Source organism: Brevundimonas sp. SORGH_AS_0993, assembly GCF_030818545.1.
Lineage (GTDB): Bacteria > Pseudomonadota > Alphaproteobacteria > Caulobacterales > Caulobacteraceae > Brevundimonas.
This window is the reverse complement of sequence record NZ_JAUTAH010000001.1, coordinates 511,925-568,892: the sequence shown is the minus strand read 5'-3', so window position 1 is coordinate 568,892 and position 56,968 is coordinate 511,925. Positions and strand designations below refer to the sequence as shown.

Here is a 56,968-nt window from a genome sequence, read left to right as displayed (position 1 = left end):
GGCCAAGCCGTGGCGCGAGGCGATGACCTGCATCAACCAGCCTCGAGTCAGGATTTCCTCCGTCGATCCCTGAATGACGAATCCCAGCAGGAGGACCAGAATCGGCCACAGGGCGGCCAGAGGCGCCGGCGTCGAAAAGACTCCGCCCGCCTCGATCCGATATCCGCCCAAGGCGGCGATTCCGCCGACCACCACCAGCAGAAACGCCAGGCCGACGCCGTACCCCCGCACGAAGCGGATCAGCCCCTTGCCGTTGAAACCGATGGTCAGAAGATTGCGCCGTTCGAACAGCGAGACCCAGCCGACGACGATCAGGGCGGTGGCGGCGAAGCTGAACAGGCTGAAAGCCGTGCCGGTCCATCCGACTGATTGGCCGCTCATGGCGATGAAGCCCAACATCAAACCCGGCACGGCCGTCATAGCCTGGCCCAAGACAATGAATACGACCGCCAGAATCAGGGCGGCGGCTGTCCAGGTCCGCCGATGTCGTGGCGCTCTTGGCGCGTAGAGTTCGATCCCGGCCATGTTGTCGCTCTTCCGTGCTTAGCCTTGCGTGTCCAATTGCTGAACGACCGAGGCGAAAGGCGCCCACAGCAGCACCGAGACCAGCGCTATGCCAAGCCCCATCAGAAGCAGCAGCAACAGACCCGGAATCGCAGCCATGGCGCCACCCATCGTCAGTGCGGCGTAGAGCGGCCATCCGATCAGAACCAGCAACAGCAGAACCAGCAGGGTCATGGCCAGGCTGAGAAAGAAGACCCCCAGGACGGGCCAGAAGACCTTGGCCGTCATGCGCCAGCTGTCACCAAACGGCAGCCCCTTGCGGCGCAGCACCAGCGGGGCGGTCAGCACCAACCGAACCGAAATCCAGGTAGTGAAGACAAACACCGCCAAATTAACCGCCAAGGCGGCGGCGATGCCGCCGATTTGCTTGGAAAAGCCCACGGCCGCCTCGCCGACCAGGTTCAGGATGATCGAAAGGACCGCCAGAACGGCGACGACGCCCAGCGTTCTTAGCTCGACCAAGCCGAACTGCAAATAGCCGATCCGCTTCGTCTGCGGCGCATAGACCGCGCGATAGACGGCGGGCGCCAAAATCGCCTGAAGCCCCAGAAGGATCGGCAGCACGGCCAGCATGCCCAGCGACAGGGCCGTCACGGCGCCGGGAGACAAGGCGGCGATGTCGCCTTGAGCCGCTTCGATCTCAGAGGCGTAGGGCATGGTCATCGGCCCCAGAATCATGACCGCAACGATCAGACCGACCAGCCAAAGCCCCGCCCAGACCAGGACTGACAACGGATTCTGCCGCGTAACGCGAAATCCCTCGAACGCGGCTTCGGTGGCGGAAAAACTCATGACGGACCCCGGATCAGATTCGAACGCATCCTAGACGATCGTTCGGTCCGCGTCCTGCGGCGCACCGTCCAGCAGTTCGCGGCAGGCGGCGGCGAAAGGCGCGTTGAGCAGGGTGATGACGGCGCCGTACACAAAAGACCCCGGCAGAAGAATAAAGGCCGCAACACCCCCCAGAACCGTCGGCGACGGAAACAGCTCGCCAAATGTCGTGGCATCCTGGGCGTCCGCCAGGCCGGCGAAGGCGCCGCTGAAGAACAGGGTTACGATCACCCCAAAGGCCAGGACGAAATAGACCAGCATGTAGATCAGCCAGGTGGAGACAAGCAGGCCGAACAGCCGCCACACCCGCCTCTTGCCCAGCGCCCAACCCTCGCGGAAGGCGAACCGCCGCAGCAGCAGGGTGGCCGGCGCGATCATCGAGACGCGCGCCATGGCCAGGGCGACACCGGCGATCATGGCCAGGAACAGAACCCCGCCGACCATCAGAGCCGCCGTTTGACTGAACTGCCAGATCAGGGCGGAAAGGACGGCGGCGACGATGACGAACGCTATAACGGCGGCATAGGCGCCGGCGAACAGGGCCAGCCCCACGACGGCCAGCCGGACCTCGTCCATGCCCGCGCGCAGAAAAAAGTAGCGTTCGGGGCGGCCAATCCGGAAGGTCGCCCGCATGGTCGCGGCCCAGACCATCACGCCCAGCACCAGCTGCTCGAGGTTCAGCAGCATGGACACGCCCTGCATCGCAATGAATTGTCCCATGAGCTGGGGCGGCGGTTCGGCGTTGGGGGACAAAGGAATATCGGCCAGAGCGCCGAAGACCATCAGCATCATAGCCATGACGAAACCGACGATCAGCAGGCCCCAGACGAAGACGGTCAGCGGATGCCGCCGGATCACGCGCAAGGGCGCGCGCAGCGCATCGATGATCGAAAAGGTCTCAACCATACGCAAATCCTTACAGCGGCCGGAGTTCGATACGCCGATAGACGACGCCGAGATAGGCCATCGTCAGCGGGGCCTGAACCGCGTTCAGCACCCCCGCCCAGACGATCCACCCCAAGCCCCCTTGCAGCAGGCCCGCGCCTGAAAGGATCAGCAGCCCGATCTTCGGCCCAGCCGTCACGATCGAGCCCGCAAGGAAAGTCCAGAAGACGCCGCGCGTCAGCGCCATGCTGTTCAGCGAGACCATATGAGCGCGCGCGACGGTCGCGGGCGCGAACAGCGACAGACGCGCGGTCAAGGCGATGACGGCGAAGAGGCAGAACCCCGTCAGCAGGGTCAGCAGCGATAGCTTCCAGATCGGACCGACCCGCCCCCATTCACCAAGACGAATAGCCTCTGTGTCCAACCCCGCGCCACCGAACACCGCCAGCAGCAACAGGGAGGCGACCGACAGGATCATGGCCAGAAAGACCCCGCACAGCAGGCCCGCGCCCAACAGGCGCGCTTCCACCCTGGTCAGTTGCAATCCCTTCGGTCCCAGGCCCTGTCGTTTCGCCTCGGCTGTGTCGGCGCTGATCGCAAGGCGCGCCAAGGCGCCGGTCAGGAGCAGGGTTGCGGCTATGGCGGCGGCGGCCCAGCCCCAGCCCCAAAGCTCATGACCCACGAAGGGGCGCGCGCTCCAGACCCCGAACCCCAGCAAGATCGCGCCCCAGCCTTCGCGCCAGATCCGCGGCAGATTGGCGACGGTCGCCCGCAGGGCGTCGTCCAGCCGCAACCCTTTTTCCCGCCCCGCCAAACCGTTCGCCCCCAAAGACCGGGAGGGATATAGCAGCGGATCATGACACCGCGCCAGACGCCCGCTAGAAGGCCGCGATGACCGCTTCCTCCTCCCCCTCTCCCGTTCACGTCATCGGCGGCGGCCTCGCCGGCTCGGAGGCCGCCTGGCAGATCGCCCAGGCGGGCGTGCCCGTCATCCTGCATGAGATGCGGGGCGTTCCCGGCGTCAAGACCGACGCCCACCAGACGGAGGGTTTGGCCGAACTGGTCTGCTCCAATTCCTTCCGGTCGGACGATTGGGAATATAATGCGGTCGGCTTGCTTCACGCCGAGATGCGGGCGCTGGACTCGATCATCATGACCTGCGGCGACGCCCATCAGGTGCCGGCCGGCGGCGCTCTGGCCGTGGATCGCGACGGCTTCTCTCAAGCGGTGACGGCGCGGCTGGACGCGCATCCGCTGATCACCGTCGTCCGCGAAGAGATCGCCGGCCTGCCACCGGAGGACTGGGACAATGTCATCGTCGCCACCGGCCCCCTGACCTCCCCCGCCCTGGCCGACGCCATACTTAAGGCGACGGGCGAGGAGTCCCTGAGCTTTTTCGACGCCATCGCGCCCATCGTCCACGCCGACTCGATCGACTTCGACATCGCCTGGCGGCAGTCGCGCTATGACAAGGAAGGCCCCGGCGGCGACGCCGCCGCCTACGTCAACTGCCCGATGGACAAGGACCAGTACGAGGTGTTCATCGACGCCCTGCTGGACGGCCCCAAGGCCGAGTTCAAGGACTGGGAGCATGTGCCCTATTTCGACGGCTGCCTGCCTATCGAGGTGATGGCCGAGCGCGGCCGCGAGACTCTGCGCCACGGCCCCATGAAGCCGGTCGGCCTGACCAATCCGCGCAATCCCGCAGTCAAGCCTCACGCCATCGTTCAACTGCGCCAGGACAATGCGCTGGGCACCCTGTTCAACATGGTCGGCTTCCAGACCAAGCTGAAGCACGGGGCGCAGGCCGAGACATTCCGCATGATCCCCGGTCTTCAGAACGCCCAGTTCGCGCGTCTCGGCGGCCTGCACCGCAACACCTATCTGAACAGCCCGCAGCTTCTCGACAAGCAACTTCGACTCAAGGCCATGCCGCGCCTGCGCTTCGCCGGTCAGGTGACTGGGGTGGAAGGCTATGTCGAAAGCGCCGCCATGGGTCTGTTGACTGGCCGCCTGGCCGCCGCCCAGGCCCTTTCCAAGGCAGGGCGGGGTGGCTACCTGTCGGCGCCCCCGCCCGAGACGGCGATGGGCGCCCTGGTCGAACACATCACCGGCGGGCACCTGGAAGGCGCCAAGTTCCAGCCGATGAACATCAACTACGGCCTGTTGCCGCCGCTCGAGGCGCCGAAGGTGGATGAGGACGGCAAGCGCATTCCGCCGAAGGATCGTGGCCGGGCCAAGAAACGGCTGCAGAGCATTCGGGCGATGGAGAGCCTGAAGGCGTGGCGAGACGCAGGACGGAACTAAATGCGCCCGCGCAGCGTCGCCGCCAGCAGGCGCAGCCGCTTGACCGGCTCAGGCTGGTCTTGGCGGCTTAGAGCGGCCGAGGCGACGGCCGGGAAGGCGACAGCCGGCAGGTCTTTCAGCGCCGCATTGGCCGCCTTTCGCAGAGCCCTCGCCTCCTCTGTCTTACCCACCTGCGCCAAGCCGCGCACACGTCCGGCCTTCACGACCTTGTCGGCATGACCCGGCCCGGCCAGCACCTGGACCGCCGCCTGCATCGGGCCGACGTAGAAGGCGTCCAGATCGTGCGGTTCCCCATGGATGCGGCCGATATGAGCTTCAATCAGCCCCTCGAACGGCGCACGGTTCAGGCCATGGCGAATGACGATGTCGGCCAGGGCCTCCAGCACCGGATGGCCCTTGCGCGCCATGCCGGCGAAGACGCCGTCCATCTGTTCCGCCCACCAAGTGTAGCGCATCTCGGCCAACAGGGGCTGGGTGACGCGCGTGGGAATGGCCATCAGTTCGGCTTCGAAGGCGTACAATGCGATCAGATCGGCGCGAGGCCGGGCGTCCGACACCAGCCGGCTGGACAGCCAGCGGTCCAGGTCGGCGGCGCGGACCTGCGCGTCCAGGGCGTCCGAACCGACCATCAGGCGGCGCGTGACACCGCGAAGTCGGCCATATCCTCAAGCGCGGCGCGCCAGTCCGAGACCGGCAGAACCGATAGGGCCGCTTTGGCCTGGTCGGCGTAATCGCCCGCCAAATCCAGGGTCGCCCCGATGGCGCCGGAGCCGACCACCAGTTCGCGGGCGCGCGCGAAGTCCTCGTGCGTGCGTTCGCCCTTGGTCACGGTTCGCTCCCAGAAGGCGTCCTCGCGCCCCTTGGTGCGGGCGACCGCCAGCAGCAGCGGCAGGGTGGCCTTGCCCTCGTTGAAGTCGTCCCCGGCGTTCTTGCCAAGGGCCGCAGCGGTCGCCCCATAGTCCAGGGCGTCGTCCGCCAGCTGGAAGGCGATGCCCAACGCCATGCCATAGTCGCGCAAAGCCCTGACCGCCTCGACCGACGCCCTCGCCCCGACCGCACCGGCTTCGGCGGCGGCGGCGAACAGTTCGGCGGTCTTGGCCGAGATGATCTGAAGATAGGTCGCCTGATCCAGGTTCAGGTCGTGGGCGCGCGTCAGCTGCAGCACCTCGCCCTCAGATATGACACGCGAGGCCTGGGCCAGAATGCCCAGAGCGCGCATTGAATCGGTCTCAACCATCAGTTCGAAGGCCCGGGCGAACAGGAAGTCGCCGACAAGGACGCTGGTGGGCGCCCCCCAGATCAGATGGGCCGCGACCTTGCCGCGACGCAGTTCGGACGCATCGACGATGTCGTCGTGCAGCAGGGTTGCGGTGTGAATGAACTCCACCGCCGCCGCCAGCTTCCGGGGCGCCAGGATGTCGCCTGTCTCTCCCGCTGCACGGGCCGCCGCGACCGTCAGCAACGGCCGCAGACGCTTTCCGCCCGCCGAAACCAGATGTTCGGCGAGTTTCGGGATAATCGGCACGTCGGACTGCATCCGGTCCAGGATCAGGGCGTCGACGGCCGCCATGTCGGCCTCGGCCAGCCGAACGAGGGCGTTGACGTCCCCCTTCGGGCGGGGAGCGGCTGCGATGGCAAGATCCAAGGGATACTCTTTCACTAAAGGCTTCGCGACACGCGAACGGTCGCGGGGAAGGTTTATACAGCCGGTCTGGCTTGCCCCGGCGCTTCGCGGCGCACAATGATGTTCGCCCCTTGGGGGGTCAAGGAGATTGAGGCTTGGACGCGGTCGAAACCGCCACGCTGGACGTCGTCGAAAACGGCCTGTTGAACGGCCGGGTGCGGTTGCGTCAGCCGGCCAAGGGTTATCGTGCGGGCATGGATGCGGCCCTGCTGGCGGCGGCGACCCCCGCCAGACCGAGCGACCGGGTGATCGAGGCGGGGTGCGGCGCTGGGGGTGTCCTGATACAGATTGCGGCGCGCTGCCCGCAGGCACGGCTTACAGGACTGGAGCGCGATTCGACCATGGCCGATCTGGCCAAGCAGAATGCGGCGCTGAACGATTTTCAGGACCGGGTCGCGGTGCAAACCGGCGATGTCGCTGCGGGATTTCGCGCCCTTGGCGCCGCACCTTTCGACTGGGCCGTGTCCAATCCGCCCTTCTTCGACGACGCTTCGGCCCTGCGTGCGCCGGCCGAAAGCAAGCGGAACGCCTGGATGGCGGACGACGGCCTAGAAGCCTGGACGCGCTTCTTGCTGAAGGCGGTGCGCGAGGGCGGCCGGATCGTGATGATCCACCGGGCCGACCGTCTGGCCGACATCTTGCGGCTTATGGGCGAAAAAGCGGGATCGTTCGTGGTCCGCCCGATCCATCCGTTCGCCGACGAACCGGCCAAGCGGATTCTAGTGCAGGCTGTCAAGACCGGACGCGCGCCGCTGCGTCTTCTGCCGCCGCTGATCCTGCACGACCGCAGCGACGGCAAGCACACGCAGAAGGCCGAGGCGATCCTGAGAGGCGAAACGCCGCTGGAATGGTGAGGCGCTCTGGTTCAAATCGTCACTGAAGCGGACTATCTGACCGACTTCGTCATGGAGCCGCGTCTTGCTGATCGTTCTTTCGCCCGCCAAACGGCTGGACTTCACCGAAGTCGATGTCGCCCTGCCCGCCTCGGAGCGCCGCTTTCTCGAAGACACGGCCAGCCTGGCCAAGACCGCGAAGCGCCAGAGCAAAGCCGATCTGCGTCGGCTGATGGGCATCTCCGACGATCTGGCGACCCTGAACATGGAGCGGTTCAAGGCCTTCGATCCCGACTCGCTGGACGGCGTCCAGGCGGCCTTCGCCTTCGCCGGCGACGTCTATGAGGGCCTGAGGGCGCGCGAGTTGGACGCCGACGCCTTGATCTGGGCCCAGGACCATCTGCGCATCCTGTCGGGCTTCTATGGCCTGCTGCGGCCGCTGGACCGGATACAACCCTATCGGCTTGAGATGGGCACGCGGTTGAAGACTCGGCGCGGCGCCAGCCTTTACGACTTCTGGGGCGACCGGCTTTCGAAAGCGTTGAACGCCGACGCCGAGGGCCAGGCCGATCCCACCCTGGTGAACCTGGCCAGCCAGGAGTATTTCGGCGCGGTGGACGCCAAGGCCCTGAAACTGCCGGTCGTCACGCCGCAGTTCCGCGAGGAGAAGAACGGCGAAAGCCGCATCATCTCCTTCTTCGCCAAGAAGGCGCGCGGCGTCATGGCGCGCTTCGCCATCGATGAACGGGTCGAAAAGGTGGGGGATTTGAAGAGCTTCGACCGTGACGGCTATCGCTTCAACAAGGCCGCCTCGACCGAAAGCGAATGGATATTCACCAGATCGGGAAATTCTTGATCCCTACCCGCTCCTGCCGCTAGTCTGAGGTCACATAAAGATAAGAGGGGCGAAACAGTGGATCAGTCATCCCAGCCGGGCGCAGAAGCATCGTTTCGCGACATCGGCGATCTGAAAGGGCAGACGGCGGTCATCACCGGCTCAACCTCCGGCATCGGTCTTGCGCTGGCGCGGGCGGTCGCGTCGCGCGGCGGCGACGTGGTGCTGAACGGCCTGGGCAACGCCGCCGAGATCGAACGGACACGCGCCGAACTGGAATCGTCCTCGGGCGCCCGCGTCCTCTATCATCCGGCCAATATGACCAAGGGGCCTGAGATCGCGGACATGGTCGCCTTCGCCGAACGCGAACTGGGCCGTCTGGACATCCTGGTCAACAACGCCGGCATTCAGCACGTCGAATCCGTCGAGAACTTCCCCGCCGACAAGTGGGAGCAGATCATCGCCATCAACCTGTCGTCGGCCTTCTACGCGACGCGCGCGGCGATCCCCCTGATGAAGGCGCAGGGACGCGGTCGAATCGTCAACATGGCCTCGGCCCACGGCCTGGTCGCCAGTCCTTTCAAATCGGCCTATGTCGCCGCCAAACACGGGATCGTGGGCTTCACCAAGACGGTGGCGCTGGAAGTCGCCCAGGACAACATCACCTGCAACGCCATCTGCCCCGGTTTCGTCGAAACCCCAATCGTGGAAAAGCAGATCGCCGACCAGGCGCGCACACGCAAGATGAGCAAGGAAGACGTGCTGAAGAACGTCATCCTGGGCTCCCAGCCGACCAAACGGTTCGTGGCGACGGAAGAGCTGGCCGGCCTCTTCCTCTATCTGGTGTCCGATCTCGGCGCCTCGGCCAACGGCGCCAGCTTCTCCATCGACGGCGGCTGGACCGCACAATAGGCGAAGGATTGGGGGGCGGCATGGCGATCTTCAAACGCAAGGCCGCTGTTCCGGCGCTGGCTGAACAGCCTCCCTCGGGTCGAACGCCCGTGTCCCTGGCGCTCCAGGGCGGAGGCGCCCACGGCGCCTTTCAATGGGGCGTGCTGGATCGGTTGCTGGAGGACGACCGGCTAGAGGTGCGGGCCGTCTCCGGCGTCTCGGCGGGGGCGATGAATGGCGCCGCTCTGATATCCGGGCTGGCCAAGGCCGATCCCCGCGCGGCCCTGGACAAGCTATGGCGCGAGGTCAACCAATCCGGCGGGCGCAATGTATTCGGCGACAGCAACCTGTGGAGCGCAGCCCAGCCGCCGGACTGGATCAAGGACACGCCCTTCTGGCGCGCAGGAGAGACCCTGGCCCTGTCCATGAGTCCCTATGAATTCAACCCTCTGAACCACAATCCTCTGAAACGGGTTCTGAACGCCGCCGTGGACTTTCAGGCGGTCAGAGACTCGTGCGTTCGGTTCTTCGTGGCGGCGACCGCCGTGCGTCAGGCGCGGGCGCGCGTATTCGATTCGTCGGAGATCTCGGCCGATGTCCTGCTGGCGTCCGCATGCCTGCCGCATCTGTACCAGGCCGTGGAGATCGATGGCGAACCCTATTGGGACGGCGGCTATCTTACCAATCCGGCGCTATGGCCTCTGACCGGCGAGGACACGCCAGACGACGTCCTGCTGCTGACCCTCAATCCCCTGATGCGGGAGGAGACGCCCAAGACCGCCGCAGACATCATGGATCGGTTGAACGAGATCGTCTTCAACGCTCCGCTTCTGGCCGAACTGCGCGCCCTCGCCGTGGCGGAGGGCCTTATCGACAAAGGTCAACTGGACGGTCAGGGGGCGTTTCGGCCCGTCCGTCTGCACGCCATCGAGGCCGATGGCTGGTTGTCGGACTTGTCGCTGCGGTCCAAATTCAATACCGAATGGGGCTTCCTGAACGACTTGAAGGCGCGGGGCCGCGCCGCCGCAGAGGATTGGCTGAACAGTTGCCTTATCAGCGTCGGGCGCCAGTCCAGCGTGGACCTGCAGGCGCGCTTCGGTCAGCCGACGTAGCCTGCCGCCCGTTTCAACCGATCATTGATCGCTTCGCCCAAACCTTCTGAAGGAATAGGGGAAATGGCGATTGCCCCTGGTTTCTGACGATCGGCCGCGCGCAGCAGTCGAAACAAGTTGGCGGCCGCTTCCTTGGGATCGCCTGCAGGGCTCAGGCTCCAGGCGGGGTCGCCCACCCCCGGCCCGAAGCCCAGCAGGATTTCGCCCGGCCGGGCCTCAAGCGCCTCGATGCGGACCGGCGCGTCAGGCGCATAGTGAAGGGCCAGGCGACCGGGCGAACGGCGCCCCTCCTCTCCGCTTTCCATCAGCGTGCCGACGACCGCCTCGATCTGCGCCCGCGTGACGGCGCCCGGCCGCAGCAGGGCGACTCGGTCTCCGAGAACGGACGCCACCGTGCTTTCCAAGCCGATGTCGCAGGGCCCGCCATCGACGGCGGCCGCCACGGCGGCGCCCGTTTCCTCGACCGCGTCCGAAAAGGTGGTCGGGCTAGGCCGGCCGGAGCGGTTGGCCGAGGGCGCCACCACGGGGCCGCCGAAAGCCGCCAGAACCTGACGCGCCAGCGGATGGGCCGGAACCCGCACCGCCACGCTGTCCAGCCCGGCGCGCGCCAGGTCGCAGACGCGGCGGCCGTCCGCGACGGGCAGAACCAAGGTCAACGGGCCGGGCCAGAAAGCCTTGGCCAGGGCCTCGGCCGCCGCATTGAACCGACCGACGGCTCTCGCCGCTTCCAGGCTGGCGACGTGAGCGATCAGAGGATTGAACTGGGGCCGGCCCTTGGCGGCGAAGACGGCGGCGACGGCCACAGGGTCGCTCGCATCCGCGCCCAGCCCATACACGGTTTCCGTCGGCAAGAGGATCAGACCGCCTCGCCTCAGGGCGCCGGCCGCCTGTTCGGGCGTCGCGCTCACGGTCGTCGCGGGATGAGCGGGATCATCCGATGCAATACATTGTCCCTGTCGATGAACTGATGCTTCAGGGCAGCCAGAACGTGCAGCGCGATCAGCACATACAGACCTTTGACCGCCAGTCCGTGCAGGCCCATCAAGCTGCGGGCCGTCTCTCGCCCGCCGCCCACCGGCAAAAGGGGCCATGAAAACAGTCCGAACCAGACGATGTCTCGCCCTGCGGCCGAAGACGCTACCCAGCCGGTCATCGGAATGAAGATCAGCGCTAGATAGAACAGCACATGGGTCGCACGCGCCGCGATCCTCTGCCATACCGGCAACTCCGCTGGCAGCCGTATGGCCGGATGCGCCATCCTCCAGCCGATCCGCGCCAGGGTCAGGACCAGAATGGTCAGGCCCAGGGATTTGTGCAGCATGACGAACTCGCTGGACATCGGCCCCTCGGTGTTCTCATGCGCCGTGATCAGCAGGATCTGGATCAGCACCGCCAGGGCGATGCCCCAGTGCATCAGCAGGGATACGGTCGAATATCGGTTGCGGGGCTCGCCCATGTCTTCCCTTCCGTCACGGCACGTCGTCACTCTGCGCTCAGAGGGGGCGCGTCGCCAAGACGCTTGCAGCGCCGGGCCCCGTCGCGGCACTTAGGCCGCAAAGACGATTGAGGAAAGCCCATGACCTATCGCGCGCCCGTCCGGGATCTGACCTTCACCCTGGAGGCCGTCGCCGGCATGGTCGACGTCGCCGCGACCGGCGCCTTCACCGACTATGACGCCGAGGTGGCTCAGGCCATTCTGGAAGCGGCGGGCCAGTTCTCCGAGGAAGTGCTGGCGCCGCTGAACCGCGTCGGCGACCAGAAGGGCTCTACCTACGCCAATGGGGCGGTGACGGCCGCGCCGGGTTTCCCCGACGCCTATCGTCAGTTTGCGGCCGGCGGCTGGACCGGCCTGTCGTCCTCGGTCGAGGCCGGGGGCCAGGGCCTACCCAAGGCGATTGAACTGGCGGCCTACGAAACCGTCCACGCCGCCAACATGGCCTTTGGCCTGTGCCCCATGCTGTCCCTGGCAGCCATCGAGGCGCTGGAGCAGGTCGGGACGGAAGACCAGAAGGCGAAATATCTGACCAAGCTGGTCAGCGGCGAATGGACCGGCGCCATGGTGTTGACCGAACCCGGCGCAGGCTCGGACCTGGGCGCTCTTTCCGCCACAGCCACGCCGAACGGCGACGGAACCTATGCCCTGAACGGCCAGAAAATCTTCATCACCTGGGGCGACCACGACGCCACGGACAACATCGTCCATCTGGTTCTGGCCCGTCTGCCCGACGCGCCGCCGGGCCCCAAAGGCATCAGCTTGTTCCTGACGCCCAAGTTCGCGGTCAAGGACGATGGATCGCTGGGCGACCGCAACGCCTTCCGTCCGGTCGGGGTGGAGCACAAGCTGGGCATCCACGCATCGCCCACCTGCGTCATGAGCTATGAGGGCGCAACCGCCGAACTGGTCGGACAGCCGAACCAGGGCTTGGCCCATATGTTCGTCATGATGAACGCCGCGCGCCTGGCCGTCGGGGTCGAAGGCGTGGGCATCGCCGAACGCGCCTATCAACACGCCCTAGCCTATGCGCTGGAGCGTCGTCAGGGCCGCTCGATCTGGACGGGCGAAGCCAGCGCCCCGATCTTCGACCATCCGGACGTGCGCCGGATGCTGGGGGTGATGAAGGCCAAGATTTCGGCGGCCCGCGCCATCTGCCTGTCGACCGGCGTGGCCGCCGACCTGGCCCGCCACGCCGCGACCGAGGCCGAACGACGCAAGTGGAAAAGCCGCGAGGACCTGTTCACCCCCATCGCCAAGGCATGGTCCACCGACGTGGGCTGCGAGGTCGCCTCCCTGGGCGTTCAGGTCCACGGCGGCATGGGCTTCATCGAGGAGACGGGCGCAGCCCAATACTACCGCGACGCCCGCATCGCCCCGATCTACGAGGGGACCAACGGCATCCAGGCTATGGACCTGGTCGGACGCAAGCTGTCGATGGAGGGCGGCGAGGCGGCCAAGACCCTGATCTCCGACATGAAGGCGACCCTGGCCGACCTGTCGCGTCTCTATGCCGGAAAGCCGGTCGAGCGGTTCGCCACGGCCATCGAGGCGGTGGAAGACGCCACCCTGTGGCTGCTGGACCGCAAGGCCGATCCGAATGCGGCGGCCGACGTTTTGGCCGCCGCCGACGCTTATCTGAAACTGCTGGGCGACGTCATCGGGGGCTGGATGCTGGCCAAGGGGGCGCTGGCCGCCAAGACGCGCCTGGACGCCGGCGACGGCGATCCGATCTGGCTGCAGGGCAAGCTGGACCTTTATGAACTCTACGCCGCGAATGTTCTCGGCCATGTCTCCAGCCGCCTGGCGGCCGTGGGCCAGGGTGGCGATCTGCTGAAGCGAATGACGGTCGAGGCCCTAGCGGGCTGAAGGCCGAGCTGAAGGAGCGGCGCGATCTTCATTTGACCTCGGGCGGCCCGAACGCCCAAGGTTATGTCCGCACGTCCCTGGGGAGCCGACCATGAACCGACGCCAGATCCTCCTGTCCACCGCCGCGACGGCCTTGGCCGCCTCGTCCTCCCCCGCCCTCGCCCGCCAGCCTTCCGGAGCCTCGATGCCCCAGCCTCCCGTCGCCAAGAAGATTCCCGTCGTCATCGAACAACTGGGGCGCACCCGCACCGACGACTATCAGTGGATGAAGGACGACAACTGGCAAGCGGTCCTGCGTGATCCAACCCTGATCAAAGCCGAGGTGAAGGCGCATCTGACTGCCGAAAACGCCTATCGAGAAGCCATGATGGCCTCGACCCTGCCCCTGCAGGAGGCGATGTTCCAGGAGATGCGCGGCCGCATCAAGGAGGACGATTCCTCCGTCCCCGCGCCAGACGGCGGCTGGACCTATTATGTCGAGTACCGCACGGGCGACCAGCATCCGCGCTACATGCGGGTGGAGCGTCAGGGCGCGTGGATGGTCGAGGGTCAGCCGGTGACGAAGACCTTCGTCGTCGCCCCGACGCCTCAACTGCTGCTGGACGCCAATGAACTGGCCAAGGGCAAGGCCTATTCGGAAGTCTCGGCCGCTTCCCACAGCCCGGACCACAGCCTGTTCGCCTATGCCGAGGACGCGCAAGGGTCCGAGGTGCACAAGATCTATGTGAAGGATCTGGCGACCGACGAGGTCCTGTCCGAGGTGATAGAAAGCGCGACCGGCGACTTCACCTTTTCACCTGACAGCCAGTGGATTTTCTGGACCAACCGCGACGACAACGGACGCCCGGACAAGATATTCCGCCGCCCGGCGCGCGGCGGCGAAACCACCCTGGTCTATGAAGAGGCCGACGACGGCATGTTCATCGGCGTAGGCCGCACCGCCGACGACAAGTTCATCGTCATCGGCATCCAGAATCAGGAAACCAGCGAGGCCCGCTACATTCCGGGCGAAACGCCGACAGCCGAACCCGTTGTGCTGGAGCCGCGACAAGTCGCTGTCCGCTACGACGTCGATCACTGGGACGACCGCTGGGTGATCCGCACCAACGCCGACGACGCCATCGACTTCAAGATCGTCCAGGCGCCAACCTCGACGCCAGGCAAGGCCCATTGGACGGACCTGGTTCCCCATACGCCCGGCCGCTTCATCGAAGGTCTGGACTTGACCCGGAACCATCTGGCGCGTCAGGAACGGGGGGACGCCAACACCCGCATCATCATTCGCGACCGCGCGGGCGCCGAACATCAGATCGCAGTGGACGAGCCTGCCTTCGCCCTGTCGCTGGCGGGCGCGTCTGAGTTCGACACCCCCACGACCCGCTACACCTACAATTCGCCCTCCACCCCGACGCAGACGTTCGACTATGACATGGCGACGCGGGAACGGACGCTGCGCAAGACCCAGCAGATTCCCTCGGGTCACAATATTGCGGACTATGTGGTCGAGCGACTGAACGCCCCGGCCGCCGATGGGCAACTGGTGCCCGTCACCGTCCTGCGTCGCCGCACCACGCCCATCGACGGCTCCGCGCCGCTGCTGCTTTACGGCTATGGCTCCTACGGCATTCCGATGCCGGCCAGCTTCTCGACCAACCGGCTGTCGCTGGTGGATCGGGGCTGGATTTACGCCATCGCCCATATTCGAGGCGGTTCGGACAAGGGCTGGGGCTGGTTCCTGGCCGCGCGCCGAATGACGAAGAAGAACACCTTCACCGACTTCATCGCCGCCGCCGAACATCTGATCGAGCGGAAGTACGCCAAGGCCGGAAACATCGTGGCCCAGGGCGGGTCGGCCGGCGGCATGCTGATGGGCGCGGTCAACAACATGCGGCCGGACCTCTGGGCCGGGGTCATCGGCCAAGTGCCGTTCGTCGACGTCATCAACACCATGAGCGACACCTCCCTGCCGCTGACGCCGCCGGAATGGCCCGAATGGGGCAATCCGATCGAGGACCCGGACGCCTACGACTATATGATGAGCTACAGCCCCTATGATCAGGTGAAGTCCCAGGCCTATCCGGCCGTACTGGCGACCGGTGGCCTGTCTGACCCGCGCGTGACCTATTGGGAGCCGGAAAAGTGGGTCGCCAAGCTGCGGCCCGCCACCACTTCGGGCAAGCCGGTGCTGCTGAAGATCAACATGGAGGCTGGGCATGGCGGGGCGGCCGGGCGATTCGACTATCTGAAGGAAGTCGCCCACGACTACGCCTTCGCCGTCTGGGCCATTGAAAAGGGCTGGGAGACGGCGTGATCGTCCGCGATGTCGAAACGGACGATATGGCCGCGATCACAGCCATCTACGCCGAAAGCGTGGCGAACGGACGCGGCACCTTCGAGCTGGAAGCCCCGGACGAGATGGAGATGACGGCCCGGTTCGCCGCCGTGGCAGCCCTGGGTCTGCCGCGCCTGGTCGCCGAGATCGACCGTGGCGTGGTCGGCTACGCCTACGCTAGCCCGTTTCGAACCCGGCAAGCCTATCGCTACATGGTCGAGAATTCGATCTATGTCGCGCCGGAGGCGCGAGGACGCGGCGTCGCCAGCGCGCTTCTGGACGCTCTGATCCTGCGCTGCGAAGCGATGGGCCTGAGGCAGATGGTGGCCGTGATCGGCGATTCCGACAACGTCGGCTCCGTCGCCCTTCACCGTGCGCGCGGCTTTGCGGATGCGGGCGTGTTCAAGGCCGCAGGCTGGAAACACGAAGGCTGGCGCGATGTCGTCTTCATGCAGCGCGCCCTGGGCCAAGGCCGCAACACGCCACCCGACGCCCCGGGCCTGCCGCTGATCGACAAGAAACCCGCCGCCTGAAGCGTTGCGGGGCGCCGAGGCGCGCCCTATCCTGAGCCTATGCGGTTTGTCTCCTCGGTTCTGTTGATGGTCGGCGCCTTGGCGGTGCTGTCGCTGGGCGTCAGCGGCGCCTTCGCCGCGGCCGCCGCGCCGGCCGCGCCTTGTCATGAGATGTCGCAGACCGTCGAACAGACGGACACGCGCCGTCCTTCCGATCACGCGCCCCGAACGCTGAAGACCATGGCCTGCTGCGTGGCCTGTGTCGCCCCCCCCTCGCCGACACCGAACGCCCTGCCCGGTCCGTTTCCGACCGCAGACCGGATCGCCTCCCGGTCTTCCAGCCTGCCCGTCGGCCGCCGTCTGTCGCCCGAACCCGGCCCGCCACGCCTCCTGATCGCCTGAAGTCCGCGCGTCGTTTCGGCGCTCCTCAGTCACGATCACATCAAAGGAGGCCCTGATGGCCATCCGAACCCTCGTCGGCGTCTGCGCCGGCGCCTCCCTCTTGGCCCTCGCCCAGGCGGCGACCGCCCAGGACCAAGCTCACCACACTCACGAGCCCCCTGCGGCGAACCCTGCCGCGCAGGAAATGGGCGATCACGACGGCGACCACGACACCATGGCGTCCGACGCTCCCCACGCCATGGCTATGACCAGCCCCTATGGCGCATGGCCCATGAACCGCGATGCCTCCGGCGCCAGTTGGCAGCCGGACGCCAGCGACCACGGCGGCGTCCACGCCATGCACGGCGACTGGATGCTGATGACCCACGCCCTGCTGAACGTCGTCTACGACCGCCAATCCGGGCCGCGCGGCGACGACAAGACCTTCGTCGCCGGCATGCTGATGACTTCGGCCCGCCGCGACTTCGACGACGGCTCGACCCTGAACTTGCGCGCCATGCTCAGCCCCGATCCGCTGATGGGAAAGGCGGGCTATCCATTGCTATTGGCAGCCGGAGAGACGGCGGACGGGGTCACGCCCCTGGTCGACCGCCAGCACCCGCACGACTTCTTCATGGAACTGTCGGCCAGCTATTCGAAACGTCTGTCCGACAAGGACAGCGTCTATGGCTACATTGGCCTGCCGGGCGAGCCCGCCTTTGGTCCGCCGGCTTTCATGCACCGCATGAGCGCCATGGACAGCCCCGAGGCGCCGATCACCCACCACTGGCTGGACTCGACCCATATCGTCTTCGGCGTGACGACCCTGGGTTGGGCGCATGACCGCTTCAAAATCGAGACCTCGGCCTTCAAGGGCCGGGAGCCGGACCAGCACCGCTGGGGCATCGACGCGCCCAGGCTGGACAGTTGGTCGGTGCGCGGCAGCTGGAACCCCACAGACACATGGTCCCTCCAGGTCTCCTACGCCCAGGTCTCCGCCCCCGAGCAGTTGGAGCCGGACGAGGACGAAACGAAATGGTCCACCAGCGCCATCCATACTCGACGCCTGGGCGACACGGGCTGGTGGTCCTCGACCCTGGCCTGGGGACGCAAAACCAACGACCACGGCGAGTCCAAGGACGGCTGGTTGCTGGAATCCGCCGTGCATCCGAACGAACACTGGACCGTCTTCGGGCGCGCCGAGCGGATCGAAACGGATGAACTGGTCCCCGGCGTCGGCGGCGGCCACGGCCCCCTCTACGTTGTCGGCAAGGCTTCGGTCGGAGCCGTGCGCGACTGGCGGATCGCGCCGAACATCCGGTTAGGTCTGGGCGCCCTCTATGCCGTCAATCGCGTGCCCCAGGCGCTTGAGCCCCTTTACGGCGACGACCCCGATGGAGGGATGGTCTTCGTTCGGCTGAAGATCGACTGACGGCTCAGGCCCGTTCGGCGGTCGCCGGACGGGCCGACGCCTCTGGCCCATGGCGCGTCAGACCGTATCCGGCAGCCACAAGGCCGAGGGCCAGAATCAGTCCGCCGATAATCAGGGCGAGGCGGACATGCTTGTGCAGATGATAGAGCAACTCGCCGATCATCGATCGCTCCAGCGATCCTGGACCGTGCCAGTACGATCCAATTCCCTAGCGTTACAGCAAAAGCCGCGCCTGGTGGAATCCCAGCTGCGTGAACGCTGTTCTTTTAGACCAGGCGGCTTTGCTCCAGGGCCGCGCCGATGAAGCTGGCGAACAGCGGATGAGGCGCGAACGGGCGGCTCTTCAGCTCGGGATGATACTGCACGCCGATGAACCAGGGATGGTCCGGCCGCTCCACCGTCTCGGGCAGGACGCCGTCGGGCGACAGGCCAGCGAAGACCAGGCCGGCCTTCTCCTCGATCGCCTCACGGTAGTTGATGTTGACCTCATAGCGATGGCGATGACGTTCGCTGATGGCGGTCGCCCCATAGATATCGGCGATCCGTGACCCGGCCTTCAGCGCCGAGTCATACGCGCCCAGGCGCATGGTGCCGCCCAGATCGCCGCCCTGCTGGCGCAGAACGCGCTGATTGCCCTGAACCCATTCGGTCATCAGGCCCACGACCGGCTCGGACGTCGGGCCGAACTCGGTCGATGACGCCTCGGGATAGCCGGCCAGATTCCGGGCCGCCTCGATTACCGCCATTTGCATGCCGAAGCAGATGCCGAAATAGGGAATCTTGCGCTCGCGGGCGAAGCGCGCCGCCTCGATCTTGCCTTCGGCCCCGCGCTCTCCGAAACCGCCCGGCACCAGGATGGCGTGGGCGCCTTCCAGACGCTGGGCGCAGGCCTGCGGGTCGCCTTCGAAGGTGTCGGCCTCGACCCAGTCGATGTTGACCTTGACGTTGTTGGCCACGCCGCCGTGATGCAGCGCCTCGATCAGCGACTTGTAGGCGTCCTTCAGCACCGTGTATTTGCCGACCACAGCGATGGTGACTTCGCCGTCCGGCTGCAGGCGACGACGCACAATCTCCTGCCAGCCGCTCAGATCGGGTTCGGGCGCGTCGGCGATGCCGAAGTGGGCGAGGACTTCGCGGTCCAGTCCCTCACGGTGATAGTCCAGCGGTACGGCGTAGATATCGGCCGAATCCATTGCCTGGATCACGCCGCTTTCCCGCACGTTGCAGAACAGACCGATCTTGCGCTTTTCATCGGCCGGGATCGGCTGTTCGCAGCGGCACAGGAGAATATCGGGCTGGATGCCGATGGAGCGCAGTTCCTTGACCGAGTGCTGCGTCGGCTTGGTCTTCATCTCCCCGGCGGTCTTAATGAAGGGCAGCAGCGTCAGATGGACAAAGCATGACTGGCCGCGCGGCAGATCCTGACCCAGTTGGCGGATGGCCTCGAAGAAGGGCAGGCCCTCGATATCGCCGACCGTGCCGCCGATCTCGACCAGGACGAAATCCACATCTTCGCCTGCGTCAGTCAGGGCGGGCGTCAGGCAGAAGGATTTGATCTGGTCGGTGACGTGCGGGATCACCTGCACGGTCGCACCCAGATAGTCGCCCCGGCGTTCCTTCTCGAGGATCGTCGAATAGATGCGGCCAGTGGTCACATTGTCGGACTTGGCGGCCGAAACGCCGGTGAACCGCTCGTAGTGGCCCAAATCCAGGTCGGTCTCGGCGCCATCGTCGGTCACGAACACCTCGCCGTGCTGATACGGGCTCATCGTGCCCGGATCGACGTTGAGATAGGGGTCCAGCTTGCGTAGACGGACCTTGTAACCCCGCGCCTGCAGAAGAGCGCCGAGAGCGGCGGAGGCGAGGCCTTTTCCAAGCGAGGAAACCACGCCGCCGGTGATGAACACATAGCGAGCCATGGGCGAACACCTTACTCCATGATTCGCAAAGGCGGCATGGCCCGAAGCGAATCGAACTGTTGATCAAAAGAAGAAAGCGCGCCCTGCGGCGCGCTTTCGAAAAGGTCGTTTCGAAGGCCCGTCCGTTAACGGGCGGGCTGCTGGGCCGGGCTCTGCGCAGGCGCCGAGACGCTGGCTTCCAGATCGTCCAGCGACGGCGCCGCCGGCTTGACCGGTTGGGCGGGCTGCGGCTGGGCCGGTTGTTGCGTCTGGCTGGCCGCAGGACGGGTGGCCAGGGAGCCGACGGCGTCGGCGTCGATGCCCGACACCGCGGCGCGGTCCATGTTGCCGACGACGGTCAGCACGATGGTCAGGCCGAACAGCAGGGCGGCCAGGACCCATGTCACCTTGGTCAGCAGATTGCCGGCGCCCCGCGCTGTCATGAAGCCCGAAGGTCCGCCGCCCATACCCAGGGCGCCGCCCTCGGAACGCTGCAGCAACACCACGCCCGTCAGGGAGATGGCGACGATGATGATGGCGACGAGCAGGATGGTCTGGAGCATGGCGTCATTCATGTGGGCGCGAAGGTGCGCCGATCAAGCGGCGGCCTCTATCATCGAAGGCCGTCGGGGGCAAACGTCACGCGGCGCGGATGATTTTCAGAAAGTCCTCGGCCTTTAAGGAGGCGCCCCCCACCAGGGCGCCGCCGACTTCGGACGCGGCCAGAATCTCGGCCGCGTTCTCGGGCTTCACCGACCCGCCGTAGAGGATCGGTATCCGCGCCGCCGCCTGGCCCAGCCGACGCACCAAGGCGGCGCGCAACGCGGCGTGAACCTCCGCGATCTGCTCCAACGTCGGCGTCAGGCCCGTGCCGATGGCCCAGACCGGCTCATAGGCCACGGCGAAGGGCCGTTCGGCCAGGCTGTCCGCCAGCGAGTTCTCGACCTGAGCGCTGACGACCGCGACGGCGTCGCCCGCCTCGCGCTGGGCCAGGGTCTCGCCGACGCAGACGATAGGTTCAAGGCCTGCGGCGATGGCCGCTTCGACCTTGGCGGCCACAGCGGCGTCGTTCTCGCCGAAGGCGGCGCGGCGCTCGGAATGTCCCAGGATCACCAGGCTCGCGCCCGCATCGGCCAACATCGCGGCGGAGGTCGAGCCGGTGAAGGCCCCAGCCGGCTTCTCGTGACAATCCTGTCCGCCCAACTCTACGGCTCCGCCCTCCACGACCGTCCGCATCCGATCCAGCAGGGTCGCCGGCGGGCACAGGACGACGCGGCAAGAAGCGCTTTCTTCCTCAAGCGCCTGGCGCAGCGTGGCGGCTTCGCCCAGATCGGCGGACAGGCCGTGCATCTTCCAATTGCCGACGATCAGCTTCACGGATTGTTTCATGGCCGCTTCTCTAGGCGCCGCAAAACGCGAAGCCAAGGCATTTCGCCGCAATCCGGACACGAAGCCGTCCTTGCAGGGGCGCGTCCCGCCCGACTATACGCCACCATGACGCCAATCTCGGCACGTCCTCGAGCTTTCGAATGATCACCGCCTTCCGCGCCTTTTCCCGCTCCAAATGGGCCGCCGCCCTGCTGGTCCTGATCGCCATCAGTTTCGTGATCGTCGGCGCGCGCATGGACGTGTTCGCCAACCTGGGCCCCAAGCATGTGATCGACGCGGGATCGCGCACCATGAATGAGGCCGAGTTCCGCACCGCCTTCGATCAGGTCCGCACCCGGCTTCAGGAACAGGCGGGTCGTCCCCTGACCAACCAGGACCTGGTGGCGGAGAACATCCACATCCGCTTCCTGGACAGCCAGACGGAACAGTTGGGCTTCCTGAACTGGGCCTGGAAGGCCGGCATCCGTCCGGGCCAGGAACTGATCGTCAAACAGATTCGCCAGATCCCCGCCTTCTTCAACTCCGTAACGGGTCAATTCGACCAGCAGGCCTATCAGACCGCCCTGGCCCAGCAGAACCTGACGCCCGCCATGTTGGAGCAGGACCTGCGCGACCAGTATGCGGTCGAGCATTTCGGCTCCGCCATCTTCGCCGGAGCCCGCTTGCCGCGCATCTACGGCGCCCTGCTGGCCGGTTCGGCCTATGAGACGCGCGACGGTCGCTGGTTCGAGGTGACGCGCGCCATGGCCGGTCAGATTCCGGCGCCCACCGACGCCCAACTGACCGCCTTCATCCAGGAGAACGCCGAACGCCTGCGCGCGCCCGAGTTCCGCATGGTCTCGGTCGTTCTGTTTACGCCGGAACGCGACGCCGCGCCGACGATTTCCGAGGACCGCATCCGCGAGCGCTTCCAGTTCAAGAAAGACAGCCTGGGCAAGCCGGAAACCCGCAGCTTCGTGACCCTGACCGCGCCGAATCGCGAAACGGCCCAGAAGGTCGCGGCCGCCCTGCGCGCCGGTCAGTCGCCGGCCGAGGCGGGGCGCGCCAACAACATCACCCCTGCGGTCTTCAACGCCACGCCTCGCACCGCCGTCGGCGACGCCGCCACGGCCGCCGCCGTCTTCAGCCTTCAGCCCAACCAGGTGTCCGATCCGGTCCAGGCCGGCGTCGGCTTCGCCGTCGCCAAGGTCACGGCGATCCAGCCCGGCCAGCCGGCGACGCTGGAAAACAGCCGTGAACAGATCGTACAGGAGCTGCGCGAAGAGGATGTGAAGACCCAGACCTACGCCAAGGTCGAGAAGTATGAAGCCGCCCGCCAGGCCGGCAAGACCCTGACCGACGCCGCCCAGTCGGTCGGCGCCCGCATCGTCGATCTGCCGCCCTTCACCAAGGACGGGAAACTGCCGAACGGTCAGGCGCTGAACGCCCCGCCGCAAATCTTCGAAACGGCCTGGAGCCTGACCAAGGGCGGCGAAAGCGACGTGATCGACGCTGGCCAAGGTCAATATTTCGCGGTCCGCGTGAACGACATCCGCCCGTCCGCCCTGCCGACCCTGGCCGAGGTGCGCGAACCCCTGGCCCAGCAGTGGATCCAGCGCGAAACTCTGCGCAAGCTGTCGACCAAGGCCGAAGAACTGGCCGGCCGCGTCCGCAACGGCGAGGACATCGCCGCAGTGGCCCGCTCCATCAACGCCCCCGTCACCGTGCGCACCGGCGTGATGCGCGATCAAGCGACCCAGCAGGCGCTGGGCCAGGCCGTCCTCCAGGGCCTGTTCGGCCAGGGCAAGGGTCAGGTCTTCTCCCAGCCTGGCGAACAGGGCTTCGTCATCGGCCGTGTGGACAATGTCCATGCCGCCAATCCAGCCGTCGCCGGTCCTCTGGCCGAGCAGGTCCGTCCGCGCCTGACACAGGAGCTGGTGCAGGCTCTGGTTCAGGCCGAGATGACCGCCGGCGCCAAGAAGTCCAAGGCCAAGAACGACCCGGCGATGGCTCGTCAGGCCCTGGGCCTGTCGGGCGACACCCCGGCCGCACCGCCGCAATGAGCCAGTCCGCGTTCGGCGAAGGCGATTTCGACGCCTTTGCCACCGGTCTTTCGGCCGGTCGCCCCCAGGTCGTCGTCCGTCGCCTGATCGACGACCTGGAAACGCCGGTTTCGGCCTTCCTGAAGCTGGGTCGGAACCGCCCCTACGCCTGTCTGCTGGAATCGGTGGAAGGCGGGACGGTCAAGGGCCGCTACTCCATCCTGACGCTGGACCCCGACGTCGTCTGGCGCTGTCGCGCCGACAGGGCGGAGATCGCGCGGGGCGCACAGATCGAGGACGGGCGGTTCGTCGTGGAAGCCCTGCCGACCCTTCGGTCGCTTCGCGCCCTGATCGCCGCTTCGCGCTTCGATCTGCCCGACGACCTGCCGCCGATGGCGGCGGGCCTGTTCGGTGTGTTCGGCTACGATATGGTTCGGCTGCTGGAACCGCTGGGCGCGCCCAATCCCGATCCGCTGAACCTGCCGGACGCGGTCCTGACCCGACCGTCCCTGGTCGCTATCTTCGATTCGGTCCGGCACGAGGTCGTTCTGGTCGCCGCCGCCTATCCCGACGCGGACATCGCCCCCCAGGCGGCCTTCGACGCCGCTCTGGACCGCCTCGACGCCCTTCGAAACCGCCTTGCGCGAGCCCCTGCCTTTTCGCGCCACGCCGCAGGAAACCCCGGCGCCGGTCTTCGCCTCGCCGGTCGATCAGGCCGGTTTCGGTCGGATGGTGGCTCGCGCCAAGGACTACATCACCGCCGGCGACATCTTTCAGGTCGTGCTCAGCCACCGCTTCTCGGCGCCGTGGTCCGACGATCCGTTCGCCTTCTATCGCTCGCTGCGCCGCCAGAACCCGTCGCCCTATCTCTTCTATCTGAACTTCGACGGGTTCCAGCTTGCGGGGTCCAGCCCGGAAATCCTGGTCCGGCTGAAGGAAGGGACGGTCACGATCCGTCCGCTGGCCGGCACCCGCGCGCGTGGCGCCACGCCCGAAGCCGACAAGGCCCTGGAAGCCGAACTGCTGGCCGATCCGAAGGAACTGGCCGAACACCTGATGCTGCTGGACCTGGGCCGAAACGATGTCGGCCGCGTCGCCGCGCCGGGCACGGTCGAAGTCACCGAAAGCTTCGTCGTCGAACGCTACAGCCAGGTCATGCACATCGTCTCCAATGTGCGCGGCAAGGCCAATCCGAAGTTGGACGCGGTGGACACTCTCCTGGCCGCCCTGCCCGCCGGCACCCTGTCGGGCGCGCCGAAGGTCCGCGCGATGGAGATCATCGACGAGCTTGAGACCGAAAAACGCGGCGTCGGCTATGGTGGCGGCGTCGGCTACATTTCGGCGGGAGGAGAGGCGGATATCTGCATCACCCTGCGCACGGCGCTGTTTGCTGACGATCGCATCTTCGTCCAGGCCGGCGCTGGCGTGGTGGCCGACAGCGATCCGGCCGCCGAATACGCCGAGACGCAGCAAAAGGCGCGCGCGCCGATGCGGGCGGCCGAGGACGCCTGGCGCTTTCGCTCGGGCAACCGCTAGGTCTCAGGACGCCTAAGGATCAGGGCTGATAGGTCGACGTCGCATCATCAAAGTGAACGCCCGGCCCGATCACCATCACGCCCGCCATCAGAACGGCCGCCGTCGCCGCCAGCGCGGCGGCGCCTAGGGCGGACAGGCTGCTGGCCTGGGGTTCGACCACGACCAGCCGGGCCTTCGCGGCGGCGATCTTGTCGGCGATGTCTTGTTCGGCGGTCAATTTCACCACGTCATCTGACGCCCGCAACGGTTAAGATGCGCTTTAGCGCGTCCCGGTGCTTGGCGCGGCCGCATCGCGCGCCTAGAACCGCGCCATGATCCTCGTCGTCGATAACTACGACAGCTTCACCTACAACCTCGTCCACTACCTCGCGGAGTTGGGCGCGCCGACTCATGTGGTGCGCAACGACGACCTGACGACGGACCAGGCCTGGGCGCTGAACCCCGCTGCCGTGCTGCTGTCGCCCGGCCCCTGCGCGCCGGATCAGGCGGGCATCTGCCTGCCGCTGATCGCCAGCGCGCCGGCCTCCATGCCGATCCTGGGCGTCTGCCTGGGCCACCAGGCCATCGGTCAGGCCTTCGGCGGGGACGTCATTCGCGCCAAAGCCCTGATGCACGGCAAGACCTCGCCTATTCTGCACGAGGGCAAGAGCGTCTTCGCGGGCCTGCCCTCGCCCTTCACCGCGACGCGCTATCACTCGCTGGCCGTCAAGCGCGAAACCCTGCCGGATTGTCTGGACGTCACCGCCTGGACCGCCGATGGCGAGATCATGGGTCTGCAGCACCGCACGCGGCCCATTCACGGCGTACAATTCCATCCCGAGTCCATCGCCACCGAACACGGCCATGACATGCTGGCCAACTTCCTGACCCTGGCCGGCGTGAAGCGCCTCGCGGCCGCCTGATCATGGCGGACGGGTTCAAGCCGATCCTGGCCCGGCTGGTCGAGGGCCGGCCGCTGACGTCGCAACAGGCGCACGACTTCTTCGCCGCCTGCCTGCGGGGCGAACCCACTCCGGCCCAGGTCGCCGCCGCCCTGACGGCCCTTCGAATGCGCGGCGAGACGGTGGACGAGATCGCCGCCTTCGCCCGCGCCATGCGTGAGGCCGCCCTGACGCTGGACCACCCTTACGAGGTGATCGACACCTGCGGCACGGGCGGCGACGGCCAGCATACCTACAACATCTCCACGGCCGCAGCCTTGGTGCTGGCCGGCGCCGGATTGAAGGTCGCAAAGCACGGTAACCGCGCCATGTCGTCCAAGTCAGGCTCGTCGGACGTGCTGTCGATCCTGGGCGTCAACCTGATGGCGACGCCGGCCCAGCAACGACTGGCGCTGGACGAGGCGGGCATCTGCTTCTTGTTCGCCCCCGCCTATCACGGCGCCATGCGCCACGTCGGCCCGGCGCGCGCAGAGATCGGTTTTCGAACGGTTTTCAATCTTTTGGGGCCGCTTTCGAACCCGGCGTCTGCACGGCGTCAGGTCATGGGCGTTTATGATCCTCGACTGCTGGAGCCCCTGGCCGAGGTCCTGGGGCGGCTGGGCGCGGTGCGGGCCTGGACCGTCCACGGCCAGGGCCTGGACGAGTTGGCGATCTCGGGCCCGACCGAAGTGGCCGAGTGGAAAGACGGCGCGGTGCGACGCTTCGCCGTCGCGCCCGAGGACGCCGGCCTGCCCCGCGCGCCGATCGAGGCCATCCGCGGCGGCGATGCCGAGGAGAACGCGGCGGCCTTGCGCGCCCTGCTGGAGGGACAGACCGGCCCCTACCGCGACATTGTGCTGCTGAACGCCGCCGCCGCCTTCGTGGTATCGGATCGGGCCGCCGACCTGGCCGAAGGGGCCGCCCTGGCCGCCGCGGCCATCGACGACGGCCGCGCCGCCCGGGCCTTGGCGCGCCTGGTGCGGATCACCTCCACGCCCCTGGAAACGGAAGGAGCGGCATGACCGACGTGTTGGAACGGATCGCCGACTACAAGCGAGAGGAAGTCCTTGCGCGCAAGGCCGCCGCCTCTCAGGACGCGATCGAGGCCCTGGCGCAGGCCGCCTCCACCCCTCGCGGTTTTCGCGACGCCCTAAGTCGCGCCGTCGAGGAAACTGGCCGCCCCGCCTTGATCGCCGAGATCAAGAAGGCTAGCCCTTCCAAAGGCTTGATACGGGCGGACTTCCATCCGGCAAACCTCGCCATGGCTTATGAGGCCGGCGGCGCGGCCTGCCTCTCGGTCCTGACCGACGGCCCGAGTTTTCAGGGCGACGACGCCTATCTGACCCAGGCGCGGTCCGCCGTCGCCCTGCCCTGCCTACGCAAGGACTTTCTGGTCGATCCCTGGCAGGTGGCCGAAAGCCGCGCCCTGGGCGCCGACTGCATCCTGATCATCCTGGCGATGATCGACGACGGGCTGGCGGGGGAACTTCTGTCCGAGGCAGAACGGTTCGGCATGGACGCCCTGATCGAAACGCACGACGAAACCGAAATGGCCCGCGCCTGCGCCCTTGTTTCGGATCGGACGGACGCCCTGGTCGGGATCAACAATCGGTCGCTGCGGACCTTTGAGGTGGACCTGGAGGTTACGGAGCGCCTGTCGATGCTCAGCCCTGTGCATGCGCTGCTGGTCGCGGAAAGCGGCATCTTTACGCCCGAGGATGTCGAGCGCGTTTCGGCCGCCCACGCCCAGGCGATCCTGGTCGGTGAAAGCCTGATGCGCCACGACGATATCGAGACGGCCACCCGTCGCCTGCTGGCCGCCTGACAACGGACCTGACGGCGGGCGACACTGCCGTTAAGTTGACATTAGCAAGGAACACTTACAGAACATCGTCAATGTTCACGGCCCGTTCCGATTCGTCGGTCGGGCGCATGAGGGGCCGGCGATGCTCACGCGCAAGCAGCACGAACTGCTGATGTTCATTCACGAACGGATTCAGGAAACGGGCGTTTCCCCGTCGTTCGACGAGATGAAGGAGGCGCTGGACCTGGCGTCCAAGTCTGGCATCCACCGCCTGATCACGGCGCTGGAAGAGCGCGGTTTCATCAGGCGTCTGGCCCATCGCGCCCGTGCGCTGGAAGTCACCAAATTGCCCGAACAGGCCACGGCCGGGGCGCCACGCGGTCGGGCCGGCTTCAAGCCCGACGTGATCGAAGGCGGCGCCGCTCTGTCAGCGCCGGTCGCCACGCCCGCCAACGACATTCGCGAACTGCCCCTGCTCGGCAAGATCGCCGCCGGCACCCCCATCGCCGCCATCCAGCACGAACAGGACCGCCTGCCCGTGCCGGAATCCCTGCTGGGCAAGGGCGATCACTATCTGCTGGAGATCGAAGGCGATTCCATGATCGAGGCCGGCATTCTGAACGGCGATCTGGTGGTCATCCGGCGCGGCGACACGGCCAACAATGGCGAAATCGTCGTAGCCCTGGTCGAGGGCGAGGAAGCGACGCTGAAACGCCTGCGTCGCAAGGGCGCCTCCATCGCGCTGGAGCCGGCGAACCGCCTGTACGAAACCCGCATCTTCGGACCGGATCAGGTCCAGGTTCAGGGTCGTCTGGTCGGCCTTATGCGCCGCTATCACTGACGTCGGGATCGGGCTGGCGGGTCCACGGGCGCCGACCCCGCGCCTGGGTCGTCCAGACCGCCCTCCAGCCCTGCCCTTCCCTCCACAGTTCAACCGCACCGCCCCGGGCATAGTCGATTCCGTCCAGCACCAACCGTCCCTCACAAGCCGGCGGCAGGGTCGGGACGGCCGCCCGCACACTGACGACCGGCGCCGAACGGCACAGGGCCTCCATCTGATCGGCGTCCGGGCTGCGCTTGCCCCACCACAGCGCTATGGGACCTGACGCCGATGTGTCCGGCCGACAGGCGAAACGGGCGCAGGTCCAGCCATCCTGCGGCCTATCCGTCATTTCAAGCCCGCGTCGGCGGGACCAAAGATCGACGGCGAACTCCCGCACGCCGGGCCGGACCACCACGGCCTCATCCGCCTGGCGGAAAGCCGCATTTGTCCCGCCGTCTCCGATCCACAGATCCGGCGCAGCCGGTCGGGGCCACAGCAGAACCGCCGCCGCGAACGGCGCGCCCAGACATCGCAACCGTCCGCGCCACAGGCAGATGAACAGCACGCCCAGAAAGGCGATGGGCAGGACGTAGTCGGGCGCGCTGGCGATGGTGCGGACGGCGCCGGGCAAGCCTGCCGTCCAGCCGCCGACGCCCAGCATCGCTTCCACACCCCAGCCTGCGACGGCCAGAAAAGGCGCGCCCAGGCCCAGGGGCTCCAGCGCCGCCCCCAGGGCCAGGGTCGGCATCAGGATGAAGTCGGCGATCGGCGCCGTGCCCAGATTGGCCAGCAGGCCATAGACGGCCGTTCGATTGAAATGCTGCATGGCGAAGGGTCCGGTCGCCAGGCCGGCCACCAGGCTGGCCGTCACCGCCGCCGTCAGCCAGCCGCCGAAACGCTGCACCGCCGCGATCGGCCAGGGCACGGAAATCTCTCGCATGCGCTTCGGCCAGGCCTCGACCAGGGCCACCAGGGCGGCGGTCGCCGCGAAGGACATCTGAAACCCCGGCGTCACGATGGCCTCGGGCTGAAGCGCCAGAACCACAAAGGCCGCGACCGCCAGGCCGTGCATCGTCACCGCCTGGCGATCCAGCAGGATGGCCAGAAAGGCGATGGCGGCCGTCACGGCCGCCCGTTCCGCCGGCGCCGGCGCGCCTGATACGACCAGATAGACCGCCAGGGCGATCAGGCCCGCCGTCGCGGCGATTTTCTTGCCGGAAATCCTCAGGGCCAGCCAGGGCCAGGCCGCGACGCCCAACCGCACCCCGAAGAAGACGAAGCCGCCCACGATGGCCATGTGCAGGCCCGAGACCGACAGGATGTGCGCCAATCCCGAATCGCGCATCAGGTCCAGGTCGTCCTGGCTGATCCAGGTTTCGTGGCTGGTGGTCATGGCGGCGGCGATCCCGCCGTTGCGGACGCCCAATCGCTCTACGATCCGCTCAGCCAAGGCATAGCGCGCGCCATTGATCGTCATGCTCAGCCGCAGTCGCCAGGGGGCGGGCGCCAGGTCGATGCGTCGGGTCTCTCCCAGGGCGAAGGCCACGCCGCCCATGCCCTGGAAAAAAGCGTTGCGGCCGAAATCGTAGGCGCCGGGGCTGGCGGGCGCGGGCGGCGGATTCAGAATGGCGAACAGTCGAATAGCCTCACCGGGGCGGGGCGGCTCTCCTCGCACCGTGGCCCTCAGCCGGACCGGCGTTTGCTCCGGCGCCAAACCGCGAATCCGCACCGGCGCGATCACGACCCTGGCCCCGCGTTGGCCCGGACTGTCGACGTCCACGACCCAGGCTTCGATGACGGTGGGACGACTCAGCGCCGGCGCGATCGGGGCGGCGACGAATTCGGTCCGGATCTTGGCCACCGCCAGACCGCCAGCCAGGCAGGCCGCCATCAACAACAGCCAGACCCAGGCCCGAGCCAGACCCCGCTGGCGCGCAAAAAGCCACCCGCCCGATGTCGTTACGGCCATGCCGAGCAGAGGCCACAAGGGCGGTTCAACCCTTAGTGCGAAATAGAGCGCCGCCCCGCCGCCAAAGGCCACAGGCGCGCACAGACGTCGGCGCGACGACTGGGCCGCGACCTCTTCCCTCCACCAGGCGTGCAAACGCGCGGCAGGGGTAGGTTTTGCCGTCTCGGGGGGTATAAGGGCCTGCCTTACGGACCCTTCCCCCATGACCCTGCCTTCCTCGACCGTCGTCACTCGCTTCGCCCCCTCGCCCACAGGCTATCTGCATATCGGCGGCGCGAGAACCGCCTTGTTCAACTGGTTGTACGCCAGACGACACGCAGGACGTTTCCTGATCCGCGTCGAGGACACCGATCGCGAGCGGTCCACGGACGAGGCCGTAAAGGCGATCTTCGACGGCCTAAGCTGGCTGGAGCTGTTCGCCGACGAAGAGCCGATCTTCCAGTTCAGCCGCGCCGACCGCCACCGCGAGGTCGTCGATCAACTGCTGGAAAGCGGTCACGCCTACCGCGACTTCGCCACGGCCGAGGAAACCGGCCGTCTGCGGGACCAGGCCAAGGCCGAAAGGCGTCCCTTCGAATCGCCCTGGCGCGACCGAAAGCCGACGGTGGACGATCTGGCCCTGCCCCACGTCGTTCGCTTCCGCCGACCCCGCGGAATGACCATCACCGTGCCCGACGCGGTGCAGGGCGCCGTCAACTGGTCGAGCGACGATCTGGACGATCTGGTCCTGCTGCGTTCCGACGGCGCGCCCACCTATAATCTGGCTGTGGTCGTGGACGATCACGACATGGGCGTCACCCACGTCATCCGTGGCGACGACCACCTGAACAATGCGGCGCGTCAGAGCCTGATCTACGACGCCCTGGGCTGGACGCGGCCAACCTTCGCCCACATTCCCCTGATCCACGGCCCCGACGGCGCCAAACTGTCCAAACGTCACGGCGCCCAGGCGGTGCATGAATACGCCGAGATGGGTTATCTGCCCGAGGCCATGCGCAACTATCTGGCCCGTCTGGGCTGGGCGCACGGCGACGACGAACTGTTCAGCGACGAACAGGCCGTCGCCTGGTTCGATCTGGACGGAATTGGCAAGGCGCCGGCGCGCCTGGACTTCGACAAACTGGCCCACGTCAACGCCCACTGGCTGCGCCTGGCGGACAATGATCGTCTGGCCAAGATGGCGCTGGATGCGCATCTCCAGCGGGGTCGCGGGCTCCAACCCGACGATGAAGATCGGCTGCGTCGCGCCATGCCCTTCGTGAAAGATCGCGCCAAGACCATTCTGGAGTTGGCGGACCAGACGGAGTTCGTACTGAAGGCGCGCCCGTTGGCGTTCGACGACAAGGCCCGCGTTCTGCTGTCCGGCGAAACCCTGGAACGTCTGGGCCGACTGCGCGACCGGCTGGCCCTATTCCAGTCCTGGGATGTGTTCGCTTTGGAGGCTGAACTGAAAGCCTTCGCCGAGGACGAGGGCGTGGGCTTCGGCAAGATCGGCCCCGCCGCACGCACAGCGCTTACCGCCGGGTCAACTTCGCCTGATATTGCACGAATTTTGTCGGCTCTGGGGCGCCAGGAAAGCCTCGGGCGCTTGGATGACGCGCTGCAACAGACTAAGTGATCACCCACACACCCAAAAGCGCCCGACGCCTCTCCGCGACCGGACGTAAGATGCGAAGGGGCATTCATGACTGAACAACCCAAATCCGCCGCTTCGGCGAGCCTGTCGTTCGAGGGCAAGACCGTTGAACTGCCCGTGCTATCGGGCTCGACGGGTCCGGACGTGATCGACATCCGCAAGCTGTACGGCGCGACGGGCGCCTTCACCTTCGACCCCGGCTTCACCTCGACGGCGGCCTGCGAGTCGGCCCTGACCTTCATCGATGGCGACGAAGGCGTTCTGCTGCACCGCGGCTATCCCATCGATCAACTGGCGGCCAAGTCGAACTTCGTCGAGGTCTGCTACCTGCTGCTGCACGGCGAATTGCCGACAGCGGCGCAGTACGAGAAGTTCGAAGAGAGCATCACACGGCACACGATGCTGCATGCCCAGTTCGACCGCTTCTTCGAAGGCTTCCGCCGCGACGCCCACCCGATGTCGATCATGGTCGGCACGGTCGGCGCTCTGTCGGCCTTCTATCATGACAGCCTGGACATCCATGATCCGGTGCAGCGCGACATCTCGGCCATCCGCCTGATCGCCAAGATGCCGACCATCGCGGCGCGCGCCTACAAATATCACGTCGGCCAGCCCTTCATCTCGCCGCGCAACGACCTGTCCTACGCCGAAAACTTCCTGCGGATGTGCTTCGCCGTCCCGGCCGAGGACTATCATGTGGATCCGGCCCTGGTGCGCGCCATGGACCGCATCTTCACCCTGCACGCCGACCACGAGCAGAACGCCTCGACCTCGACCGTGCGTCTCGCCGGTTCGTCGGGCGCCAACCCGTTCGCCTGTATCGCCGCCGGTATCGCCTGCCTGTGGGGCCCGTCGCACGGCGGCGCCAACGAAGAGGCGTTGAACATGCTCAAGGAAATCGGCACCCCCGACAAGATTCCCGAGTTCATCCAGGGCGTGAAGGATCGCAAGTACAAGCTGATGGGCTTCGGCCATCGGGTCTATAAGAACTACGACCCGCGCGCCAAGGTCATGCAGCAGTCGGCCTATGAAGTGCTGGCCGCCACGGGCCGCGAGAACGACCCGCTGTTCCAGGTCGCCAAGGAGCTGGAGAAGGTCGCCCTTTCGGACGAATACTTCACCTCGCGCAAACTGTTCCCGAACGTGGACTTCTACTCGGGTATCACCCTGTCGGCGATGGGATTCCCCACCACCATGTTCACCGTCCTGTTCGCCCTGGCCCGCACCGTGGGCTGGATCGCACAGTGGCAGGAAATGATGTCGGATCCGTCGCAGAAGATCGGCCGCCCTCGCCAGCTATACACCGGGCCGACCGAGCGGGATTACGTCGCTATCGATCAGCGCGGCTGATCGGCGCCTTCACGCATGACTGCAGAACGCCGGGGTTCCGCCCCGGCGTTTTTCTTTGGCCTCATACCAGCTTGAGGTCCCTGAAGCGCCCGGCCAAATCGTCCAGATCGCGGTGCATATGGGCCAGACCGATCGAGGCGGCCCCCAGAGCCATGTCGTCGCCTTCCACCGCCCGCGACAGAGCCAAGGTCGCGTCGATGGGTCCCAAGGGTTCGACCGCCTTTCCCCGCGACAGGGCTTCTAGACGGCGAACCGCGCGTGCAGCGTCCTCGGCCCAGGGCGCCAGCCGGGCGGACACGCCCTCCACCTGAAAGCCCCGCCCCAGGATGACTATGTCGCTGCGCACCCGCCAGAAGGCGCGCGCCAGGGCTTGCCGGTCGGCCGTCTCGCGTTGCGGTCCAGGCAGGTCGATGACGTTCTTCGCCGCCTTGCCCAGATCGTCCAGCCGCCGTTTCAAATCGGTGTGGCGACGGGAAATCTCGGCCCCCGCCGCTGGATCGCCCTGACAGACCAGGGCCAGCAGGGCCGCCGCCTCGCCGGCCGCATCGCGCGCCTGCAGCCGGAAAGCCTGGCGCGCATGACGCGGGAATAGCGCCAGTATGGCGATCACCCCGACGCCGCTGCCCACCAGGATCTCCATCACCCGGTCGATCGCCAGGGAAGCGGGGCCATCGGCTCCGGAACCGCCGGTGATGACGATGACCGCCGCGACCGGGGCGACCTTGAGCCAGGCCCGACCGGCTCCGAAAAAGGCCAGCAAGGCCGTCGCCGCCGCCATGCCGATCACCAGGCTCTCCAAGCCCGGCGGTCGCGCAAAGGCCACCAGCGCCCCGACCAGAGCGCCGATGGCGGTCCCGATCGCCCGGTCGCGGGCCACGGTCAGCACGCTGCCGCCCACGCTGGCCTGAATGACCACGATGGCGGAGATAACGCTCCAATAGGGATGGGGCAGACGCAGCCAGGTCGCCAGATAAAGGGCCGCCGTCGCGCCCGCCGCCATCTGTAGCGCCGCGCGAACCTCGGCCGCACGCCGGTGGCTCAACGCGCGCGCCATGGTCTCAACGTCCGGTCTTTTCGGCGATGACGCGCAACACCGCATCCGCCGCCAGTTCGGAAGGATCGGGTCCGCCCCGGCCCATCAGGTCCAGCGCCGCCATCTGCCGGCGCGCCTGTTCGCCCGCCGCGGCCGGATCGGTCAACAGGCGACCAACAGCGGCGGCCAGCAGCGCAGGCGTCGCCTCGTGTTGGATGAACTCCGGCGCGATCCGGTCGTCGGCGGCGACATTGAACAGGGTGATGTGCCTGGCCGTGACCATCCGCTTCATCAACTGGTACGACAGGCCGTCGATCTTGTAGGCTATAACCATCGGCGCGCCGGCCAGGGCCAGTTCGGTCGAGACCGTGCCGCTGGTCGCCAGGGCCGCCGTCGCCGCCCGCATGGCGTCGTACTTCTCGGCCTCGTCCACCAGATGGACACGGAACGGCCAAGCGGCGACCCGGCCCGCCACGTCCTCGGCCACCGTGCCGGCCGCCACGACGGCCACCTCCAGCCTAGGATCGACAGTCTTCAGCTTGCGGATCGTTTCCTCGTAAACGGGCGTCATGCGGCGGATCTCGCTGGGCCGGCTGCCCGGCAGGACCAGCAGCAGGCGCGCCGCCTCGGCGATGCCGCGCCGCACCCGGAAGGCCGCGCCGTTCGCCTCGTCCATGTTCACATGCAGGGCAGAGGACCCAACCACGGTCGTCGCCAGCCCCTCTCTTTCGAACCACGGCGCATCGAAGGCGTAGAGCGCCAGCAAGTGATCGACCGCCCCCGCCAGGGTCCGCGCCCGACCCTGGCGCGAGGCCCAGACCTGCGGCCCCACATATTTGATCAAGGGCACGTTCGGCCGCGCGGCCCGAATGGCCTTGGCCACGCGAATGGTGAAGCCCCAGCTGTCGATCAGGACCACGGCGTCCGGTCGCTCGCGCTTGGCCAGTGCGGCCGTTTCCTGGACCCGTCGCTTGACCGTGCCATAGGCCCTCAGCCCCTCGATCCAGCCCAGGATCGACAGTTCGGCGATGTCAAAGGGGGTGGCCACGCCCTCGGCCGCCATGCGCGGACCGCCCACGCCGACGAAAGCGACCTGATCGCCCAGCCGGCCCTTGAGAGCGCGGGCGAGGCCGGCGCCCAGGGCGTCGCCAGACGCCTCGGCCGCCACCAGCATGATCTTCAGTGGGCGGGTCATGCGGTCGTTTCGCCCCAGACGAACAGACCCAGACGGTCGGCCGCAGCGATGATCGCGGGCCGATCGATCAGGATCAGCCGCCCGGCCATGCCGCCGATGCCGGCCAGGCCCGCCTCGGCCGCCAGTTCGATCGTGCGTGGCCCGATCACCGGCATGTCGACCCGCAGGTCCTGAATCGGCTTGGGCGCCTTGCCCAGCGCGCCCCGTGGCGCGCCAGGTCGACCGCGCAAATCGCCTGGAAGACCCGCCACGCGACGCAGCATGGCGTCGGTGCCCTCCTGCGCCTCCACCGCCAGAACAAGGCCGTCGCAGACGACAGCGCCCTGCCCGATATCTAATTCACCTGATTTTTCGGCTATATAAAGGGCTTTCTTTAGGTCTTCCAGTTGCGCCGAGGTCGGCGCAAGCCCGCCCAAGGCGCCTGAAGGCAGCATCTCCCCCCCCAGAATGTCATCCGCCCCTTCTACGGAGAAGCCTTCGCCCTCGAACACCGAGAGGATTTTCCGCAACAGGGCGTCGTCGCCTTTCGAGGCGGCAGCCACAATGCCCGGAAGCAGGGTCGCGCCTTTAAAGTCGGGCTTCAACATCTTGAAATCAGGGCGATTGACGATGCCCGCCAGACAGACCGCCCGACACCCGTTCGCCTTGAGGGCCTTCAGGATGGCGCCGATCTGGGCCATGCCGAAATCGTCTCCGGGCCAGCGCGCCAGGTGCGGATCCGCGAACCCCTCCAGACGCACGACATAGACGGGGCGTCCCTCGGCGTCGCACCGGCCGGCCACCGCCGCCGGCAGGTCGCCGCCCCCAGCAATCAGGCCCAGCTTGGCGACCGGACTCATTCCGCGTTTGGCAGGCACAACGGTCGCCGCCCGCCGTCTCGGATGAAGGCGATGATCTCGACGATCTCGGGCAGGTCGGCGTACCGTTCCGCCACCCCTTCGATCCGGCCGGCGAACTCGCCTTCACCCTCGAACAACTCTCGATAAGCGGCCAGCAGCCGGCGGACCTGCTCCTTGCCGTAACCCTTGCGTTTCAGCCCGATCAGGTTAAGGCCGCGCAGCCGCGCATGATTGCCCCAGACAGATCCATAGGGGATAACGTCGCGTGTCACCGCCGCCAGCCCGCCGATGATGGCGCCCTGACCCACGCGGCCGTTCTGATGCACGGCGCACAGGCCGCCCAGAAAGACCTTGCCGCCGATCTGGGCGTGGCCGCCCAGGGTGGCGTTGTTGGCCATCACCACCTGGTCGCCGACCACGCAGTCATGACCGACGTGGGCGCCGGTCATGAACAGGCTGTTGGAGCCCACGACGGTCACGCCCGTCCCCTGCGGCGTGCCGCGATTGAAGGTGCAGTGTTCGCGGATGACGTTGTTCGACCCGATCTCCAGCCGCACCGGCTCGCCCTTGTAGCCATTGTGCTGGGGATCGCCGCCGATGACGGCGAACGGATGGATGGTCGTGCCGTCGCCGACCGTCGTGTCCTGCTGGACGACGACGTGGCTGATCAGACGAACGCCCTGCCCCAGGGTGACGTTAGGCCCGACAACGCACCACGGCCCGACCGCGACGTCCTCGGCCAGCAGGGCGGTCGGATCGACGACGGCTGTGGGGTGGACGGCCATCAGGCGGCCGGCTCCGGCACCGTGACGACCATGGCCATGAATTCGGCCTCGGCCGCCAGCTTGCCGTCGATGAACGTTTCGCCCCGGAACTTGTAGGCGTCGCCCCGCGCCCGGATCACCTTGACCTCCATGCGAAGCTGATCGCCGGGCCGTGCGGGCTTGCGGAAGCGCACGCCGTCGATGGACATGAACATGATGACCTTGTCGGCCACCGCCACATCCAGGGTCTTGGACATCAGCAGCGCGCCGGTCTGGGCCATGGCCTCGACGATCAGCACGCCCGGCATGACTGGATCGATAGGGAAATGACCGGGGAAGAAAGGTTCGTTGTGCGTGACGTTCTTGATGCCCACGATAGAGGTCGCGGGCACGAAGGCCTCGGCCTTGTCCACCAGCAGGAAAGGATAGCGGTGCGGCAGGCGCCGCATCACCTCGGCGTAATCGATCCTGTCCTCGACAGCCGTCGTGTCGCTCATCCCTATGATTCCTTCGGAGCCTTCTTCGAAGACGCCTGTTTGGCGAGCCAGACCGTCTCGCGCAAGAACTGTCGGATCGGACGGGCCGGATAACCCGACCAGGTCTCTCCGGCCGGGATGTCGGCCAACACCCCCGCGCCGGCCGCGATCCGGGCGCCCTCGCCGATGGCGATGTGATCGCCGATGCCCGCCTTGCCGCCGAAGATGACATTGTCGCCGCTGGTCACGGAACCCGAAATGCCCGTATTGGCCGCCATCAGATTGTTGCGGCCTATGACGCAGTTGTGGCCCACCATGACCAGATTATCGATCTTGGTGTTCTCGCCGATGATGGTGTCGTCATAGGCGCCGCGGTCTATGCAGCTGTTGGCGCCCACCGTCACCCCGTCCTGCAGGATGACGCGGCCCAGCTGAGGAATGTCCATGGCGCCCGCCGCGGTCCCGGTGGCGCCGAAGCCGGCCTCCCCGATCCGCGCCCCGGCGTATAGCTTCACCCGGTCGCCGATCAGGCCGAAGGCGACGCTGACGTTCGGGCCGATGACGCACTCGCGGCCGATCTGGACGCCCGGTCCGATCACCGCATTGGCGCAGATTCGGGTTCCGCGCCCGATCCGCACACCTTCCCCCAGAACCACGCCCGGCTCGATGACCACTGTGTCGTCTTCGACGGCTTCGGATCGCGCGATGCCCCTGTCTAGTTTCAATGGCCGGTGCAGTCGCAAGGACGCCATGGCCCAGGCGGCCTGGGGCGTGCGGGACACGATGACGGCGGCTTGCGCAGGAGCGGCCTGAACCGCTTCCGGCGGCACGATCACGCACCCCGCCTGGGTCGCGGCCAGGGCGGCGGCGAATTTGCGATCGCCCAGAAACGCAATCGCGCCCCCGTCCGCCGAGGACAGGGGCGCGACCGATGCGATCAGCCGATCCCCGCCCCTCTCGACCTCGCCGCCGATCTGGGCCGCCAGGGCGGCGACGGTCAGGGGCGGCAGGGTCTCGAAGAAGCGGGCGTCGGGCATGTCGACCTTAGTTGGCGGCCGCGGGCTGTTGACCTTGCTGGGCCGGAACCGGCATGCGGTTGAAGCTCAGGGTCGGCAGGGCCGTGTTCAGGCGCTGGATCGCCAGATCGGTCACGTCCATGGCGGGGTTCATCATGAAGACGCTTTCGCGGTCCAGCAGCAGGCCGCAGCCCTTTTCCTGATAGATGGCGGTCAGGATCGGCGAAACGGCGGTGGTGATCGCCTGCCGCTGCATGCCCAGCGTATAGCGCAGTTCGTTCTCGCGCGTGGCTTCCAGCTGCTGGGCTTCCTGCACGCGCTGCTGCAGCGCCTGACGGCGTTGGTTGGCCTGGTCGGCGGGCAGGCTGGCGCCGGCCGATTGCAGAGCTTGCGCCTCGGTCTGAATGGCGGTGGCGTAGGGCTGCAGTTCGCCTTGAACTTCCTGGGCCAGTTGCTGCATGCGCGTCTCCACAGCCTGGCCGGCCGACGACTGGGCCAGGAGGCGGGCGTTGTAATAGACGCAGACGCCCGGGATGACCGGACCCGGGTTTGTCGGGGCGGCGGCCTGCTGGGCGTTGGCGCCCGTGGCCATAAGCGAAGCGGCGGCCGCAGCCGCGATGATCAGAGCTTTCATTTTATCCTCTTGCGACGACTAGGCCGCGGTTAGAATTGGGTCGACGTCGAGAAACGGAAGGATTCCGTCTTGTCGTAGTCTTCCTTGGACAGGACCTTGGAGATGTCGAAACGGATCGGCCCCATCGGCGACTTCCAGTGGATGCTGACACCGGCCGAGGCGCGCAGCGACAGTTCGTCGGCGATATTGGCGTTGGGGGCGCCGGTCGCCGTCAGCTTGTAGCGGTCGTCCAGCACGCCCAGGGTGCCGACGTCGGCGAAGAGCGAGGTCTTGATGCCATACTGCTCGGGCAGATAGTTGGGCACCGTCAGCTCCACCGTGCCGATGGCGTAGAAGTTACCGCCCAGGGCGTCGGTGGTGGTGCGGTCGCGCGGACCCATGCCAGCGGTCTCGAAGCCGCGGAAGCTGTTGCCGCCCTTGAAGAAGCGGTCGTTGATGCGGATTGGATCGCCGTTCCAGCCGCTGACATAGCCGGTCGAACCCTGCAGGCTGACGACCCAGTTGGGCGTGATGCCATAGTACCAACTGGCGTCCGCCTCGGTCTTCACATAGTTCACGTCGCCGCCCAGACCGGCCAGGTCCTGACGTATCGAACCCGCCCAGCCGCGCGTCGGGCGGATCGGATCGTTGGTGTAGTTGATCTGCAGCGTGTAGCCGATCGACGAGTTGATATAGCTGCCGATCTGATCGCACAGGGCCGACGACCCGGCGCCTACGCCGCCGCAGTAACCGTACGGCACGATGATCTCGTCCGACTTCAGGAAGTAACGGGTGCTGAGCAACATATTGCCGTTCAGCGGATAGGACAGGCGCAAGCCCCCGCCCGTGGATCTGTAATCGTAGGACGAATACCGGCTGAGATCGTAGCGCGAATGGAACAGGTCGAAGCCGGCGCGCAGATCGCGGCCCAGGAACTTCGGCTCGGTGAAACGGAAATCGACCTGCTGGCGCAGCGAACCCCACTCCAGACGGGCGACCACGTTCTGGCCTCGACCGCGGAAGTTCCGCTCCGAAATGCCAAGGTTCACCGTGAAGGAATCGACCGAGCTGAAGCCTGCGCCGACGGACAGTTCGCCGGTCGGCTGTTCCTCGACATTGACGTTGATGACCGAGCGGTCGGGCGCGCTGCCGCGCTCTTCGGCGACCTTCACGTCCTTGAAGAAGCCCAGCGCCCGCAGATTGTTGCGTGATCGCTCCATCAGGGCGCGGTTATAGGCGTCGCCTTCCGTCAGCAGGAGTTCCCGACGAATGACCGGGTCGATGGTGCGGGTGTTGCCGACGACGTTGATGCGGTCGATATAGACGCGCTGCCCTTCCGACACGTTGAAGGTCACATCGACCGTGTCCGTCTCCGGATTGGCGCGATAGGTCGGATTGATCTCGACGAAGGCGTAACCGGCCGAGCCCGCCGCAAAGGTCAGGGCGTCTACGGCCTGCTCGATCTTGTCGCTCTCGTACAACTGGCCTTCGCGGATCGGCACAAGCGCCTTCAGGAAATCCGCGTTCAGTCGGTCGTTCTGGGTGACGACGTTGATCTTGCCGAAATTGTACTTGTCGCCTTCGTTCAGCGTCAGGGTGATTTCGAACGCCTGATTGTCGGGCTGAAGCTCGGCCACCGAAGAGATGATGCGGAAATCGTAGTAGCCGCGGTTGGTGTAGAATTTCCGCAGCTGCTCCTGATCGTATTCCAGGCGGTTGGGGTCGTAGTTGTCGTTGTTCGAGAAGAACTTCCACCACTGGGACTTCTCCGTGACCATCACGCCACGCACGTCGCCATCGGAGAAGGCCTTGTTGCCCAAGACGTTGATGGCGCTGATGCCGGTCTGGGGGCCTTCGTTGATCTCGAAGATCACATCGACGCGGTTCTGCTCTAGCTGGACCAGCTTGGGCGTGACGGTGGCGGAGATGCGGCCCTGCAGACGATACAGTTCGATGATGGAGCCGACATCCTCCTGAACCTTGGCGCGAGTGTAGATGCCGCGCGGCTTCAGCGTCACTTCCTTGTTCAGCTTGTCCTGCGACAGGGCGTGATTGCCCTCGAAAACCACCTGGTTGATGATCGGGTTTTCCACGATCTGGACGATCAGGTCGCCATTCTGCACGCCCAGTTGAACGTCGGCGAACAGGCCGGTGCGCGACAGGGTGCGGACCGCGACGTCCAGAACCGAGGCGTCGACGGCGTCGCCAGGACGGATCGGCAGATAGGACAGGACCGTCGTCTGGTCGATGCGCTGGGCGCCCTGCACGATGATCCGGTTGATGGTGATCGGCTGGGGCGCGGCCACCTGAACGTGAGGGGTCGCCTCTGCCGGAGCGGCGGCCGGGGGCGCAGGTGCGACGGTCGGCTGCACGGGCGCGCTCTGCGCGAGAGCCGGGGCGGTGAAGCCCGCCGCGACGGCGAGAGCGAGCAGGCTGGAACGGGCGCCCAGTCGGACGGCGGCGCGAGAGGTCATGTCGTTCATTCTGAAAACCATCGGGGGCTGGCGTCGGCTCACGAGACGAGCCCGCCGAGGAATTGGAAGAGGTTGAGCTTCTGTAGGTCGTTCCACGTCGCGAACAACATAAATCCCGCCAGAAGCGCAAGACCTGCGCGATAGCCCATCTCCTGATACCGGGCCGAAACGGGTCTTCTCGCCACAGCCTCGAAGCCGTAGAAAAGCAGATGGCCGCCGTCCAGCACCGGAATGGGCAACAGGTTTAGAAAGCCGATTCCGATCGAAAGTATGGCGGCAAGGCGGATCATTGTCACCGACAGGTTCAGCGCGAAGGCCCCGGCGTCCGGGCTGACCTCGGCCACCGCATTGGTCAGGGAGCCGCTGACCTTGGCGATGCCCAACGGGCCGCTCAGCTGATCGCCCGATTCCCGACCGGTGATCATCCGGCCCAGATAGGTCAGGGTCGCGCCGATGGTGTCCCCGACTTCGCCGACCGCACCAGCCACGGCGTCGATCGGGCCATAGCGGACATGGCGGATGTCTGTGGCGGCGGGGCGCATCATCAGGCCGATCTGGGCCACCTTGACCCGGCCGGCGATGGGATCGTCCTGCAGCCGACGTTGGGGTGTCGCCGTGAGAACGACGGTTCGCCCGCCGCGCTCGACGGTGAACCGCAAGGGGTCGCCCGCGCTCAGCATGACGGCGCGGCTGACTTCGGAGCCGTCCTCGATCATTCGCCCGTCGATGGCGGTGATCAGATCGCCGGGTCGAAAGCCGGCGGCGGCGGCCGGGGTCTCGGGCTGAACCTGATACACCCGCGCGGGGACGATCACCTTTCCCAGCCCCATCAGGCTGATCGAAAAGATGGCTATGGCCAGGATGAAATTGGCCGCTGGCCCCGCGACCACGATCAGGGCGCGCTGCCATACCGGCTTGAAATGGAAATAGTCACGCTCGGCGCCCGGCCCATGTTCGCCGACGACGCGCTGCCGCAGTTCCGCCAGTCCCGCCTGATCCGGTACGCTGGAGGCGTCCAGATCGCCCGAGAACTTGACGTAGCCGCCAAGGGGCAGCCAACCCAGCCGCCATTCGATGCCGTGCCGGTCCGTGCGACTGAACAGCGCCTTGCCGAAACCGACGGCGAACCGATCGACCTTCACCCCGAAGGCGCGCGCGACCAGGAAGTGGCCCAGTTCATGGATGGTGACGATGAAGGTCAGCACCAGCAGGAACGGCACGATGTAGATCAGGATCTGACCCAATACGCCCAGCATTCGAAAGTCGTCTCCCCTGGCCGATCAGGCCGCGTTCGCAAGCTTGGCGATGAAGGCCCGGGCCGACCGGCGGGCCTCCGCATCGACCGACAGGGCCGCGTTGCAGGCGTCTCCGGAGCCGAAAGCCGTCCCCGCTTTCGTCGCACGCTCAAGGGTTTCGGCGACGACTGCGGCAATATTGAGAAAGGCCAGCTTGCGGTCAAGGAAGGCGAAAGCCGCCGTCTCGTTGGCGGCGTTGAACACCGCCGGCGCCGCCCCGCCTGCCGTCAGCGCCTGACGCGCCAGATCCAGCGCGGGAAAGCGGCCCACGTCCGGCGCCTCGAACGTCAGCCGCCCCAGCGCCGCCAGGTCCAGCCTGGGCGCCGACCAGGCGATGCGGTCGGGCCAGGCCAGGGCGCAGGCGATGGGCGTGCGCATGTCCGGCGGCCCCATCTGGGCCAAGGTCGAACCATCCACATATTCCACAAGGCTGTGGATGATCGATTCGGGGTGCACCACGACATCGATCCGCTGGGCCGGCATTCCGAACAGATAGGCCGCTTCGATCATTTCCAGGCCCTTGTTGGCCATGGTGGCGCTATCGACCGAAATCTTGGCCCCCATGCTCCAGTTCGGGTGAGCGACAGCCTGTTCCGGCGTGATGGCGTGCATCTGCTCGCGCGGGGTCTGCCGAAACGGCCCGCCCGAAGCTGTAAGAATCAACTTGGCGACCCGCTCGGGCGCCTCGGCCGGAAAGACCTGAAAAATGGCCGAATGCTCCGAATCGACGGGGATCAGCCGACCGCCCGCCTGGACCACCCGCTCGATCAAGGCGGTGCCGCAGCAGACCAGGCTTTCCTTGTTCGCCAAAGCCAGGATCGCGCCGGTTCCCGCCGCCGCCCAGGCCGACTTCAAACCCGCTGCACCGACGATGGAGGCCATGATCCAGTCGGCCGGGCGCACGGCCGCCTCTACGATGGCCGCCTCCCCGGCCGCCGCCTCGATGTCGGTCCCGGCCAAGGCGTCGCGGAGATCGTCCAGACGCGCGGGATCGGCCGTTACGGCCACCTTGGGCTTCCAGCGCCGCGCCTGTTCGGCCAGCTTGGCGATATTGGCGCCGCCGGTCAGGGCCTCGACTTCGAACGTTCCCGCGCCCGAGGTTTCCGCCTGCGCCATCAGGTCAAGCGTCGAGGACCCGACCGAGCCCGTCGAGCCCAGCACCGTGACGCGCCGCCGGATCAAGCTGCCCGCTCCAGCAACAGAACCGCCAGCCGCCCGGCGGCCACTACGACCACGGCGAACATCAGCCCGTCCACCCGGTCCAAAAGACCGCCATGGCCCGGAATGGTGTTGCCCGCGTCCTTGACGCCGAAACGACGCTTCAGCCCCGATTCCCACAGGTCTCCGGCCATGGTCGCCAGGGCGCCGGCCAGGCCGAGCACAGCCCCCCAGAATACGGTCAGCCGCCCCATGTCGACGAAGATAGTCATGACCGCGCCCGCGACCGCACCGGCCAGAATGCCGCCGATGAATCCCGACCAGGTCTTGTTAGGCGAAAAACGTGGCCACAGCTTGGGCCCGCCGAGCGTCGATCCCACCAGATAGGCCAGAATGTCCGCCGACCAGGCTACTGCGAACACCAGCACCGTCCAGTGCAGTCCGACAGGATCGACGCCGTCGCGCAGCCAGATCAGCAGCACCGATGGCCAGCCCAGGTAGAGCACCCCATAGGCGGCGTCCAACGCCTGCTGTCCCCGGCTGCGCGCATAGACGCCCGCAGCCCCTGCGCCAAACACCAGCATGACGAAGGCCACGGACATGGCGCCGAAATAGGCGCTGAACACGGCCGCCACGATGCCGAAGGTGACGGCCCCGCCCATGACACGCCGGGCGTGTGGCGCGCTCATGGCCGCCCATTCGAACGCCAGGACTACGCTGGCGACCGTCATCAGGGCCAGGAACCAGACGCCCCCGACCCAAGTCGCGGCGACCGCCGCCGGTGCCAGCACGACGGCGGATGCCGCCCGCAAGGCGATGTCGCGCGGCTTGACCGGCATCAGGCCGACACCGCCGCCGGCTCTGCCGTCCGACCGCCATAGCGACGTTCGCGCTGGCGGAACGCCTCTACCGCGTCGGCCAGCGCCTTGGGGCCATAGTCGGGCCACAGGATGTCCTGGAACACCAGTTCGGCGTAGGCGGCTTCCCACAGCAGGAAGTTCGACAGCCGTTGCTCGCCCGAGGTGCGCACGATCAGGTCCAGCGGCGGCGATCCCGCCGTGGCCAGCCCCGCCTCAAGCGTAGCCTCGGTCAGAGGGGCGTCCGTCTCGCCCGCCAGCATCCGCGTCACATGGCGTCGCGCGGCGTCCACCAGATCGGCCCGGCCGCCATAGTTGAAGGCGACCTGAAGCAGGAACCGATCATTGTGCGCCGTCTGCGCCTCGGCCTTTTCGATGATCCGGGCGATATCGGCGGGCAGTCCTTCGCGTCGGCCCAGGACGCGCAGCCGAACTCCGGCCTTTTCCAGGCGGGCCAGATCGCTGGCGACATAGGTCCGGACCAGACCCATCAGGTCCGACACCTCGTCCTCGGGTCGGCTCCAGTTCTCGGTGGAGAAGCCGAACACCGTCAAACAGTCGATGCCCAGGGCCGACGCCCCCTGGATGGTCCGCTTCAGAGCCTGAACGCCTTCACGGTGGCCCAGGGCGCGGGGCAGCCCCCTCGCCTTCGCCCAGCGTCCGTTGCCGTCCATGATGATGGCGACATGGCGCGGCCCCGCGACGCCCGACGCGGGGGTGTCCTGGCTGGAAGCCGGGACCGTCATCTGCTGGAAAATCCGTTCAGCGCCAAGCCGTGCCGCCTCAGACCTGCATGATTTCTTGTTCCTTGGTCTTCAAGGCTTCGTCGATGCGCTTGATCGCCGCGTCCGTTTCCTTCTGGACGTCGGTTTCCAGTTTCTTCTGTTCGTCCTGGCTGATGTCGCCGGCCTTTTCGGCCTTCTTGAAGTCGTCGTTGGCGTCGCGGCGAACGTTGCGCACGGCGATCTTCTGCTGTTCGGCGTATTTGCCGGCCAGCTTGACCAGGTCCTTGCGGCGTTCTTCCGTCAGCGGCGGAATGGGGATGCGCAGGGTCTGGCCGTCCACGATGGGGTTCAGGCCCAGGTTGGCGTTGCGGATGGCCTTCTCGACCGAGACGACCATGCCCTTGTCCCAGACACTGACGGTGATCATGCGCGGCTCGGGCACGCTGATCGCGGCCACCGCGTTCAGCGGCGAGGCCGAACCATAGGCCTCCACCCGCACGGGTTCCAGCAGACCGGCGTTGGCGCGGCCGGTGCGCAGGCCGCTGAACTCCTCCTTCAGGGCGGCGACCGCCTTGTCCATGCGGTCGCGATAGGTGGTCACGTCAGGTTTCGCCATCGTCTCGTCTCTCTTGTCTTTCGGATCACACGAACGCGCTTAGACGTCCTTGATGACCGTGAAGGTGCCTTCGCCCGTCAGGGTCCGGCGCAGTGAATTGTCTTCTCGGATCGAGAAGACCACGATCGGTATGCCCGTGTCGCGCATCATGGCGATGGCTGAGGCGTCCATGACACGAAGATCCTTGGCCAGAACGTCCTGATAGGTCAGGGTCTCGTAACGGGTCGCGGTCGGATCCTTCTTGGGGTCGGCGGTATAGACGCCGTCCACGCTGGTGCCCTTCAGCAGGGCGTCGCAGCCCATTTCGGCCGCACGCAGGGCCGCCCCGGAATCCGTGGTGAAGAAGGGGGCGCCGACGCCGGCGGCGAAGATCACGACCCGTCCCTTCTCCAGATGCCGCAGAGCGCGTCGGCGAATATAGGGCTCGGCGATGGCGGCCATCGGAATGGCGCTCTGCACCCGGGTCGAGACGCCGATCTTCTCCAGCGCCGACTGCATCGCCAGGGCGTTCATGATGGTCGCCAGCATGCCCATATAGTCGGCCTGGGCGCGCTCCATGCCCGCCGCCGCCTTGGACAGGCCGCGGAAAATGTTGCCGCCGCCGATGACCAGGCAGATCTCGATCCCCTCGGCCGCCACGTCCGCGACCGCCTTGGCGACAGTGTCCACGGTCTTCATGTCGACGCCGAAGGCCTGTTCGCCCATCAGCACCTCGCCCGAAACCTTCAGCAGCACGCGCTTGTAGCGGAAGTTGGAGGGGGCGTCGGGCATGGGCGGAGGTCCGTTGGCTGCTGCGCCCTTGAATCAGGCGGCTTCTTATAGACGAAGGGCGCGCCGGCCATCAAAGCCGAACGCGCCCCTCTGATACAAAACCCTCACGAATGAGGGAAAGGGTCTTAGTTGCCGCCCATCATGGAGGCGACTTCCGACGCGAAGTCAGGGCCTTCGACCTTCTCGACGCCCTCGCCCAGCGCCAGACGGACAAAGCCGGCCAGACGCAGGTTGGAGGAGCCCAGTTCCTTGGCCGAGTTGGCGACCAGCTGTTCGACGGTCACGTCCGGATCCATGACGAACGGCTGCTTGGACAGCACCACGTCCTTCTGGAACTTGTTGATCTGGCCTTCCACGATCTTGGCGATCATGTTTTCCGGACGGCCTTCTTCCTTGGCCTTTTCGGTCAGGACGGCCCGTTCCTTCTCGATGGCGGCGGGGTCCAGGTCGTCGGTGTTCAGCGACAGCGGAGCGGTCGCAGCGACGTGCATGGCGATCTTACGGCCCAGTTCGCGCAGGACGGTCTTGTCGCCCTCGCCTTCCAGGGCGACCAGCACGCCAATGCGGCCGACGCCCGGCGAGACGGCGTTGTGGACGTAAGTGGAAACCACGCCCTCTTCGACCGACAGGCGGGCGGCGCGACGCAGTTGCATGTTTTCGCCGATGGTGGCGATCATGTTGGTCACTTCGTCCTGAACCGTCTTGCCGGTTTCCAGCTCGGCGCCGTGCAAGGCCTCGATGGAGTGATGCTCCAGACCCAGTTGGGCGAATTGCTTGGCGGCGTTCTGGAACAGTTCGTTGCGGGCGACGAAGTCGGTTTCCGCGTTGAACTCGATGGCGGCGGCGACTTCGCCCTTGCCGTCTTCCTTGGACGCCACGGCGACCAAGCCTTCAGCGGCGACGCGGTCGGCCTTCTTGGCGGCCTTGGACAGACCCTTGGCGCGCAGCCAGTCGATCGCGGCTTCGATGTTGCCGTCGTTTTCCTGCAAGGCCTTCTTGCAGTCCATCATGCCGACGCCCGAACGCTCGCGAAGCTCCTTCACGAGGGCGGCAGTGATCTCGGCCATGTTCTTCTCCTTGGGGGATTCGTATGTGGGAACGGCCGGACTGACTTAGCCCGGCCGTGTGTCAGTTCGTCAGGCGGCGCTCAAGAACGCGAAAGCCGCCCGGCGGGCGATCAGCCCGCGGCCTTCTCGGTTTCGGCAGCCGGTTCAGCAGCGGCTTCCAGTTCAGCGGCGGCGCCTTCAGCGCCGGCCGGAGCGGCTTCCGCTTCGACCGCAGCCGGCGCTTCACGCAGCATCGGCTCGACCGGAGCTTCCGAAGCGCCCAGGTCGATGCCCGAGGCCGAGGCGCCGGCGGCCAGGCCGTCCAGGACGGCGTCGGCGATCAGGTCGCAGTAGGTCTGAATGGCGCGCGCGGCGTCGTCGTTGCCGGGGACCGGATAGGTGATGCCGTCCGGATCCGAGTTGGTGTCCAGGATGGCGATGATCGGGATGTTCAGCTTGCGAGCTTCCTGGATCGCGATCGCTTCCTTGTTGGTGTCGATCACGAACATGATGTCCGGGATCGAACCCATGTCCTTGATGCCGCCCAGCGAAAGCTCCAGCTTGTCCTTCTCGCGCTGCAGGGTCAGCAGTTCCTTCTTGTTCCGGCCTTCACCGCCGTTTTCCAGAATGCCTTCCAGCTCGCGCAGGCGGGCGATGGAGCCCGAGACGGTGCGCCAGTTGGTCAGGGTGCCGCCCAGCCAGCGGTTGTTCATATAGTATTGAGCGCAGCGCTTGGCGGCCTCGGCGACCGGTTCGGCGGCCTGGCGCTTGGTGCCGACGAACAGGACGCGACCGCCCTTGGCGGCGACGTCGCGCACCGCCACCAGGGCCTGGTGGAACAGCGGCATCGTCTGCGACAGGTCGATGATGTGGATGTTCGAACGCGAGCCGAAGATGTAACGGTCCATCTTCGGGTTCCAGCGGTGCGTCTGGTGGCCGAAGTGGGCGCCCGCTTCCAGCAGGGTGCGCATCGAGAATTCAGGCAAAGCCATGATCGTTCAGTCCTTTTTCCGATCAACGTGGCGCGGGGATTAAAGGCCGATATCGGCCCTCGGAACGGTGCGTCACGGGATTTCTCCCCGAAGCGCGCCTCTCCCGCGTTGCGAAATGCGTGGGCCATGTAGTCGGGATGGACCCAAATGGCAAGCGCCACGTCCAGACCAAGGAAAAGGCGGCCCCGCACGGGACCGCCTTTTCCAGGTTCGGAGCAAGCCTGGGCTTACGTCATCGCGTCCAGAAGCGCCTGGGCGCGGTCGCGGTGAGCTGTCACCGCGGGGATCAACTCGCGCGCCAGCCCCGACAGAGCCGGAGCGTCGGTCTTGTCCGAGAAACCGTTCAGCAGGGTTAGGGTCTCGTTATGGGCGGCGACCTGCTGCGCCAGATAGACCTTGTCGAAGTCGTCGGCCGTAGCGGCGTTCAGGTTGTCGATCATGCCCTTGCGTCGCTCGTCCAGCGTCGTGGGAATTGCGACGTTGGGCGCGGCGGTCGGCGCCACGGCGGTCAGCTTCTCGCCGGCAGCCGTGTGGTCCTTGGTGATCATGGCGGCCAGCGCCTTGACGTCGGCGTTTCTGGACTTGGCCTCAGCGATCTTGGCGGATTCCAGCTCATACATATTGCCGGTGGCCAACCCGGTCACGAAACCGTCGACCGTGTTGGCGCCCAGGGTGGCGGCCGAGGTCTGGCCGACGACGCCGGCGGTGGCGTCCTGGGTGGCGTTCACCGCCTCATCGGCGTTCTGGCGCGCGCTGTCGCCGTTGTTGTTGCAGGCCGCCAGAAGGACCAGCGATGCGACGCCGGCAAGGGTCAGAGTTTTCATTGGATCAGTCTCCCTATGGACTGACCAAACCCATCACGCGGCCGTGAGGTTCCGAAATATCAAAAGCTTAGCCATAATGTTCCATGGAAAAGCATGACGAAGCGAACGCCGACTTAACGCCGATAGTCGCCATAACGGCTCACGTGGCAAAGTCGGGAAGGCTGTATTCCAAATCGTAGCGGTGTTCGCCCTTGTCGATCGTCAGGTGGAAGACGCCGCTTATGCCCGCCAGATTCCCTGTGCCCGAACCGGGAACGATGGTGATCAGCAACTCCTGCCCCTGCGCAGTCATGACGCCGCGGTGAACCAGCACGAAACTGCCGTTGCGACCGTTCACCGCGCCCGTCACGCGCTCCATGGCGACATAGGCCCCGGACTGACCTTCGCGGACAGCCAGCATCTCACCCGCAGCGGTTCCCTCGATTCCGCCGTGGAAGGTCTTGGCCAAGATCATGCGCCCCGGCAGGTCGGGAGCGGCTTCGAAGGCCGGCGGCGCGGGCGTTATCGAGACCTGGAAGGTTCCGGCGGCGTGTGACATGACGACATTCTCACGAATAGAGGGCGACACGGGATGGGCGGCGGTGGCCCCAGTCAGGCCGAGGCTCAAAGCCACCAGAGCGCCGACCATCAGGCATCCTCCAGCATCACTACGCCGGGCGCCGACTTCAACGCGCCGCGCAGGGCGCCGTCCAGGCGATAGCGACCGGGCAGTTTGACCTCGACCTCCCGCCCCTGCTCCAGCCCGGCGATCATCAGGGAAATCTCTCCTCCCTTCCCGATAGCGCCGGAGCGGGCGCGCTCAAGCCGGCCCTTCAACGCCTCGGCGTCCGCGGTTCGGGCCGAGACGTGGATGCGCAGACCGATGTTGGCGTCGTCCAACAGATTGTCCATCTGCCAGGCGTCGTCGCCGAAGAAGCGCACTTCGCCCTCGGACGCCTTGGCGCGGACCCGCACCATGACCGCAGCGCCGGGCTCCAGCACCTCGCGGCATTTACGCAGCTGTTCGGGCGGGAACAGGCATTCGAACTCGCCCGTCGGGTCCGAGAAGGTGACGAAGGCGAACTTCTCTCCGGTGCGGGCGCTGGCCCGCTCCTGGCGACGGCGCACGACGCCCGCCATCTGGAACGCCTCATGCCCGGCTTCGGCCAGCGACAAGGCCTCGGCGACGAAGGTGACGCGCTTGCGCTTCAGCGCCGAGGTCATCTCGTCCAGCGGGTGGCCCGACAGATAGAAGCCAACCGCCGCCAGTTCGTGGTCCAGCCGCTCCGGCCCCACCCAGGGATCGACGGTCTTCAGCCGGGGCCGCGCCGCGTGCGCCTGATCTCCGCCGAACAGGCTGACCTGGGACGAGGCACGTTCGGCCGCCACGCTCTGGCAATAGGCCATCAGCACATCGGCCTGCTCCACCAGCTGTCGCCGGTTCGGGTGGATGCTGTCGAACGCCCCGGCCTTGGCCAGGCCCTCCAGCGCGCGCTTGTTGACGCTGCGTGGATCGACCCGTTCCAGGAAGTCGAAGATGTCGGCGAACCGTCCCCCGGTCTCGCGCACCTCGATGACGTGGCGCATGGCCTCCAGGCCGACGTTGCGGATGGCGCCCAGGGCATAGAGCACTGCCTCCTGCCCTTCCTCCCACGCCACGTCGAAGTCGGCGGAGGAGCGGTTGATGTCGGGCGCCAGCACCGGCACCTCGAACCGTCGCGCGTCCTGATAGAAGACCGCCAGCTTGTCCGTATTGGACAGGTCCAGGCTCATGGAGGCGGCGAAGAACTCGACCGGATGATTGGCCTTCAGCCAGCCGGTCTGGAACGAGATCAGCGCATAGGCCGCCGCGTGCGACTTGTTGAAGCCATAGCCGGCGAACTTGGCCACCAGGTCGAAGATCGATCCGGACTGGCTTTCGGAAACGCCCTTCTCCAGCGCGCCCTTGACGAAGCGCGCCCGCTGGAAGTCCATCTCCTCCTTCTTCTTCTTGCCCATGGCGCGACGCAACAGGTCGGCCTCACCCAGGCTGTAACCCGCCAGGATCTGGGCGATCTTCATCACCTGCTCCTGGTAGATGATGACCCCATAGGTCTCGGTCAGCACCTCCTTCAGACTGGGGTGCAGATAATCGACCTCGGCCCGGCCGAACTTCCGGTCGATATAGGTGTCGATCATTTCCATCGGCCCCGGCCGATAGAGGGAGATCAGGGCCGTCACCTCCTCGATGGAGCCGCAGCGCATCTTGCGCAGGGTGTCGCGCATGCCCTGAGATTCCAGCTGGAACACCCCGACCGTCTGGCCCGAGGCCATCAGCTCATAGGTCTTGCCGTCGTCCAGCGGCAGCTGGTTCCACACCGGCGCCGCGCCCCGCCGCGACAGATAGCCGTGCGCCCGGTCCAGGGTCGTCAGGGTCTTCAGGCCCAGGAAGTCGAACTTCACCAGACCCGCCGGCTCAACCCATTTCATGTTGAACTGGGACGCCGGAATGGTGGAGCGCGGGTCCTGATAAAGGGGAACCAGCTCGGTCAGGGGGCGGTCGCCGATCACGATCCCGGCCGCGTGGGTCGAGGCGTTGCGATAAAGCCCCTCCAGCTCCAGCGCCGTCTCCAGCAGGGTCTGGACCGCCGGTTCGGCGTCGCGCGCCTCCTTCAGGCGCGGCTCAAGCTCGATGGCCTGGGCCAGGGTGACGGGATTGGCCGGATTGTTCGGCACCATTTTGCAGAGCCGGTCCACCTGGCCCAGCGGCATCTGCAACACTCGACCGACATCGCGCAGGACGGCTCGCGCCTGGAGCGTGCCAAAGGTGATGATCTGGGCGACGCGGTCCTTGCCGTAGCGGGCCTGGACGTAGTCGATCACCTCTTCGCGCCGCTCCTGGCAGAAGTCGATGTCGAAGTCGGGCATGGAGACCCGTTCGGGATTCAAGAACCGTTCGAACAGCAGGCCGAACCGCAAGGGGTCCAGATCGGTGATGGTCAGGGACCAGGCGACCAGCGACCCGGCGCCGGACCCCCGCCCCGGGCCCACTGGAATGCCGTGTTCCTTGGCCCATTTGATGAAGTCCGACACGATCAGGAAGTAGCCGGGGAACCCCATCTGCTGGATGATCCCGACCTCCCATTCCAGGCGGGCCCAATACTCCGCCTCCGGCACGGCCGGCGACACCTGAGACAGCCGGACCTTCAGCCCCTCGCGCGCCTGATGCGCCAGTTCGTCGGCCTCCGACCGCCCCGCCCCCGTATCGAAGCGTGGCAGGATCGGCGCATGGGTCTTCACAAGAAAGGCGCATCGCCGCGCGATGTCGATGGTGTTGTCGCAGGCCTCGGGCAGGTCGGCGAACAGGGTCCGCATCGTCTCGGCCGATTTGAACCAGTGTTCGCCGGTGATCCGACGGCGATCTTCCTGGCCGGTGAAGGCGCCGTCGGCGATGCACAGCAGGGCGTCGTGCGACTTCGCCTGCGCCGCCTTGGCGTAATAGACGTCGTTGGTCGCCACCAGCGGCGCGTCATGGTCGTAGGCCCAGCGCACCAGCCCGCCTTCGGCCGCGCGCTCGTCGTTCAGATTGTGGCGTTGAAGCTCGACATAGAAGCGGTCGCCGAACGCGGCCTGCATGATCTGCAAGACCTGCCCCGCCTCATCGGTCTTACCCTGGACGAACAGGGGATCGACCGGCCCGTCCGGGCCGCCCGACAGCAGGATCAACCCCTCCGCGCGCGCCGCGACCTGCGCCCACTCCACGCCCGGCTCGGCCATTTCGCCCGCTTCCAGATAGGCGGCGGACGACAGGGCGCACAGGTTCAACCACCCCGTCTCGTTCTGCGCCAGAAGAACCACGGTCGGCGTCTTGGCCCAGCGCGCATTGATCTGACCGCCGATTCCGCGCACCGGCAGGGCGCAGGCCACGATGGGCTGGACCCCCGCGTCCTTGGCCGTCTGGCTGAACTCCAAGGCGCCGAACAGATTGGCCCGGTCGGCGACCGCGATGGCCGGCATGCCGGCGTCGGCCGCCATCTTGCCGACCTTGCTTGCCTTGATGGCGCCTTCCAGCAGCGAATAGGCCGAGCGCACCCGCAGATGGACGAACCCCGTGGCCCCTGCTGCGCTCATCGTTCGCTCCTTCAACTCGACCGCCGATCAGACGCCGACTCGGCGCGACTGCCAACGACCCAGCCATGGCATCATACGCTCGTGGCCATCAACGCCGCCTGCCAGACCATCCAGACGAAGCCGCCGCACGACGCAAGCGACAGCATATCCCTCATCAAACGCGGCATGGTCTTATCCCCAGATCACCCTGTGTGTTCCGGGAATGTTCTATGTTCGACATTTGTTCACGTCAAGCGCCCGGGGCGTGAAATCCGATCCGCGTCAGGGCCGAGGCCAAGGCGGCCGAATTGGGCGACTGCGTCTTTCGCGACAGGCTGGCCCGGAAAAACTCGACCGTTCGCGGACTAAGGTTCAGGGCCTGAGCGATCTGTTTGGTGGTTCTGCCCGCCACGATGAACTCGGCCACCTGCCGCTCCCGTCGTGTGAAGGTCAGGACATCCTGCCGCGGCATGGAGATCAATACGTCGAGCGCGCGCTGCGCCGCCGACAACAGAGTCTCGGGCGAGGTGGGCTTGGTCAGGACGTTGTCGACCCCCATCCGCATCGCATCGACCGTGGTGAGGACGTCGACATAGGCGCTGACCAGGATCACGGCGTGCCGGCCGAAGGCGCAGAAGGCGCTGACCAGATCCAATCCTTCCACGCCCGGCAGCTTCAGATCGACGACGATACAGGTGGGATCGGCGTCCGACACCCGCATCAGGGCATCCAGCGGGTCGCTGAATCCGATGGCGGCGTAACCGGCCTCGCGGAACGTCAACACCGTCATCGACAGGATAGTGGCGTCGTCGTCCACCACCACGATTTCAGGACCGACGTGCGTTTCGGCGCGACTCCGCGCCCGCCCGGTGTCGGAGGCTGCGGCCTCGGCCTGCTGATTCACATCTCTCACGCCGCAGTCTCGGTCACGGCGAGCCCAAGTCTCTTCATCGACCCAGGATATAGGGCCGCTTTGGGATGGAACACCTCGTATTCTCACGCAATTGCCGCCTAAGAACGCGATTCGGTCCCATCAGTAGGCGTGGCTCTCCGCCGCCCGCTCTTCCAACTGGCCGTCTTTCAGGGCGAAGACGCGGTCCATATGGCCCGCCAGCTCCATGTTGTGAGTGGCGATCAGCCCCCCCACGCCGGTGGTCTTGGCCAGGGATCTCAGGGCCTCGAACACCGACTGGCTGGTCGTCGGGTCCAGGTTGCCGGTCGGTTCGTCGGCCAGCAGCAGGCGCGGCCCGTTGACCAGGGCTCGCCCGATGGCGACCCGCTGCTGCTCTCCGCCCGACAGCTGGGCCGGCTGGTGCGTCAGGCGGTCACCCAGGCCCAGGGCCTTCAGCGTCTCCTCCGCGCGACGGCGGGCTTCGCCCTGCGACACGCCGGCGATCCGCATCGGCAGGGCGACGTTGTCGCGGGCGTCGAACTCGGGCAGCAGGTGGTGAAACTGATAGACGAAGCCGATCCGGCCTAGCCGCAGACGGGTGCGCGCCCGTTCGTCCAGGTCGCCGACCGCCTCTCCGTCGATGGTCACGGTCCCGGCCGTCGGCCGCTCCAGCAGGCCCGCCGCATGCAGCAGCGACGACTTGCCAGACCCAGAAGGCCCAATCAGGCCGACGATCTCGCCCGGATAGACGTCCAGATCGACGCCCCTCAGCACCGTCAGGCCGCCTTGGGCGGTGTCATAGGTGCGCGTCAGCCCGCGCACGGACAGGATGGAGGCGGACCTACTCATAACGCAACGCCTCGATCGGATCGATCCGGGTAGCCAGCCACGACGGGATCAGGCTGGCGACGCAGGACATGAAGGTCGCCCAGACGGTGATCCAGATCACGTCCACCGGATCGACCAGGGCCGGCACGGAATCGAGCGTATAGACATCGGCGTTGAACAGCTTGGTCTGGAACACCCACTCCAGGAAATGCTGGATGGAGCCGATGTTCAGGCAGAACAGCAGCCCCAGGACCAGGCCGGCGACGGTGCCCGCCACCCCGATCATCGACCCGGCCATGAAGAAGACGCGCAGGATGGCCGAGGGGCTGGCGCCGATGGTGCGCAGTATGGCGATGTCCTTGGTCTTGTTCTTCACCAGCATGACGATGCCGGAGATGATGTTCAGGGCGGCGATGGCCACCACCATGCCCAGAATGATGCTCATGGCGACCCGCTCGACCTTCAGAGCGCCGTAGAAGGCGGCCTGGCGCTCGCGCCAGTCGGTTACGACCGCGCCGGGCCCGGCAGCCTCGCGGATGGCGTCGGTCATTGCGCCCACCTTGTCGGCGTCGGCGACCTTGATCTCGATCACGTCCCAGACGCCCTCCTTGCCGAAGAACAGCTGCTGCTGCTCCAGCGGCATGAACATGAAGGCCCGGTCGTAGTCGGCCGCCCCCGAGCGGAACAGGCCGCCGACGAAATAGGTCTTTTCCAAGCCGCCCAGATTGCCGAAGGCGCTGTCGGCGCCGGTCGGGGAATACAGGGTGAGCGGATCGCCGACCCGCACGCCCAGCGAGTTGGCCAGGGCCGCGCCGATCAGGATACGGTCCCCGCCATAGGCGCCCTTGCCGAAGCTCTCCCGCTCGGCCGGCGTCAGACTGTCGAACACGAATCTGGTGTCGGCCAGGTCCTCGGGCCGGACCCCGCGCACCACGGCGCCGGTCGTATAGCCGCCGACGCGCACCAGGCTCTGCGCCTCGTTCAGGGGGCTGGCGCTGACCACCCCCGGCACAGCGGCGATCCGTTTCAGCGCGGCGTCACGATCCGGCGACGTCAGGACCGGCCCCTGCACATACATATGCCCGTTGAACGACAGCATGCGCCCCAACAGTTCGGTACGGAACCCGGACATGATGCTCAGCACCACGATCAGCGCCATCACCGCCAGCAGGATGCCGAC

The 56,968-nt window shown here is 66.5% G+C and carries 53 protein-coding genes and 1 pseudogene (2 of these 54 cut by a window edge); 18 read left to right on the top strand and 36 right to left on the bottom strand.

Going from position 1 to position 56,968, the window contains the following annotated elements:
• The 4 genes in view from QE389_RS02910 to QE389_RS02895 are tightly spaced (at most 30 nt apart) and all read right to left on the bottom strand, a layout consistent with a single transcriptional unit that may run on beyond the window.
• On the bottom strand, positions 1-525 hold the 5' portion of the coding sequence (locus tag QE389_RS02910) for a CPBP family intramembrane glutamic endopeptidase (protein WP_307364493.1). 432 nt of this gene lie to the left of the window's left edge; only the first 525 of its 957 coding nucleotides appear in the window; its start codon is at positions 523-525; its stop codon lies beyond the left edge, outside the window.
• An 18-nt stretch (positions 526-543) separates the two neighbouring features.
• Positions 544-1,356 carry a hypothetical protein gene (locus tag QE389_RS02905; protein WP_307364491.1) on the bottom strand — a complete coding sequence of 271 codons (813 nt, stop codon included), beginning with the start codon at positions 1,354-1,356 and terminating at the stop codon, positions 544-546.
• 30 nt (positions 1,357-1,386) lie between these two features.
• On the bottom strand, positions 1,387-2,301 hold the full coding sequence (locus tag QE389_RS02900) for a hypothetical protein (protein ID WP_307364489.1): 915 nt from the start codon (positions 2,299-2,301) through the stop codon (positions 1,387-1,389).
• A gap of 10 nt (positions 2,302-2,311) precedes the next feature.
• Entirely contained in the window at positions 2,312-3,073 is a 762-nt protein-coding gene (locus QE389_RS02895; RefSeq protein ID WP_307364487.1) for a hypothetical protein, read from the bottom strand.
• A 98-nt stretch (positions 3,074-3,171) separates the two neighbouring features.
• Between QE389_RS02895 and trmFO the strand changes: the two genes are divergently transcribed.
• Positions 3,172-4,587 carry a methylenetetrahydrofolate--tRNA-(uracil(54)-C(5))-methyltransferase (FADH(2)-oxidizing) TrmFO gene (gene trmFO / locus QE389_RS02890; protein ID WP_307364485.1) on the top strand — a complete coding sequence of 472 codons (1,416 nt, stop codon included), beginning with the start codon at positions 3,172-3,174 and terminating at the stop codon, positions 4,585-4,587.
• Here trmFO and QE389_RS02885 read toward each other — a convergent pair.
• On the bottom strand, positions 4,584-5,216 hold the full coding sequence (locus QE389_RS02885; protein WP_307364483.1) for a squalene/phytoene synthase family protein: 633 nt from the start codon (positions 5,214-5,216) through the stop codon (positions 4,584-4,586). The two genes, trmFO and QE389_RS02885, sit on opposite strands and share 4 nt — an antisense overlap.
• Positions 5,216-6,232 (bottom strand): polyprenyl synthetase family protein, encoded by a 1,017-nt coding sequence (locus tag QE389_RS02880; protein WP_307364481.1) that lies wholly within the window; start codon positions 6,230-6,232, stop codon positions 5,216-5,218. The genes QE389_RS02885 and QE389_RS02880 overlap by 1 nt, the downstream gene beginning before the upstream one ends.
• A gap of 134 nt (positions 6,233-6,366) precedes the next feature.
• Here QE389_RS02880 and QE389_RS02875 point away from each other — a divergent pair, with 134 nt between their 5' ends.
• The 4 genes from QE389_RS02875 (at position 6,367) to QE389_RS02860 (ending at position 9,942) form a co-directional block, all read left to right on the top strand.
• The gene (locus QE389_RS02875) at positions 6,367-7,125 is read left to right on the top strand and encodes a tRNA1(Val) (adenine(37)-N6)-methyltransferase (protein WP_307364479.1); all 759 of its coding nucleotides are present in this window, start codon (positions 6,367-6,369) and stop codon (positions 7,123-7,125) included.
• Between the two features lie 64 nt (positions 7,126-7,189).
• Complete coding sequence (gene yaaA, locus QE389_RS02870) at positions 7,190-7,960, top strand: peroxide stress protein YaaA (protein WP_307364478.1); 771 nt, start codon at positions 7,190-7,192, stop codon at positions 7,958-7,960.
• 57 nt (positions 7,961-8,017) lie between these two features.
• Positions 8,018-8,851, top strand: coding sequence for a 3-hydroxybutyrate dehydrogenase (locus QE389_RS02865; protein WP_307364476.1), 834 nt, complete (start codon positions 8,018-8,020; stop codon positions 8,849-8,851).
• A 20-nt stretch (positions 8,852-8,871) separates the two neighbouring features.
• Positions 8,872-9,942 (top strand): patatin-like phospholipase family protein, encoded by a 1,071-nt coding sequence (locus QE389_RS02860; protein WP_307364474.1) that lies wholly within the window; start codon positions 8,872-8,874, stop codon positions 9,940-9,942.
• Here the strand turns inward: QE389_RS02860 and QE389_RS02855 are convergent.
• Positions 9,930-10,886, bottom strand: a complete 957-nt coding sequence (locus QE389_RS02855; protein WP_373458332.1) for an L-threonylcarbamoyladenylate synthase — start codon at positions 10,884-10,886, stop codon at positions 9,930-9,932. The two genes, QE389_RS02860 and QE389_RS02855, sit on opposite strands and share 13 nt — an antisense overlap.
• Positions 10,847-11,398 carry a cytochrome b gene (locus QE389_RS02850; RefSeq protein ID WP_307364470.1) on the bottom strand — a complete coding sequence of 184 codons (552 nt, stop codon included), beginning with the start codon at positions 11,396-11,398 and terminating at the stop codon, positions 10,847-10,849. Before QE389_RS02850 ends, QE389_RS02855 begins: the two co-directional genes overlap by 40 nt.
• A gap of 120 nt (positions 11,399-11,518) precedes the next feature.
• On the opposite strand from QE389_RS02850, the gene QE389_RS02845 reads away from it, so the two are divergent.
• The 5 genes from QE389_RS02845 to QE389_RS02825 all read left to right on the top strand — a co-directional run bounded on the left by QE389_RS02845 (position 11,519) and on the right by QE389_RS02825 (position 17,960).
• Positions 11,519-13,303, top strand: a complete 1,785-nt coding sequence (locus QE389_RS02845; RefSeq protein WP_307364469.1) for an acyl-CoA dehydrogenase — start codon at positions 11,519-11,521, stop codon at positions 13,301-13,303.
• Between the two features lie 91 nt (positions 13,304-13,394).
• Positions 13,395-15,614 carry a S9 family peptidase gene (locus tag QE389_RS02840; protein ID WP_307364467.1) on the top strand — a complete coding sequence of 740 codons (2,220 nt, stop codon included), beginning with the start codon at positions 13,395-13,397 and terminating at the stop codon, positions 15,612-15,614.
• The gene (locus QE389_RS02835; RefSeq protein ID WP_307364465.1) at positions 15,611-16,168 is read left to right on the top strand and encodes a GNAT family N-acetyltransferase; all 558 of its coding nucleotides are present in this window, start codon (positions 15,611-15,613) and stop codon (positions 16,166-16,168) included. The genes QE389_RS02840 and QE389_RS02835 overlap by 4 nt, the downstream gene beginning before the upstream one ends.
• Before the next feature lie 39 nt (positions 16,169-16,207).
• Positions 16,208-16,549 (top strand): hypothetical protein, encoded by a 342-nt coding sequence (locus QE389_RS02830; RefSeq protein WP_307364463.1) that lies wholly within the window; start codon positions 16,208-16,210, stop codon positions 16,547-16,549.
• A 55-nt stretch (positions 16,550-16,604) separates the two neighbouring features.
• The gene (locus QE389_RS02825; RefSeq protein WP_307364462.1) at positions 16,605-17,960 is read left to right on the top strand and encodes a hypothetical protein; all 1,356 of its coding nucleotides are present in this window, start codon (positions 16,605-16,607) and stop codon (positions 17,958-17,960) included.
• A 4-nt stretch (positions 17,961-17,964) separates the two neighbouring features.
• Here the strand turns inward: QE389_RS02825 and QE389_RS02820 are convergent, their stop codons facing one another.
• The 4 genes from QE389_RS02820 to tpiA all read right to left on the bottom strand — a co-directional run bounded on the left by QE389_RS02820 (position 17,965) and on the right by tpiA (position 21,247).
• A complete protein-coding gene (locus tag QE389_RS02820) occupies positions 17,965-18,123 on the bottom strand; it encodes a hypothetical protein (RefSeq protein ID WP_307364459.1) in 159 nt (52 codons plus the stop codon).
• 103 nt (positions 18,124-18,226) lie between these two features.
• Positions 18,227-19,879 (bottom strand): CTP synthase, encoded by a 1,653-nt coding sequence (locus QE389_RS02815; RefSeq protein WP_307364457.1) that lies wholly within the window; start codon positions 19,877-19,879, stop codon positions 18,227-18,229.
• A gap of 125 nt (positions 19,880-20,004) precedes the next feature.
• Entirely contained in the window at positions 20,005-20,433 is a 429-nt protein-coding gene (gene secG / locus QE389_RS02810) for a preprotein translocase subunit SecG (RefSeq protein WP_373458286.1), read from the bottom strand.
• 64 nt (positions 20,434-20,497) lie between these two features.
• Positions 20,498-21,247 (bottom strand): triose-phosphate isomerase, encoded by a 750-nt coding sequence (gene tpiA, locus QE389_RS02805; protein ID WP_307364453.1) that lies wholly within the window; start codon positions 21,245-21,247, stop codon positions 20,498-20,500.
• 140 nt (positions 21,248-21,387) lie between these two features.
• On the opposite strand from tpiA, the gene QE389_RS02800 reads away from it, so the two are divergent.
• A complete protein-coding gene (locus QE389_RS02800; RefSeq protein ID WP_307364451.1) occupies positions 21,388-23,289 on the top strand; it encodes a peptidylprolyl isomerase in 1,902 nt (633 codons plus the stop codon).
• A pseudogene (trpE, locus tag QE389_RS02795) lies at positions 23,286-24,804 on the top strand (anthranilate synthase component I). The gene QE389_RS02800 and the pseudogene trpE overlap by 4 nt, the downstream one beginning before the upstream one ends.
• Positions 24,805-24,823: 19 nt before the next feature.
• Here the strand turns inward: trpE and QE389_RS02790 are convergent.
• On the bottom strand, positions 24,824-25,027 hold the full coding sequence (locus QE389_RS02790) for a peptidoglycan-binding protein (protein WP_307364448.1): 204 nt from the start codon (positions 25,025-25,027) through the stop codon (positions 24,824-24,826).
• Positions 25,028-25,115: 88 nt separating this feature from the next.
• Between QE389_RS02790 and QE389_RS02785 the strand changes: the two genes are divergently transcribed.
• The 4 genes from QE389_RS02785 (at position 25,116) to lexA (ending at position 28,369) form a co-directional block, all read left to right on the top strand.
• The gene (locus QE389_RS02785) at positions 25,116-25,706 is read left to right on the top strand and encodes an aminodeoxychorismate/anthranilate synthase component II (protein WP_307364446.1); all 591 of its coding nucleotides are present in this window, start codon (positions 25,116-25,118) and stop codon (positions 25,704-25,706) included.
• A gap of 2 nt (positions 25,707-25,708) precedes the next feature.
• On the top strand, positions 25,709-26,746 hold the full coding sequence (gene trpD / locus QE389_RS02780) for an anthranilate phosphoribosyltransferase (RefSeq protein WP_307364445.1): 1,038 nt from the start codon (positions 25,709-25,711) through the stop codon (positions 26,744-26,746).
• A complete protein-coding gene (trpC, locus tag QE389_RS02775; RefSeq protein WP_307364443.1) occupies positions 26,743-27,549 on the top strand; it encodes an indole-3-glycerol phosphate synthase TrpC in 807 nt (268 codons plus the stop codon). The genes trpD and trpC overlap by 4 nt, the downstream gene beginning before the upstream one ends.
• Before the next feature lie 121 nt (positions 27,550-27,670).
• Positions 27,671-28,369 (top strand): transcriptional repressor LexA, encoded by a 699-nt coding sequence (lexA, locus tag QE389_RS02770; protein ID WP_307364441.1) that lies wholly within the window; start codon positions 27,671-27,673, stop codon positions 28,367-28,369.
• Here the strand turns inward: lexA and QE389_RS02765 are convergent.
• Complete coding sequence (locus tag QE389_RS02765) at positions 28,350-30,338, bottom strand: ComEC/Rec2 family competence protein (RefSeq protein WP_307364439.1); 1,989 nt, start codon at positions 30,336-30,338, stop codon at positions 28,350-28,352. The two genes, lexA and QE389_RS02765, sit on opposite strands and share 20 nt — an antisense overlap.
• A 184-nt stretch (positions 30,339-30,522) precedes the next feature.
• On the opposite strand from QE389_RS02765, the gene gltX reads away from it, so the two are divergent.
• Positions 30,523-31,938 carry a glutamate--tRNA ligase gene (gene gltX / locus QE389_RS02760; protein WP_307364438.1) on the top strand — a complete coding sequence of 472 codons (1,416 nt, stop codon included), beginning with the start codon at positions 30,523-30,525 and terminating at the stop codon, positions 31,936-31,938.
• Positions 31,939-32,004: 66 nt separating this feature from the next.
• Positions 32,005-33,306, top strand: a complete 1,302-nt coding sequence (gltA, locus tag QE389_RS02755) for a citrate synthase (RefSeq protein WP_307364436.1) — start codon at positions 32,005-32,007, stop codon at positions 33,304-33,306.
• Between the two features lie 61 nt (positions 33,307-33,367).
• On the opposite strand, the gene QE389_RS02750 is transcribed toward gltA, so the two are convergent.
• The 22 genes from QE389_RS02750 to QE389_RS02645 form a co-directional block, all read right to left on the bottom strand.
• Positions 33,368-34,360 carry an aromatic acid exporter family protein gene (locus tag QE389_RS02750; protein ID WP_307364434.1) on the bottom strand — a complete coding sequence of 331 codons (993 nt, stop codon included), beginning with the start codon at positions 34,358-34,360 and terminating at the stop codon, positions 33,368-33,370.
• Positions 34,361-34,364: 4 nt separating this feature from the next.
• Positions 34,365-35,534: a lipid-A-disaccharide synthase gene (gene lpxB, locus QE389_RS02745; protein ID WP_307364432.1), complete on the bottom strand. Its 1,170-nt coding sequence runs from the start codon at positions 35,532-35,534 to the stop codon at positions 34,365-34,367.
• Complete coding sequence (locus tag QE389_RS02740) at positions 35,531-36,373, bottom strand: LpxI family protein (RefSeq protein ID WP_307364431.1); 843 nt, start codon at positions 36,371-36,373, stop codon at positions 35,531-35,533. The genes lpxB and QE389_RS02740 overlap by 4 nt, the downstream gene beginning before the upstream one ends.
• Positions 36,370-37,158: an acyl-ACP--UDP-N-acetylglucosamine O-acyltransferase gene (lpxA, locus tag QE389_RS02735; protein ID WP_307364430.1), complete on the bottom strand. Its 789-nt coding sequence runs from the start codon at positions 37,156-37,158 to the stop codon at positions 36,370-36,372. Before lpxA ends, QE389_RS02740 begins: the two co-directional genes overlap by 4 nt.
• Entirely contained in the window at positions 37,158-37,640 is a 483-nt protein-coding gene (fabZ, locus tag QE389_RS02730) for a 3-hydroxyacyl-ACP dehydratase FabZ (protein WP_373458331.1), read from the bottom strand. The genes lpxA and fabZ overlap by 1 nt, the downstream gene beginning before the upstream one ends.
• On the bottom strand, positions 37,637-38,650 hold the full coding sequence (lpxD, locus tag QE389_RS02725) for a UDP-3-O-(3-hydroxymyristoyl)glucosamine N-acyltransferase (RefSeq protein ID WP_307364426.1): 1,014 nt from the start codon (positions 38,648-38,650) through the stop codon (positions 37,637-37,639). The genes fabZ and lpxD overlap by 4 nt, the downstream gene beginning before the upstream one ends.
• Positions 38,651-38,657: 7 nt before the next feature.
• The gene (locus QE389_RS02720) at positions 38,658-39,263 is read right to left on the bottom strand and encodes an OmpH family outer membrane protein (protein ID WP_307364424.1); all 606 of its coding nucleotides are present in this window, start codon (positions 39,261-39,263) and stop codon (positions 38,658-38,660) included.
• 29 nt (positions 39,264-39,292) lie between these two features.
• Entirely contained in the window at positions 39,293-41,725 is a 2,433-nt protein-coding gene (gene bamA / locus QE389_RS02715) for an outer membrane protein assembly factor BamA (RefSeq protein ID WP_307364422.1), read from the bottom strand.
• Between the two features lie 29 nt (positions 41,726-41,754).
• The gene (locus QE389_RS02710; protein ID WP_307364421.1) at positions 41,755-42,972 is read right to left on the bottom strand and encodes an RIP metalloprotease; all 1,218 of its coding nucleotides are present in this window, start codon (positions 42,970-42,972) and stop codon (positions 41,755-41,757) included.
• A 24-nt stretch (positions 42,973-42,996) separates the two neighbouring features.
• Entirely contained in the window at positions 42,997-44,193 is a 1,197-nt protein-coding gene (dxr, locus tag QE389_RS02705; RefSeq protein WP_307364419.1) for a 1-deoxy-D-xylulose-5-phosphate reductoisomerase, read from the bottom strand.
• Positions 44,190-45,008: a CDP-archaeol synthase gene (locus tag QE389_RS02700; protein WP_307364417.1), complete on the bottom strand. Its 819-nt coding sequence runs from the start codon at positions 45,006-45,008 to the stop codon at positions 44,190-44,192. The genes dxr and QE389_RS02700 overlap by 4 nt, the downstream gene beginning before the upstream one ends.
• The gene (gene uppS, locus QE389_RS02695) at positions 45,008-45,772 is read right to left on the bottom strand and encodes a polyprenyl diphosphate synthase (RefSeq protein ID WP_307364415.1); all 765 of its coding nucleotides are present in this window, start codon (positions 45,770-45,772) and stop codon (positions 45,008-45,010) included. Before uppS ends, QE389_RS02700 begins: the two co-directional genes overlap by 1 nt.
• A 37-nt stretch (positions 45,773-45,809) precedes the next feature.
• Positions 45,810-46,367, bottom strand: a complete 558-nt coding sequence (frr, locus tag QE389_RS02690) for a ribosome recycling factor (RefSeq protein WP_307364413.1) — start codon at positions 46,365-46,367, stop codon at positions 45,810-45,812.
• A gap of 39 nt (positions 46,368-46,406) precedes the next feature.
• A complete protein-coding gene (gene pyrH, locus QE389_RS02685) occupies positions 46,407-47,138 on the bottom strand; it encodes a UMP kinase (RefSeq protein ID WP_307364411.1) in 732 nt (243 codons plus the stop codon).
• A 125-nt stretch (positions 47,139-47,263) separates the two neighbouring features.
• Positions 47,264-48,205: a translation elongation factor Ts gene (gene tsf, locus QE389_RS02680; protein WP_307364409.1), complete on the bottom strand. Its 942-nt coding sequence runs from the start codon at positions 48,203-48,205 to the stop codon at positions 47,264-47,266.
• Positions 48,206-48,315: 110 nt separating this feature from the next.
• Entirely contained in the window at positions 48,316-49,176 is an 861-nt protein-coding gene (rpsB, locus tag QE389_RS02675) for a 30S ribosomal protein S2 (RefSeq protein WP_307364407.1), read from the bottom strand.
• Between the two features lie 227 nt (positions 49,177-49,403).
• On the bottom strand, positions 49,404-50,000 hold the full coding sequence (locus QE389_RS02670; RefSeq protein WP_307364405.1) for a DUF4142 domain-containing protein: 597 nt from the start codon (positions 49,998-50,000) through the stop codon (positions 49,404-49,406).
• 139 nt (positions 50,001-50,139) lie between these two features.
• Positions 50,140-50,628 carry a DUF3224 domain-containing protein gene (locus tag QE389_RS02665; protein ID WP_307364403.1) on the bottom strand — a complete coding sequence of 163 codons (489 nt, stop codon included), beginning with the start codon at positions 50,626-50,628 and terminating at the stop codon, positions 50,140-50,142.
• Complete coding sequence (gene dnaE / locus QE389_RS02660; protein ID WP_307364401.1) at positions 50,628-54,089, bottom strand: DNA polymerase III subunit alpha; 3,462 nt, start codon at positions 54,087-54,089, stop codon at positions 50,628-50,630. Before dnaE ends, QE389_RS02665 begins: the two co-directional genes overlap by 1 nt.
• A gap of 229 nt (positions 54,090-54,318) precedes the next feature.
• The gene (locus tag QE389_RS02655) at positions 54,319-54,981 is read right to left on the bottom strand and encodes a response regulator transcription factor (RefSeq protein WP_307364399.1); all 663 of its coding nucleotides are present in this window, start codon (positions 54,979-54,981) and stop codon (positions 54,319-54,321) included.
• 120 nt (positions 54,982-55,101) lie between these two features.
• Positions 55,102-55,809 carry an ABC transporter ATP-binding protein gene (locus QE389_RS02650; protein ID WP_307364397.1) on the bottom strand — a complete coding sequence of 236 codons (708 nt, stop codon included), beginning with the start codon at positions 55,807-55,809 and terminating at the stop codon, positions 55,102-55,104.
• Positions 55,802-56,968: the 3' portion of a lipoprotein-releasing ABC transporter permease subunit gene (locus QE389_RS02645; protein WP_373458285.1), read on the bottom strand. 120 nt of this gene lie beyond the right edge of the window; 1,167 of the gene's 1,287 nt are visible here — the last part of the coding sequence; its start codon lies off the right edge, out of view; its stop codon occupies positions 55,802-55,804. The genes QE389_RS02650 and QE389_RS02645 overlap by 8 nt, the downstream gene beginning before the upstream one ends.

Excerpts from the sequence above, each read along its gene's own strand:
- lpxD (WP_307364426.1), bottom strand. The coding sequence starts at position 38,650 with ATGCCCGACGCCCGCTTCTTCGAGACCCTGCCGCCCCTGACCGTCGCC.
- QE389_RS02650 (WP_307364397.1), bottom strand. The coding sequence starts at position 55,809 with ATGAGTAGGTCCGCCTCCATCCTGTCCGTGCGCGGGCTGACGCGCACC.
- QE389_RS02815 (WP_307364457.1), bottom strand. The coding sequence starts at position 19,879 with ATGGCTCGCTATGTGTTCATCACCGGCGGCGTGGTTTCCTCGCTTGGA.
- QE389_RS02900 (WP_307364489.1), bottom strand. The coding sequence starts at position 2,301 with ATGGTTGAGACCTTTTCGATCATCGATGCGCTGCGCGCGCCCTTGCGC.
- QE389_RS02825 (WP_307364462.1), top strand. The coding sequence starts at position 16,605 with ATGGCCATCCGAACCCTCGTCGGCGTCTGCGCCGGCGCCTCCCTCTTG.
- rpsB (WP_307364407.1), bottom strand. The coding sequence starts at position 49,176 with ATGGCTTTGCCTGAATTCTCGATGCGCACCCTGCTGGAAGCGGGCGCC.
- secG (WP_373458286.1), bottom strand. The coding sequence starts at position 20,433 with ATGAATGACGCCATGCTCCAGACCATCCTGCTCGTCGCCATCATCATC.
- QE389_RS02700 (WP_307364417.1), bottom strand. The coding sequence starts at position 45,008 with ATGCCGGTCAAGCCGCGCGACATCGCCTTGCGGGCGGCATCCGCCGTC.
- QE389_RS02860 (WP_307364474.1), top strand. The coding sequence starts at position 8,872 with ATGGCGATCTTCAAACGCAAGGCCGCTGTTCCGGCGCTGGCTGAACAG.
- QE389_RS02800 (WP_307364451.1), top strand. The coding sequence starts at position 21,388 with ATGATCACCGCCTTCCGCGCCTTTTCCCGCTCCAAATGGGCCGCCGCC.
- QE389_RS02750 (WP_307364434.1), bottom strand. The coding sequence starts at position 34,360 with ATGGCGCGCGCGTTGAGCCACCGGCGTGCGGCCGAGGTTCGCGCGGCG.
- lpxB (WP_307364432.1), bottom strand. The coding sequence starts at position 35,534 with ATGACCCGCCCACTGAAGATCATGCTGGTGGCGGCCGAGGCGTCTGGC.
- QE389_RS02670 (WP_307364405.1), bottom strand. The coding sequence starts at position 50,000 with ATGAAAACTCTGACCCTTGCCGGCGTCGCATCGCTGGTCCTTCTGGCG.
- QE389_RS02740 (WP_307364431.1), bottom strand. The coding sequence starts at position 36,373 with ATGAGTCCGGTCGCCAAGCTGGGCCTGATTGCTGGGGGCGGCGACCTG.
- gltX (WP_307364438.1), top strand. The coding sequence starts at position 30,523 with ATGACCCTGCCTTCCTCGACCGTCGTCACTCGCTTCGCCCCCTCGCCC.
- dnaE (WP_307364401.1), bottom strand. The coding sequence starts at position 54,089 with ATGAGCGCAGCAGGGGCCACGGGGTTCGTCCATCTGCGGGTGCGCTCG.
- trpC (WP_307364443.1), top strand. The coding sequence starts at position 26,743 with ATGACCGACGTGTTGGAACGGATCGCCGACTACAAGCGAGAGGAAGTC.
- frr (WP_307364413.1), bottom strand. The coding sequence starts at position 46,367 with ATGGCGAAACCTGACGTGACCACCTATCGCGACCGCATGGACAAGGCG.
- bamA (WP_307364422.1), bottom strand. The coding sequence starts at position 41,725 with ATGAACGACATGACCTCTCGCGCCGCCGTCCGACTGGGCGCCCGTTCC.
- QE389_RS02830 (WP_307364463.1), top strand. The coding sequence starts at position 16,208 with ATGCGGTTTGTCTCCTCGGTTCTGTTGATGGTCGGCGCCTTGGCGGTG.
- trpD (WP_307364445.1), top strand. The coding sequence starts at position 25,709 with ATGGCGGACGGGTTCAAGCCGATCCTGGCCCGGCTGGTCGAGGGCCGG.
- gltA (WP_307364436.1), top strand. The coding sequence starts at position 32,005 with ATGACTGAACAACCCAAATCCGCCGCTTCGGCGAGCCTGTCGTTCGAG.
- QE389_RS02665 (WP_307364403.1), bottom strand. The coding sequence starts at position 50,628 with ATGGTCGGCGCTCTGGTGGCTTTGAGCCTCGGCCTGACTGGGGCCACC.
- QE389_RS02820 (WP_307364459.1), bottom strand. The coding sequence starts at position 18,123 with ATGATCGGCGAGTTGCTCTATCATCTGCACAAGCATGTCCGCCTCGCC.
- uppS (WP_307364415.1), bottom strand. The coding sequence starts at position 45,772 with ATGACGGTCCCGGCTTCCAGCCAGGACACCCCCGCGTCGGGCGTCGCG.
- pyrH (WP_307364411.1), bottom strand. The coding sequence starts at position 47,138 with ATGCCCGACGCCCCCTCCAACTTCCGCTACAAGCGCGTGCTGCTGAAG.
- QE389_RS02905 (WP_307364491.1), bottom strand. The coding sequence starts at position 1,356 with ATGAGTTTTTCCGCCACCGAAGCCGCGTTCGAGGGATTTCGCGTTACG.
- QE389_RS02720 (WP_307364424.1), bottom strand. The coding sequence starts at position 39,263 with ATGAAAGCTCTGATCATCGCGGCTGCGGCCGCCGCTTCGCTTATGGCC.
- QE389_RS02850 (WP_307364470.1), bottom strand. The coding sequence starts at position 11,398 with ATGGGCGAGCCCCGCAACCGATATTCGACCGTATCCCTGCTGATGCAC.
- lexA (WP_307364441.1), top strand. The coding sequence starts at position 27,671 with ATGCTCACGCGCAAGCAGCACGAACTGCTGATGTTCATTCACGAACGG.
- tsf (WP_307364409.1), bottom strand. The coding sequence starts at position 48,205 with ATGGCCGAGATCACTGCCGCCCTCGTGAAGGAGCTTCGCGAGCGTTCG.
- QE389_RS02885 (WP_307364483.1), bottom strand. The coding sequence starts at position 5,216 with ATGGTCGGTTCGGACGCCCTGGACGCGCAGGTCCGCGCCGCCGACCTG.
- QE389_RS02840 (WP_307364467.1), top strand. The coding sequence starts at position 13,395 with ATGAACCGACGCCAGATCCTCCTGTCCACCGCCGCGACGGCCTTGGCC.
- tpiA (WP_307364453.1), bottom strand. The coding sequence starts at position 21,247 with ATGAAACAATCCGTGAAGCTGATCGTCGGCAATTGGAAGATGCACGGC.
- trmFO (WP_307364485.1), top strand. The coding sequence starts at position 3,172 with ATGACCGCTTCCTCCTCCCCCTCTCCCGTTCACGTCATCGGCGGCGGC.
- QE389_RS02845 (WP_307364469.1), top strand. The coding sequence starts at position 11,519 with ATGACCTATCGCGCGCCCGTCCGGGATCTGACCTTCACCCTGGAGGCC.
- lpxA (WP_307364430.1), bottom strand. The coding sequence starts at position 37,158 with ATGGCCGTCCACCCCACAGCCGTCGTCGATCCGACCGCCCTGCTGGCC.
- QE389_RS02710 (WP_307364421.1), bottom strand. The coding sequence starts at position 42,972 with ATGCTGGGCGTATTGGGTCAGATCCTGATCTACATCGTGCCGTTCCTG.
- QE389_RS02785 (WP_307364446.1), top strand. The coding sequence starts at position 25,116 with ATGATCCTCGTCGTCGATAACTACGACAGCTTCACCTACAACCTCGTC.